Origin of the sequence: Desulfogranum mediterraneum DSM 13871 (assembly GCF_000429965.1) — a bacterium.
GTDB lineage: Bacteria > Desulfobacterota > Desulfobulbia > Desulfobulbales > Desulfobulbaceae > Desulfogranum > Desulfogranum mediterraneum.
The window spans coordinates 1-57,671 of sequence record NZ_AUCW01000021.1 but is presented as its reverse complement, the minus strand read 5'-3'; the positions used below and the strand labels follow the sequence as shown (position 1 = coordinate 57,671).

Below are 57,671 nucleotides of genomic sequence, written 5' to 3'. Positions count from 1 at the left end.
CAAAGAGATGAGTACCGATGACATCAAAGAGGCACTCAACGACACCTTCCAGACCCTGAAGTCCCTCCAGGAGATGGAGGTCGTCGGTGCAGAGAGCCCTGCAGAAGAAGCCGGCCCTGTGATGGAGCCGAAAAAGTCCATCCAAAGGAACAAGGTGATCTGCCTGGAATGCGGCCAGGAATTCAAGATGCTCTCTCCAAAACACTTGAAGTCCCACGACCTGACCAGCAAGGAGTACCGCAAAAAATACGGTTTCTCCGCCCGTCAGCCCCTCTGTGCAAAATCCCTGTCCGAGCGTCGTTCCAAATCCGGCAAAGAACGCGGTTTGCCGGACAACCTGCGCAAGGCCATCGAAGCACGCACCAAGAAAAAAACCAAGTAACCCGCCCAGCCATCGCCGCTGCCTCTGCAGGAGCGCAGCGGCGATCTTCCTGCCCTCAATCCCAAGCGTTTTTTCAGCCTGATCACATGATTGGTATTTTTGACTCCGGCCTCGGCGGAATGACCGTTACCCGTGCCATCGAACGACTCTGTCCCGACTATCCGGTCCTCTACTTCGGCGACCTCCTCCGCACGCCCTATGGCTCCAAGAGTCCGGAGGCGCTGCTCGATTACGCCCGGCACAACACCCGTTTCCTGATTGACCAGGGAGCCAGCCTGATCGTCATTGCCTGTAACTCTGCGGCAAGCACCGCCGGCCCTACCCTGCGCCGAGAGCTTTCCTGTCCGGTTCTTGACGTGATCAAGCCTGCCGTCAGCCAGGCACTGGCCAAGAGCCGCAGCGGCAACATCGGGGTCATCGGCACCAGGGCAACCATCCGCTCCGGCATCTACCAGGAACGGATCCATGCCCACCAGCCCGACTACACCGTCCACTCCCAGGCCTGTCCTCTGCTGGTCCCTCTGGTTGAAGAGGGCTGGCTCAAACGGAGGGAGACCAAGATGATCGTCAAGAAATACCTCCGCCCCCTGCGGGAGAGGCAGGTGGATACCCTCATTCTCGGCTGTACCCATTACCCGCTGCTTCGACCTCTGATCGAGCCGCGCATGGGCAAACGGGTGGAGGTCATCGACTCCTCCATAGAGACGGCCCTGGCCCTGCGCCACTTCCTCGGCCGGAACCCGGAACTGGAACGCTCCCTCCGTGCGCCTGGACAGGAAAGTCGCTTCTTTGTCTCCGACCTGCCCGAGCCGACCGCCTCCCTGGCCAATGCCATCTTTGGCCGCACTGTTCACCTGGAGAAAGTAGATGTCTAAGCTCTGTTCTGCCTGTCTGGCCCTCCTAGCCCTGGCCCTCCTCTGTCCCGGCCTGCTCTGGAGCGGTCAGGATCAACTCAGCCCGGGCGAGCTTCAGCTCCGCAAGATCCAGGAACGCTACCAACAGCTCAGCAGCATCGGCTTTGACTTTTCCCAGCAGACCACCACCAGCGGCCGTATCCGTTCCGGTCGTGGCCGGGCTATCCTCTACCGGCAAGCACCAGCTGAGCCGGGCGCTAACCCTCCGACCACCATCATGCGCTGGGATTACCTGGAGCCCAACCAGCAGAGTATCCTCAACACCGGTGACCAGCTCTCCATCTATAGCCGGGCAGACAACCAGCTGCTCATCACCTCCACCGACCGGCGCAACCCGGACATCACCCTGGCCCTCTTCTCCGGCAGAACCGATCTCCTGGAGAGCTTCGCCGTTGCCTCCCCTGAAGAGCACAGCCCAGAGGCAGGGGCCACCCTGACGACCCTGCTCCTGACCCCCCGAAAACCCCACGCCCAACTCCAGCGCCTCCAGATCTGGTTTGGAGCGGATCAGCTGATCCAGAGGCTGAGCATGGAAGATCACTTCGGCGCAATCACCACCCTGGACCTCTCCGGGATCACCCTGGACCAGGTCACCCCCGGTGACGGCAAACAGCTCGAGGCCCTGCTTGACCTGGAACTTGCGCCGGGAACCGAGATCATCCGCCAATAGCCCGGTGGCCGTCCCCCCGGCTTCCACGCCAGGCCGAAGAAAGGGGTTGCCCCAAACCACGAAGCAGAGTAAAGATTGAACCTGAATCCGGTTGTTCAACAGCCTCTCACAATCTCCCTTCAGGTCCTCACCGCCTGGTCCTCTGCTGATCACTATTTCCGCTACCTGCCATGCTCATAGCCATTCTTTCCGACAGCCATGACCAGATCGTTCATCTCAGGCGGGCAGTTCAACTCGCCAATCAGGCCGGCGCAGGCTGCCTGATCCACTGCGGCGACCTGATCTCCCCCTTCATGCTGGGACACCTTCAGGCCTTCCAGGGCCCGATTCACCTGATCTCCGGCAACAACCAGGGCGACCTTCAACTGATCAAGACGCGCTGCGCCGCCTCGGCAGGCACCTTCACCCACCATGGCACCCAGGGCTGCTGCCGGCTGGACGGGCTCCGGATCGGTTTTCATCACTACCCGGAAAAGGCCCATGCCCTTGCCCGCAGCGGAGAGTTCGATCTGGTCTGCTGCGGGCACGATCATATCGCGGCAGTGCAAGAGATCGGCGACTGCTTGGTGGTCAATCCCGGTGACCTCCTGGGCAAGGATGCTGCTCCCGGCTTCATCCTCTTTGACAGCCTGGATTTTTCCGTTCGCCGCCTCACCGTGGGCAGGCCCATGGATTTCGAGGAGGAGTTTGCCTCCTCCACCACCTATCTCCATACCACCCATACTCCAGGTTCCAACCTGGTTAACCTTTAACACCTTTACCAGCCAACAAAAGACCATGAGTGACGAAAAATTTACCGACCTATTCCAGGCCAAAGCCGTGACACGCCCATCCCTGAAACCAGGTGACCGGGTCCAAGCGGTGATCGCCGCCATCAACGGAGAGTCCATCTTCCTCGATGTCGGCGTCAAAAGTGAAGGCATCCTCAACAGCGGAGAACTCCGCAACGATGAGGGAGAAATCCCCCATGCGGTCGGCGATACCATCGAGGTCTTCCTGCTCTCTGCCAGGGGGGGCGAAATGGTCTTTACCACCAAGATCGGTTCCGGTCAGGCCTCGGCAGAGGAGTTGGAAAATGCCTTTCATGCAGGGATCCCTGTGGAGGGCAAGGTCACCGGAGAGGTCAAGGGTGGTTTCTCGGTACAGGTCGCCGGCCAGCGCGGCTTCTGTCCCTACTCCCAGATGGGTATCCGCCGGGTGGACGAGCCTGAGCTCTACCTGGAGCAGACCCTCTCCTTCAAGATCATCGAATTTGGAAACCGCGGCAAGAACATCATCCTTTCCGCCCGGGCCATTCTGGAAGAACAGCGGGCCCTGGAGCGGGAGAAGCTGGTAGAGACCCTGGAAGAGGGCATGACCGTCAACGGGACCGTCACCTCCATCCGCGACTTTGGCGCCTTTGTCGACATCGGCGGTGTAGACGGCCTGATCCCCATCTCCGAACTGGCCTGGGGCCAGACCGACAAGGTGGAGGATGTGGTCCAGCTGGGTCAGGAGGTGGAAGTCATGGTCAAACGGCTGGACTGGGAGAGCGACAAGATCTCCCTGAGCCTACGGGCGGCCCTGGCCAACCCCTGGGATGAGGTGGGCGAAAAATATCCGCTCGGTTCCACCCATCTGGGCAGGGTCTCCAGGCTGGCGGACTTTGGCGCCTTCATCACCCTGGAGCCCGGCATCGACGGCCTGCTCCACATCTCCAAGTTGGGTTCCGGACGGAGGATCAATCATCCCCGGGAGGTGCTGGAAGCCGGCCAGGAGTTGACGATCAAGATCGATGCCATCGACCAGGATCAGCAACGGATCTCACTGGTCCCGGCAGACTATACGGAGAAGGAGCAGCGCGAGGAGCGCTACACTCCACCGCCGGCAGACTCCACCCCCAAATCCATGGGTACCCTGGGCGACCTGCTTAAGGCACAGATCAACAAGAAGAAATAAGGGCCCACAGCAGCGCACAGCGTCTGCCTGTGAGCAAAAAAAAAGAGCCCTGTCCTCTTCAAGAGGACAGGGCTCTTTGGCTTTACGCTGCCTCTTTCCAGGACTACCCGGGAGGGCTTGCGCCCCAGCTGCGGACCGAGAAACTAGCGGGAGAGGGCCTGGCGCTGGACCTCAAACATCAACAGGGCTGCAGCCACCGAGGCGTTGAGGGAATTGAAACCGCCCTCCATGGGTATGGTGACCAGCTGATCACACTGCTTGCGGACCAGGGGCCTGATCCCCTTGCCCTCGCTGCCCACCACCAGACAGATCGGCCCGGAAAAGTCCACACTGTACATGGAGAGCGCCTGCTCACTCTCGGCGACCCCTCCGTAGATCCAGAAGCCCTGGTCCTTGAGTTTCTGAAGGGCATCCACCAGGTTAACCACCTGACAGAGTTGCAGGTGGGAGACCGCCCCGGCGGAAGTCCTGGCTACGGTGCCGGTGACCGGCGCACTCCGCTCTCGGGTGAGGATGATGTGAGCAAAGCCGGCGGCCAGGGCGGAACGTAGGATAGAACCCAGGTTGCGAGGATCCTGGATAGAGTCGAGCACAAGGATCCTGGCAGGCCTGGCTCCGGATTCGGAGTCGCCGCCCACCGCGGCCAGCAGCTCCTCCAGGCTGGAGAGAGCGGTAGCAGCCAGTCGGGCCACCACCCCCTGGTGATGACAGTTTCTCGGCACCCCCAGGCGATTCTGCTCCACAAAACGGAGCCTGACCCCCTGGGTCCTGGCCCCATCCACAATCTGCTGGATCCGTGGCCCTGCCTTGCCCTTGAGGACCAAAACTTCACTTATTGCCTTGGCCTGTTGCCCCAGGGCCTCGGACACGGCATTGATCCCCCAGATGAGATCACTGGCCTCTTCCTCGGCCCTCTCTCTCCGATCGGTCTTCTCGCTCTTTTTCATCGTCTGTTTCACCACAGCATCATCACCTTTTGTCCTTCTTGAAGCGGCCTGGAGCGAGCAGGGAGGCTGAGCCTACCCTGGCCTCTTTCCCGGCCAGCTGCATCTCAGGGGCCGAGCAGAACCACAGCACCCCCGGAGAGCGTCCGCCGGTGGCGGCAGCGCTCAGCGATGATGATGCTGCGCAGGCTTTCCACGGCCTCAGCCAAGTCGTCATTGACGATCAAATAGTCATAGAGTCCGGCGTGCTCCATCTCTTCACCGGCGTTTTCCAGGCGCAGCTGGATGGTGGCCTCATCTTCCGTACCCCGTTGGCGGAGGCGGCGCTCCAGCTCCGAGAGGGAGGGCGGGGCAATAAAGACGGTCACTGGGGTGGCCTGCTCCATGACCTGGGCCGCTCCCTGGACGTCTATATCCAGGATGACATCGTTGCCGCCGCTCTGAATCCGTTCCACCTCGGCCTTACTGGTGCCGTAACAGTTATCATGGACCTCGGCCCACTCCAGAAAGCCGGAAGGTTCCAGGTCTCTGATCCGAAGGAACTCAGCGGCTTCCACAAAATGATAGTGGACCCCGTCCTCCTCTCCGGCCCGGGGAGTCCGGGTGGTATGGGAGACGGAAAAGGCCAGACCTGGGAGGGTCGCCATCACCTGGCGGACGATGGTGGTTTTACCGCAGCCCGACGGGGCCGAGAGCACAAACAGCAGGCCATTACTCATCACTGCTTCTCCTTTGATAGCGTTCGAGCAGAACGCTGGGGTTTTTCTGTTCCTCATCCAGGGCGGCCAGACGCTGGTTAATGGTCTCCGGCTGCACCGAAGAGAGGACCAGGTGGCCGGAATCCAGGATAATGATGGCCCTGGTCCGTCGCCCTTCGGTCACATCGATCAGCCTCTTTTCGGTGCGGGCGTCTTCCTTGAGCTTGCGGATGGGCGAAGAACCCGGGTTGACCACGGCCAGGATGCGGCTGACCTTCACCGAATTACCAAATCCTATGTTTACCAGTCTGTTGCCGTCCATTCCCCTGTTGTCCTCTGAAGAGCTTGCCCCTTAAGCGCACTGCACCGACCTGCGGCCGGCCCAGGATCACTCCAGATTCTGCACCTGCTCCCGCAGTTTTTCGATCTCATTTTTCATCTCCACGCCGAGATGACCGATGGAGGCGTTGGTGATCTTTGAGGCCAGGGTGTTGACCTCGCGGAGAAATTCCTGGAGCAGGAAATCAAGCCGCCGGCCTATGGGCTCATCACTGTCCAGGAAGGCCCGGAACTGCTCGATATGGCTGCCGAGGCGGACCAACTCTTCGGTGATATCGCTCTTATCGGCCATGACGGCGGCTTCCTGGGCCAGCCGGGACGCATCGAGATTGACGCCGGCCAGGAGCTGTTCCAGCTTGGCCTTGAGGTCGGCATGCCGAGCGGCCAGTACCTGGGGAGCTTCGGCGGCAATGGCGGCGATAATCTGCTCAAAGCCCTCCAACCGGGCCAGCAGGTCTGTCCTGAGGGCGGCACCCTCCTGCTCCCGCATCCGCTCACACTCGCCCAGGGCCTGATCAAGGGCCGCGCTGATCAGCTCCCACTCTGCATCCATGTCCGGATGCTGCTCCTCCCGAACGATGAGATCACGCTCGTTGAGCATGTGTGCAAGGCTGATCCCTCCGTTCAACTGATACTCCTCCACCAGCTGTTGGAGGCAGCTGTGGTACTGGGCTGCCAGCTCCTCATTCACGACCAGCTGCGGCCCTCCGCTGAGGGCCCCCTGGACGGTGAAACTGGATTCAACCCGGCCCCGGTCCAGGACCAGGGCCACCCGCTTCTTGACCGCTTCCTCAAAGCCTGCAAAGGTCCGGTGGATCGTTACCTTCTGATCTAGAAAACGGTGGTTGACCGTTTTGATCTCTGCGGTCCAGGTTCTGCCGTCGATCGAGGCTTCTCCCCGGCCAAATCCGGTCATACTTCGTGGGCACATAGTTTGTATTTTCGCTCCAGTAAAAAAATTTTCCAGCGCCCTGCCTCCGGGCAGGGCGGCGGCTCAGCAGGCAGGCGGCAGGGTCTCCAGCAGTTCGGCACCATTGACGCAGGCGGTCCCCACCTTGCCCACCACGATACCGGCGGCATGGTTGGCCAGCTCAGCGGCCTGCTCCATGGAGCAGCCCGCAGCCAACCCCAGGGCCATGGTGGCGGCCACGGTATCACCGGCACCGGTCACATCGTAGACCTCCTTGGCCATGGTGGGGATGGTGATCATGGGCTGACCGCTCTGGAGCAAGGCCATCCCGGCCTCCCCCCGGGTGATCAGGACCGCCTCACAACCGATATCTTCCAGGATCTGATGGGCAGCGGCCAGCAGGGTATGCTCGTCGTGGATCTGAATACCGCTCATCTGCGTCGCCTCCAGATGATTGGGCGTGATCACGGTGGCTCCGACAAAGCAATGCATGTTCGAAGGCTTGGGGTCGACGATCAGGGGGAGTTTCTTCCCTGTTTCAGCCTCGCAACGTGCCAAAAGCCGACGGAGCTGGACCATGAACTGATCGTTGATCACGCCCTTGGCATAATCAGAGACCATGACCGCATCAAAACTCTGGAGATGCTCTTCCAGGTAGGCCACCAGGGCAGCAAAGGTCTCAGCAGAAGGTTCTCCGGTCTGTTCCCGGTCAAAGCGGACCACCTGCTGTCCCTGGGCAATCACCCTGGTCTTAACGGTGGTTGGTCGCCTGCCGCAGACAATACCGGCTGAAGAGGCGCCAAGCTCATCCACCAGCTCGATGATCTGGCGCCCCATGGCGTCGGAACCGATCAGGCCGGAGAGCGAGCCGCCGCCGCCCAGAGAGATCAGGTTCCTGAGCACATTGGCGCTGCCGCCCAGGAGCAACTCCTCCTGGTTGACATTGACCACCGGTACCGGCGCCTCAGGAGAGATCCTGGTGACCGAACCCCAGACAAAGTGATCGACGATAATGTCGCCGATCACCAGGACCCGCTTCCCGGAGAAGCGGGCCACTAGATCGTGTAAAGAGTGTGTTGACATAGATATCCGTACAAAGGTGATCTGCCGGCGAGCGGCTCTACTTCATGGCCTTATTCAGGGCCGTGGTAACCGTCGCGGTCAGATCGATCTTATCGGTGGCAAAGAGGACCACGTTATGGGGAATGATCAGGGTATAGCCCTGCTCCTGAGCTACCTCCTGCACCACACCCTGCAGTTTATTGATAATAGGACCAACCTCCTGTTCCCGCAGTTTTTTCAATTCAAGGTTGGCATCCTCCTGCTTTACCCCCAGGTCACGCCGCATCTTCTGAAAATCAATGGCCTTCTCCTGCTTCATCTCATCACTCCAGGCAGAGCTCTTCTTTTCGATCTCCTTCTGCAGGGCCAGCAGAGCCTGTTCATCCTTCTTAAAGCCGGCCTGGAGCTCTTTCATCTTCTTGGAGACAGTGGCCTGGGCCTTTTTACCGGCATCAGAACCAGCCAGGACCTTCTGCATGTTGATGACCCCGATCTTCACCTCAGCAGCCTGGACCCCACTGCCGCCTGAAGCCATGGCTCCGAAAAAAAGTACTCCACAGATAAGAGAGGCAATACGTGTTTGAATTTTCACAGTGATCTCCTTTAGGGTTACTTGGGAGTTTGCCGATACCGCTTCGGGAAACTTCTCCATATTAAAAAGATGGAAACAACAAAACCGGACAGGGATACCCCTGCCCGGTTATCAGCTACGCTCAGCTTTCCTGGATCAACTACTTGACGATAACAAAATCCGCTCGCCGATTCTGGGTCCACGAAATCTCATCATGACCAAAGAGCAGCAGTTTCTCTTCGCCCCAGCTGATGGTACTCAGCCGTTCCGGATCGATGCCCAGATTCACCAGGTACTGCTTGGTGCTCAGGGCCCTGCGCTCACCCAGAGCCAGGTTATACTCACGGGTTCCCCGCGGATCACAGTTGCCTTCGACCCGGATCTTCAGGCCAGCCTCATCCTTTAAAAAGGCGGCATTTCCTTCCAGGCGGCGAGCCTGCTCATCGTTGACCGAGGATTGATCAAAGCCGAAGTATATCGGCAGCATGGGACCAGAGGTACGTCCCTCCATGATCTCCGTGGCCGTGGTCTCCAGAGATTCTTCCGGCCCCAGGCCTTCGCTGGCGGTGATTTCTGCTGACACATCCGCCCCCTTCTTGCCACAGCCGGTGAGCCCAAATCCGGTCAACAACATCATAACAACAACCAGATATAACGTTTTATCGATGCGCATCACACTCTCCCAGGTCTTAGATAATTCATGAATTCGCAACAGTAGATATTCTAATCGGTCGATTTTACTCAACCGGTGAAGGAATACAACCCTTTTTTCCCAGAAAAGGAATTCACCTGGAAAACGATTTCACTTGCAAAACCATAGCAGCCTTTCTACATTCTGGGCAAACAACTTTTTTCACCTTTGAGGACCTTGCAAAAACCTACGTGAACAGACAACAATCGCCCCCCTCCTCTGAACCGGCAGCAGAGCTGGTCTGCGGCAATCAATTCGGCACCTTCTTCGGCGTAAGCCAAACCACCTTTGACAGGGTCTGGAAGCAGATCACTGCTCCGGAAGGCAACTCCGTGGCCTATGTCTCCATGGAGATCGGCGCTGATCCCGATGTGTTCCACCCGGTACGCAACTACCTGCTCAGCCATCAGGTCACCACCAGCAAGCAGGCGCCACTCAACCAGCTGCTGGAGCGCTATCTCAACGGGCCGCGTAAAATCCCCAACTACAGCGGCGGCCTCGGAGTCCTGGCCGGCGACACCCTGAAGAGCTTTGCCGACATGCACCTGCCGGTGGTGGGGGTCAGCCTGCTCTATCGCGGCGGCTACTTCTCCCAGGTCGTTGACTCCAAGGTCGGCCAGATCGACCACGCGACCAGCTGGACCCCTGAAGCGACCCCGACCCTGTTCCGCCTCCATCAGCCGGACCATCCCGAAGAGCCGCTGGAAATCGAGATCCCCTTTTTCAACGGTGGCCAACAGCCGCTGCTCTGCAAGGCCCAGGTCTGGATGAAGATGGAGATCGCAGAAGGACTTGACTACTTCACCCCCGAGTTTCTCCTGGACTATAACCTGGCCGATGCACCCCAGTGGGTCGGCGAGGCGGCCCAACAACTCTACAACGCCAAGTCCGACTACGTCAAAGCCAACCAGCGGCGGATGCTCGGCAGCAGCGTTCTCCCTCTGCTCTCCGCCCTGGGCATCAGCTCCCAGACCATTCACCTCAACGAGCAGCACGGCGTGACCGCCACCCTGCACCTGATCTTACAGGAACTGGCCACCACCCTGGGGGAGAACTATGCAGAGCTGATGACCGACCGTGATATCCTGGCTGCCGCCAGCCGGGTTTCCCAGAAGATCGTCTACACCATCCACACCCCGGTCAAGGCCGGCCATGATCGTTTTTCCCGAGAGATGTACTCCTCCATCAGCCATGCCGCCTTCCAGCGGATCCTCAACCTGGTGGCCCATGACGATGAGCACCACCATGAGTACAACTTCACGGCCATGGCCATGCGCCTCAATCGGAGCATCAACAGCGTCAGCCGACTCCATCGGGACGTGACCAGGAAACAGTTTCCAGCCTTTACCGACAAGATCAAGGCCATCACCAACGGGGTCCATCACCTGACCTGGATCAGTGACCAGCGGGCCGAACTGTTCGACCGGATTCCCTCCCTGAAATCCTGGCGGGAGAACCCCGGCTGTTTCTCCAGCCTGGCCATTGATGACTACCCGGAGCTGACCTCCGGCCTCAAAGAGGCCTGGCAGCAGGATAACCTCCGCTTGATTGAGTACACCAACCAGATGCTCGACCGCCACCGGGCCCAGATGTCGGAGACCTGGATCGATCCCCCCAACTATCTCTCCCGGCTCTCCGCCCCCACCCGGCTCGAGGCCGAGGTCTTTACCATCGGTTTTGCCCGACGCTTCTCCACCTATAAACGGGCCGATCTCATCTTTGATGATATCCCTGCCCTGGCCAGGATCCTCGTTGAAAATAACTGGCCGGTCAACTTCCTCTTTGCCGGCAAGGCCCATCCTGAGGACGAACCCGGCAAGTCCGTGCTCAAGCTCCTCCTCGACTGCCAGGAAGCCCTCTTCCGGCACAGCAATGGCCTGGGCAAACTGATCTTTATCCCGGACTATGACATGAGCATTGCCAAGCTGATGGTTGCAGGGGTCCACTCCTGGCTCAACAGCCCCAAACGCCCCCTGGAGGCGAGCGGCACCAGCGGCATGAAGGCCGCCATGAATGGGGTGCCCAACATCAGCGTCCTGGACGGCTGGTGGGTTGAGGGCTACCATGGGGGCCAGACAGGCTGGAAGTTCGGCTATGACGGACCGGTTGATGAGGCCGACCTGAGCGAGGATCCCTCTACCCTGCTCTACAACGAAGACTCTGCCTCATTCTACCGACAGCTGCCACTGATCCTTGAGGCCTTTTACCACCGACCTGAATCATTTTTGGCCAAGGCGGTGAACAACCTCAAGCTCAATGTCCCCATCTTTAACACCCATCGTATGACCGCCGAATATATCATGGCCTATGACCTGCACCTCGATCGGGCCACCTCGGCAAAGATTGCCCAATTTCGCAAACTCTACCAAAGTGACCTCGGTTAAACCGACAGGGAGCCGCTTTCTGTGCAGCTTAAGGAAAGCGGCAGGCAGCATCGATCCAGGTCACCAGCTCTTGGCGCCCCGGATCAGGCGCCTCCCCCTTGCTGCAGGTAGTATCCACACGATTTCTGGCTGAACCATCAGCTGAACCCTAAGGAGTAGATGATCATGGCCCGCCATATCAACCCAAGCAACTCAACCAACAAGACCATAGATGCCATCGATCGAAAACGGGAACGAGAGCGTCAGGTCATGCTCAAGAAGGCCCGGGAGAACAGTCGAGAACTCGCTGTCTCCCTGGTCCAACGGCTGATTGACCAGCATATCATTGAGACCAACTCTGCCAGCGCGATCCAGGAGAGCATTGAGCAGCAGCTCTGCGCCATGGGTGATATGGAAGAGTTTGAAATGCGCTACAAGATTGCCCCGATCCGCAACCTGACCCAGGACCCCAATATCATCAGCCTCTTTATCACCCAGTATGTGATTGAAGATCTGTTGGAACACAGCAATATTCAGGATATTTTCGGCGATGATCTGGATGTCTACCGTGCGGTGGACTCGATCCTCAGTGCGCTCCGACCCAAGTGAACCCGGACCGCAAGAGCATGAAGACACGCCACCCCCGCAGCACCCCCTGCCTGCTCTTTGCCAACGCCAAGGGAGAGATCCAGGAGTATGAGGGATTGCAGATGGCCGGCAGCAGTGCCGGTCAGTTTTACCGCCCCGCCCTGGAGGATCTGATCCCCCTGCCTGAAGGGAGTGAGCTCTTCACCCTGCCCGGGCGGCTGCCGGTGGGAATCGAGGAAGAGAGCGGGGAACCCGCCCTCCTGGAGAGCGACCCCTATGGCGGCTCCGGCCAGGTCCAGGCGGTGGCCGCCTTCATGTCACCGGCCTACACCTCGCTGGCCACGGCAGCCTACCACACCCAGGACGAGCAGAGCCCGCTGCTGCCGCTCTTTGCATACACCGCCGTTGGTTGGGCCCAGGGCAGGTTCTGGGTCAGTGGTTTTCGCAGTGACCAGGACCAACGCCAGGATGCCGCCAACTTTGACCAAGAGACCATTACCCGCAAGACCCGCAGCAAGCTCCAGCAGAGCGGCCACAACCGCTTGATTCAACACCTGGGAAAGTGCTGTCTGACCTACTGCTGTCCGGCAGCCCGTAACTACTTCCTCCAACGCTGGGAAGCTCCGCTGCCCAGTTCACCGGTCTGCAACGCCTCCTGTGCCGGCTGCATCTCCCTCCAACCATCCGGCTGCTGTGCCTCCACCCAGGACCGGATCGCCTTTGTTCCCACCCCTGAGGAGCTGGCGGAGATCGGGGCGGGCCACCTCCAAATCGCCCCCAAGGCCATTGTCAGCTTTGGCCAGGGTTGTGAAGGGGAGCCCCTGCTCCAGGCCGACACCCTGGAGAAGAGCATTCGCCTGATCCGCAGCCAGACCAGCCGCGGCACCATCAACCTCAACACCAACGGCAGCCTGCCTGAGGCCGTGGAACGGCTGGCCCTGGCCGGCCTGGATTCCATCCGGATCTCCCTCAACAGCGCCCGCCTGAAAGAGCACAGCCGCTACTATCAGCCGCGGGGCTTCAGCCTGGAGGATGTCAAGGAGTCCATCCGGGTGATGAAGCGTTACCAGCGCCACGTCTCCCTGAACTACTTCATCTTCCCCGGGGTGACCGATGATCCTGACGAGTACCAGGCCCTGTCGGAGCTGATCTGTGACTGTGGTCCCGATTTTATCCAGCTGCGCAACCTCAACATGGACCCCGAGGCCTACCTGCGGGTGCTCCAGCACCAAGCCAGCGCTCCTGCCATGGGCATCCGCAACTGGCTGAGCCGTCTCAAGGGAGAGCACCCCCAGGTGGGCTTGGGCTACTTCAATCCCCAGGTTCGAACATAAAGGCCTGGCCCTGTGCCAGGCGGAGTCGCTCCAACTCCTCGGCGTCGCTGGCTCTAAAAAAATCTCCGGCCCTGGTCAGGGCCTCGGCCACGGAGCGGCTCGACTGTACCCTGGAGGCCAGATGATGGCCAAAGGGGTAGTTCTCTGCAAAGTAGTGGCTGAACTCCTTTAAGCGCCCCAACCGCCGCTCCGGCCTGAAACGGTCCACCAGTCCCTGGGCAAAGGCATGGTAGACTCCGGGAAGAGAGACCACAGGCTGTTCGCCATGGCTGTAGAGCGCAGCACTGATCTCGGCAAAGATCCAGGGCCGGGCTGCCGCTGCCCGGCCGATCATCAGGCCATCGGCCCCACTCTCCTCCAGACATTGCCTGGCCGAGGCCACCGAATCCACGCCGCCGTTGGCAATTACCGGGATGGAGAGCCACTCCTTGACCCTGGCCACCCACTCCCAACGGGGTTTGCGACAGAACGCCTCCTTATGGAGCCGGGCATGGACAGTGAGCAGATCCACCCCCTCATCCTCCAGCATGGTGCAGAGGGCCTTCAGGGGCGCCTCTTCGAGCCGCTCGCCAATCCGGATCTTGGCAGAGAGCGGCAGCTCCGTGGCCCGGCGGGCCCGGCGGATGATTGCACGCACCAGCTCCGGCTTGGCCACCAGCCGACAGCCGCCGCCGCTCTTTCTGACCCGCGGCGCCGGGCAGCCCAGGTTAAAATCGATCATCTCGGCCCCCAGAGGCTCCAGGGCGTGGATGGCCGGCTCCACCAGCTCCGGGTCATTGACCAGCAGCTGATAGGAGAGGGGGGATTCCCCCGGGGTGCGGACCAGAAAGGGGGACCTGGGGCTCTCCCTGGGCAGTCGCCAGGCAGCCAGCATCTCGGTGCTGAGCAGGCCTACGCCGCCAAAGCCCTGGATGGTTGTCCGCAGGGCCGAGTGGGTCAGCCCGGCCATGGGCGCCAGCAGCAGCGGCGGTCCGATGGAAAGCCCCCGGATGATCAATGGCCGGTACCCCGGCATCCTGCTTTGTTCTTGTCCCATGAAATCCACCTTGAAAAAAACCCCTCCCAGGGGTACTATATTGAGAATTATTATCCTGTTCGAAGGTGAGACTGGCAGTCACTGAGGCTGCCAGACCACCGATTAGCCGAAGATCATAACAAAAACGACTGAGCTTGCGCCGAAATCCAGAGGCGCGCCCCAGTTAGGATACCCATAGACAGATACCACCATGAATGCACCAGCCCCCATGCTCCGCCTGACCACCCAACGCCAGGTTATCCTGGAAGAACTGAGCAAGGTCACCAGCCATCCCACTGCCAACGAACTCTACGACCTGGTGCGAAAACGGCTCCCCAGGATCGGCCTGGGCACGGTCTACCGCAACCTGGAGCTGATGGCTGACAACGGCATGATCCTCAAGATCGAAGTCGGCGGCACCCAGAAGCGCTTCGATGCCACCACCGAAAACCACTACCATATCCGCTGTGCCGAGTGCGGCAAGGTCGATGACCTGGACATCCCGGTGCTCAACAACCTGGTAGCACAGGCCGCAGCAACGACCTCCTATCAGATCATCGGTCACCATGTGGAATTTACCGGCACCTGTCCTGCCTGCCAGCAGCGGCTGGCCCGCGAACAGGCGGCCCAGTAAGCGCAGCCCCTCCCCTGGCACCCCTCGCCCCTCTTCAAAGCGGTGAGCAGAGTAAGCAGCAAACAAAAGCAACAGAATGAAAAAAGCGGTCAACCTGTGCCCAGGTCGCCGCTTTTCTCCTCTTCTTTACCGGATCAGGACTTCTTCAGCTGAAGGCCACCTTGCAAAAGCGCCGCTTGCCCACCTTGAGCAGCACCTCGCCGCTGGCTTTAATCTCGGCCTTGACGTCGGTCACCTTGTCTCCGTCGATACTCACCGCATTCTGGGTGATCATCCGCCGCCCATCGGAGCTGGACTTGACAAGTCCTGCCTCCTGGAGCAACTTCGGGATCCAGATCTCCTCCTCAGCCACCTCCAGGGTCACCTCCGGGATATCATCGGGTAATTCATGGCGGGCAAAGACCTGCTCAAAGTTGCGCTCTGCATCGTCGGCTGCCTCAGCCGAATGGAAGCGGCTGACAATTTCCTTGGCCAATTTGACCTTCACCGCCTTGGGATGAAGGGTACCCGCGGCGATATCCTCCCTCAAGCGGGTGATCTCCTCCATGGAACGATCACTCAGCAGCTCAAAGTAGCGAAACATCAACTCATCGGAGACAGACATCACCTTGCCAAAGATATCGTTGGCCGGCTCAGAGATGCCGATGTAGTTGCCCAGGGACTTACTCATCTTGTTGACCCCGTCCAAGCCCTCCAAGAGCGGCATGGTCAGGACAATCTGCGGTTCCTGGCCCTTGTGACGCTGCAGGTCACGGCCCATGAGGAGGTTGAAGGTCTGGTCGGTGCCGCCAAGCTCCACGTCGGCGCTCATGGCCACCGAATCATAGCCCTGGATCAGGGGATAGAGGAACTCATGGATGGAGATAGGGCGATTGGCCTCGAAACGCTTCTTAAAATCATCCCGCTCCAGCATCCTGGCCACGGTTAACTGGGAGGCCAGCCTGATCATCTCGTAGGAACTCAACTCACCCAGCCAGGTGGAATTGAACTGGACCTTGGTCTTCTGGGGGTCCAGGATCTTGAAGACCTGTTCCTTGTAGGTCTCGGCATTGCGCTCGATATCTTCCCTGGTCAGGGGAGGACGGGTATCAGACTTACCGGTGGGATCACCGATCAGGCCGGTGAAATCACCGATCAAAAAGTGGACCTCGTGACCTAAAACCTGGAAATGACGCAGCTTCTGCAAGAGAACCGTGTGACCGAGATGGAGGTCAGGCGCCGTTGGATCAAATCCGGCCTTGATGATCAGGGGCTTTCCGGTCTCCTGGGAACGGCTTATCTTCTTCACCAACTCATCACGGGAGTGGAGATCAACCGCCCCCCGCTGGATAAGCGCAATCTGCTCTTCTACCGACTTCATTTTTCTCTCCCGCTATTTGGCGTATTCAACCGCGCGTGTCTCACGGATCACGGTTACCCGGATCTGGCCCGGGTAGGTCAACTGTTCCTCAATGGCCTTGGCTATATCGCGACTCATCAGGGTGGCTTCGTCGTCTTTGACCTTCTGGCTGTTGACGATGATCCGCAGTTCTCTGCCTGCCTGGATGGCGTAGGACTTATCTACCCCTTTAAAGTTGTCTGCGATATTTTCCAGATCTTCCAGCCGCTTCACATAGCTCTGCAGCATCTCCTTACGGGCCCCGGGCCTGGCGCCGGAGAGGGCATCCGCCGACTGCACCAAGACGTCAAGCACACTCTTGGGCGGCTGGTCTTCGTGGTGGGCACCGATGGCATAGACGATGTCTTCCGGCTCTCCATACTTCCTGGCCAGGTCCCGACCGATAACGGCATGGGAGCCTTCCACCTCGTGGTCCACGGCCTTGCCTATATCGTGGAGCAGACCGGCACGTTTGGCCTTCTTCACATCCAGGCCGAGTTCAGCGGCCATCACCCCGCAGAGGAAGGCCACCTCCAGGGAATGCTTCAGAATGTTCTGGCCATAACTGGTCCTGAACTTCAGGCGACCGATCAGGTTGATCAGGTCCACATGCATCCCATGGGCCCCCACGTCAAAGGTGGCCTGTTCACCGGCCTCCCGGATCTCCACCTCCAGCTCTTCGGTGACCTTCTGGACCACCTCCTCGATCCGGGCCGGATGGATCCGGCCATCGGAGATCAGCTGCTCCAGGGCTAAGCGGGCCACCTCCCGGCGGATGGGATTAAAACCGGAAAGGATCACCGCCTCCGGGGTATCATCGATGATGATGTCGATCCCGGTGGCGGCCTCGATGGCTCGGATATTACGCCCCTCCCGGCCGATGATCCGGCCTTTCATCTCATCGTTGGGCAGGGGTACCATGGAGACGGTCTTATCGGCGACATAATCACCGGCATAGCGGGCAATGGCCAGGGCCAGAATATTTTTCCCCTTGCGGTCTGCCTCGATCTTCATCTCATTTTCGATGCGTGACAGGCGCTTGGCACAGTCCATCCTGGCCTCGCTCTCTATCAACTCCATCAGCTGCTGTTTGGCCTCTTCACGACCAATGCCGGCCAGCTTCTCCAGAGTATAGCGCTGTTCATCAACCAGAGAGTCGTAGGTCTTCTCCTGTTCCAGCAGCTGCTCTTCCCGAACAGCAACCTTCCCCTCCTGCGCCTTGAGCTCGTCCTGACGGGTTTCCAGGAGCTGAAAGTCCTTCTGGACCTCATCAAACTTACGATTGAGGCGGCGCTGATCGTTCTTCAGCTCTTCACGACTGATCTTGATCTCGCGTTCCGCCTCCTGCTTGGCCTGATAGGCCTCCTCTTTGGCCTGGAGCAGACCCTCTTTCTTAATCTGCTCAGCTTCGCTGATGGCGTTTTCTATGATCTGACGCCCCTGGGACTCGAGATTCTTCCGGTTTCCCTCGACCAAACGTTTACGGAGGTATACCCCAACCCCCAGGCCGACAATAAAATTAGCCACTGCAAGCAGCATGGTCGTCACATTGAGTTCCACAAAAAACACCTTATGTTGCGCAGTTTATTATCGCTCGTGCATAGGCGAAACAGTGGACTGCTGAAAATGGTATACAGGAAGGGGGGCGTGCGGATCGCGGCGAGCATCGGCGTCAGGAACCAGGTCAGATCTAACAGCTCCAGGGAAGCGCCAACCTGTCACAACAACCAACAGGTGCCTGCCGCTTGACGGTCTATGGAAATACGAGAAATTAGAGACAGATAGGACAATTCAGCTTCTCGTAAAAACAGCCCAGGTGAAGGGTTTCACATCTAGGATCTATGTAAACCTGATCTCATCAGAGGGGTCGTTGGTAGCAACCTGTTGGCGTCCTTAGCCACGCTCGTCTCCATCCCGACATAAGCACGTTAGATGGAGTATATGTGCACAGCAGCTCTTCCCTGCTGGTATTTCAAAAAAAAACCCCCGCGCTGCCGTGTTAACGGAATGATTAAACCTAATAAATTAGGTGGGCAATGCCAGCTGCCGTCCTCAGGGAATCAGTGAAGATTTCCATCCTCCGACAAAATAGCTACCCTAATCATGAGAGTTGGCTCAATACTCCGTTAATCACCAACAGAGCAGGGGACTTTTCTATTCTGTTGTCTTTAGTATAGCAGAACGCTCCGCGAAACTAAACGATAATCTCTCCTGCCTAGTCAATTTGGGACGACATCTTCCGGACAAGCTTCTCTATGGACGCCTGCTGGGTCTCTCGAAATCGTTGGTGTTCCTGCTCCAACTGCACACACCTTGCAGCAAGCCGAAGACTTCCCAGAACCAGCATCTTGCTCGACGGGATGGTACTGCGCCCGAGAGGTTCATCCCCCTCAAGCTCCTGACGGAGGAGTGTAATGGCCTGTTCAACGTCGTCGCTGGGCGCATCGCTGTAGAAGGCAAACTCCTGACCAAACAGGTTAAAACGGACGAGACGCTCTTTCATTAGGATCGATGGCCCGGCCCAGGCCTACTGTCCTTCGCCTTCACCGCTGAAGGGAGAGTCCTGATCCGCCTGTTCCGCAGAGTCACTGCTGCCGGCTTGATCGCTGTCCTGCTCGCTTTCCCACTGGGAGATCCGGTCCAGCAGGCCTGAGACCCGGTTGCTGACCGAACTGCGCTCATCGTTGAGGTTCTCGATGGTTGCCTTCAGGTCGGCACACTCCATATCGCGTTCCTGCAACATCTCCTCAAGGGCATTATAATCGGATTTCAGCTGACTATACTGGGTTAAAAGCTGGTCAACAAGTTCTTCCAAGCGAAGTAATTCCGCGTTATGTTCCATGGTTATCCCTCGGATTTAAGTTCTCGGAAAGGTTAAAAAAAAAACCTTACGATAATATTGTCTCAGTTCGCTGCAGCCAACTATACCGATGAGCCACTGCAAGCGCAAGGTTTTTAGAAAACAGGACCCAGGAAAGCACGCTCAACAACGGCTGAACTCCCAGGAGAGGGGCTGACCGTTGTCATAGGGCATGAAACCGTGGAAGATCCTGGGATCATCGTCAAAGATCAGGGGCAGAAAATACCGATCCCCTTCCCACATGGGCAAGGTCTCCAGGGTATCCAGGCTATGCCAGGCCAGCTCGCCCTCCTCGTTGGACTCCATCAAGGTTCCGGAATAGGAGGTGATCAGGAAGATAAAACCCAGCCAGTTCTCACCCTTGGGGCCAAAACCGGTCCAGTTGATCGTGCCCCGCAGGATCAACTCGTCACAACGCAGCCCGGTCTCTTCACGGACCTCGCGGCGCATACACTGGAGGATGTCCTCATTGGCTTCCATCTTTCCCCCTACCCCGTTATACTTGCCGAGATGCTGGTCATCCTGGCGGGCATTACGATGAACCAGGAGGGTCTTTTGTCGATCAGGGGAGAGGATGTAGCCGAGGGTACCGATGATAGGTTGATACATTGTGTGCTTCTGCCTTATAGTCGCAGTTATTGTTTTTGCAGTTTCCCATTTCTGGGTATAATAGATGAACAGGCAATTTTTCCAAGGGATAAAGGCTCGAAACGGGCAAGAGAAGTGATCGTCAGGATGAAACACCCAACACCAGCAGTGAGCAGGCGCCGTTGCGTCCTTGCACCCTTCGGCCAGCCCGTCCTCTGGGCAGCGATGACAGCAGTGCTGCTCCTGAGTATGGTGCCGCTCTCCCAGGCCGGCCAACGATTCCCCCTCTATCCCGAGATCCAGGCCAATGTCTCGTTCTGGAAAGATGTCTACGGCCGCTACACCTCCCGCCAGGGCATTCTCCATGACCGTGACAACCTCCACATCGTCTACGCGGTGATCGACCTGGTCGACTGGGAGGCCCCGGGCTCCGGCCAGATCAATCGCAATTTGATCAAATATGCCCGGCGTCACCTGAAAAACATCCTTACCGACCTGGGTCACGGCAAGAAAGCCACCACTGCCCAGGCCAGACGGATCGCCGCACTCTTCCCGAAACAGCGGCACACCAGTTTTCTCAAGGCCCGGGACAATATCCGTCTCCAGATCGGTCAGCAGGATCGTTTTCGGGCCGGAGTCGTTCGCTCCGGTAAATATCTCCAGGCGATCAAGACCATCTTCAGAGGCTATGGCCTGCCCCAGAAGCTGGCCTACCTCCCCCACGTGGAGTCCTCCTTCAACCCTCAGGCGCACAGTAAGGCCGGCGCCGCCGGGCTCTGGCAGTTCACCCGCAGTACCGGTCGTAACTACCTGACCATTGACACGGTCCTGGATGAACGCTACGATCCCCTGCTCGCCAGCCACGCGGCAGCACGGCTGCTCAAGGAAAACCATAGCCAGCTGGGAACCTGGCCCCTGGCCCTGACGGCCTATAACTATGGCCGGTCCGGGATGCTGAGGGCCGTTAAACAGCATCATGACTATGTTACTATTTTCCAGGAGTACAACCAGGGCTACTTTAAATTTGCCTCCCGTAACTTTTACTCGGAATTCTTGGCCGCAACCCAGGTGGCCGAAGCCCTGGCAGCCGACCCGACCCTCTTCCCTGAACGGCCGGAGGCCATCATCACCCTGCCCCTGAAGGGCTATGCCTCTGCCCAGAGCCTACGTAACTTTTTCCGGGTCTCCAAGCAGGATTTCGCCCGCCTCAACCCGGCCCTGCGAAGCTCGGTGCTCCAGGGCCGCAAGCTGGTCCCCAAGGGCTACCCCCTGCGGTTGCCCGGGAGTAAACGGATTCGCCTCAAACGCAGTCAGTTGAAGGCTTCCTTCTATCAATCCAGGCAACGCGAAGGCGAAGGCTCTGTCCACTTGGTCCGGCGGGGCGACACGGTCAGCTCCATTGCCAGGAGATACAAAACCACCACCAAGGCCCTGCGCCAACTCAACCGACTCAACCGCCAGGCAACCATCAGGGTCGGCCAGCAGCTGGCTGTCCCCCATCACCCCGGCAAGATCATTACCCTGAAAACCATCTCCAAAAACAAACCCTAGCCCCACGGAACCCATGGACATCTCCAAGACCATCCAAGAACTGAAGCAACGACCAGATTTCAATGACAACGTCGGCATGATCCTGATCCATAACGGTACGGTCCGTAACTGGTCCCGTGCCGACAGGCAACCGGTCACGGCCCTGGAAACCACCGTGGACCAGGAGCTGGTGGCCGCGCTCCGCCAGGAATATCTCAGCCATGAGGGCATCTACGAGATCATCGTCGAGGCCCATTCAGGGACCTTTTACCCGGGCGACGATCTCCTCTTCATCATCGTTGCCGGTGACCTGCGGGAAAACATCAAACCAGTCCTCGCCGCCCTGCTTGATCGGATCAAGGCCGAAGCGGTCAGCAAGAAAGAAATTATCCAATAAACACCAGGATCTTTCCGACAGGAGCAGTGCACAGGCATGCTCCCGGGAGGATCCCGGCAAGATTTCCCCAGAGTGAGCGATCGATCCCGCCCCCTGGGCATCGCTCTGATCATCCCAGGCGGAGGAAAACAACCTATGGCTGCGGCAGAACAACTCATCCAACAATTCAAGCAGACCAAGACCCTGCCCCACATCGTGACCAGGCTGGCTCAGCTGATCAATGATGAGGATTCCACCCTCCAGGACTTTGAGGAAGTCATCCGCCAGGATCCGGCCCTGGTGGCCCGGTTACTCACCCTGGTGAACAGTTCCTTTTTCGGGATGTCTCGCAAGGTAGACTCCATCTCCCGGGCCGTGGCCCTGCTGGGAATGAAGAACCTCCACAACATTGCGGTCACCGATGCCATCCAGGGGATGATCAACACCGAAGCCTCCTCTGCCGGCTTCTCGCCGGAGCAACTCTGGGCCCACAGCGCGGCGGTGGGGCTCTGCTGCAAGATGATCGCCGAACGGATCTTCTCCATTAACGGCGACGACGCCTACCTCTGCGGCATCCTCCATGATATCGGCCTGATCGTCGAACTGGAGGTTGCACGGGAGTCCCTGTTTAGCATCATTGACCGACTCGAACCGGGCGGCCCCTCCCTGATAGAGCTTGAACAGGAGGAACTGAACACCGACCACGGTGAGATCGGCTACCTCCTGGCCCAGGAGTGGCAGATTTCCCAGCCCCTGGTGGAGGCGATCCGCGATCATCACCATGATGACCGCTCTCTGTCGCCCAACTCCGCCACCGGCATCCTCCAGATGGCGGAGTACATCGTCAACCAGCTTGGCTTCGCAGTCAAGGAGGGGCTGTCCATTCCACTCTCAGCAGAATTGGCCAGCCACATCCAGAAAAACGTCGAGGAATACAAGGTCCTTGCCGAAGACCTTCCCGAAGAGCTGGAAAACACCACCAACATGTACGGAAACTGATGACCATGGCCCTCAACACCCTCTTTGCCGACCTTGTCGACCCGGTTCAGGGTTTATCCTCGCTCTGCACCCACCTGGAACAGGAGGGCGAAGAACTCGCCTACTTCTGCGCAGACCAGACAGGACATCATACCTGCTCTGCCGCCTTTCCCCTGGAGAGCGAAGAGGCCCTGGCCCTGATCGATCACCACCAGGAACGCTCTTCCGAACTCTCCTTTGACCACCAGGGACGCCGCTTCACCCTCCTGGCCGTGCCGGACCTGAACGGCTGCATCCTGGCTACCCCGCACCCTACCGCGGCCATTCCGCCGCAGGGGATGGCGACCATCCTGCGGCTGAGCGTACGGCTGTTCCTGGCCCATAGAGAAAACGAAGAGACCATCAGCCGACTCCGGATCCAGAAAAAACAATTTGATCGAAAGTCCGCGGTCCTGGAAAAAAAGTTCCAGGACATCATGGTGGAAAACGAACAGAATTACCGGAAGATTCAAGAACAACAGCTCAGCTACTCCAAGACCCTCCAGGCAGAAATCAAACAGCAGACCGCAGAGCTGCGCACCGCCAAGAAGGCGGCAGAATCGGCCAATGTGGCCAAGAGCGAGTTCCTGGCCGCCATGAGCCATGAAATCCGCACCCCCATGAACGGGATCATCGGCTTTACCGAGATGCTCCTGGACAGCCGCCTTGACGAGAGTCAGATCGAGTTTGCCGAGACCATCAAGCGCAGCGCCGATGCCCTGCTCTCCCTGATCAACGATATCCTCGACTTTTCCAAGGTTGAAGCCGGCAGAATGGACCTGGAGTGCATTGACTTTGATCCGGAAATTACGGCGCAGGATGTCTGCGAGCTGATCAGGCCCAAGGTCAACGGCCTGCCCATCGAGGTGCTCTGTCGAATCGATGACCGCCTGCCGGCCAATGTCATGGGGGATCCGGGCCGATTCCGTCAGGTCCTGGTCAACCTGATGGGCAACTCCACCAAGTTTACCAAAGAGGGTGAGATCGAACTGGCCCTGATGATCGAGCAGGAGCAGGAGGAAGATATTACCCTCCACGCCTATATCCGAGATACGGGCATCGGTATTCCAGAGGATAAGCTGGAATCGATCTTCGAGGCCTTTCGCCAGGCCGACGGCTCCACCACCAGGGAGTACGGCGGCACCGGCCTGGGACTGTCCATCTGCCGTCAGATCGCCGGCCTGATGAACGGCCATGTCTGGGCCGAGAGTGATGCCAGAGGAAGCACCTTTCACTTCACCTCCAGGCTGAAAAAATCCAGACAGCAGCACCGCAAGAAGTTCAACAAGGTATCCCTGGCCGGCAAGAAGATCCTTGTGGTCGACGACAACGACACCAACCTCAACATCCTGCAGCACCTTCTCCAGGCCGCGGAGCTGACGGTCACCACCCTCCAGGACAGCACCCTGGCGCGCTCCACCATCGAAGAGGCCGTGGCCGCGGGCCATCCCTTTGACCTGATTATCCTGGACATCCAGATGCCTGCTCCGGACGGCTATACCCTGGCGAGAATAATCCGTGAGGAGTTGCCGGCCACGGCCCGGACCCCTCTGCTCGCCTACACCTCCTCCACCGACCGGAGTGCCCAACGCTGCAACCAGGCAGGGTTCAACGCCTTTCTGACCAAACCGGCACGCCGGGAGATCCTCTTTAAGACCATTGAAAAATTACTGGGAAAAGAGGAACTGGAGAGCGATCCGCAGCCCCAAGAGCCCTTGATCACCCAGTACAGTGTTCGCGAGGAGCTCAAACAGTCGGTCAGAATCCTGCTGGCCGAAGACAACCTGATCAACCAGAAACTGGCCACCCTGATTCTCACCAAGGCCGGCTACCAGGTTGATGTGGCGGCAAACGGCAAGTTGGCGGTACAGAGCTTCAGCGGCAACCCTGACCGCTATGACCTGATTTTAATGGACGTGCAGATGCCGGAGATGGATGGCCTTGAAGCCACCCGGGTCATCCGTGAGCTTGGATTTGAGACCATCCCCATAGTGGCGATGACTGCCAATGCCATGAAGGGTGACCGGGAGATCTGTCTGGAGGCGGGAATGAACGATTACATCTCCAAGCCCATTAAACGGGAACTGGTCTTTGAAATCATCGAAAAATGGCTCTACCGGGAGATCGGTCGTTGACTGCCGCCTACAGCTTTCCCCAGCCCGCCAGCTGCGCCACCAACCTCTACAGCAAGGATCCGCTATGTTGAACCACCACCACTGGCTTGAACGTTGGCAGAGCTGGATCTTCGCTGAGCAGAGCGAGGCGCCTCGGCTTGTTGCCGGCCTGCGAAACACCCTCCAGGTCATGGTTATCATGTTCCGGGAGGCCATCCAGGCCAATCTTTCCATCCGGGCTTCGGCCCTCACCTACTCGGTGATCCTCTCCATGGTCCCCCTGCTGGCAATGAGCACGGCCATACTCAAGGGCATGGGCGGAGAAAACCAGCTCAGGGTGGCGGCCGAACGCTTTATTGAACAGATCGAACCCCGTCCTGCAGCCCAAACCGATCCGATCCAGTCCCTTGCCCCGTCTGGAGGAACCGAGATGGCGACAGCAGGTTTTAGCGGTCACATCTACCATGCCATGGACACCGTCTTCAGCTATGTGGAGAACACCAACTTTGCCGCCATCGGCGCCTTTGGGGTCGCCGGCCTCCTGATCGTGGTGGTGATGGTCTTCAGCACCATCGAAGAGGCCATGAATGCCATCTGGAAATCTTCCCAGGGACGGCCGCTGTTGCGCAAGATCATGGATTACCTGGCCCTGCTCATCCTCCTGCCCATCTCCATCAACCTGGCCTTTGCCGGTGAGGCCATCCTGGCCAGCAACCGGATGATGGGCTACCTTTCCACGGCCCTGCCGGTCTCCTGGCTCCTCACCGGTCTGCTCAAGGCACTGCCCTTTCTCTTCATCGTGATGACCCTCACCCTGATGTACCTCTTCTTTTCCCGGGCCCAGCTCTCCACCAGGGCTGCCCTAGCCGGGGCCGTCTTTGCCTCGTTTTTTTGGCTGCTCACCCAAAAGATGTACATCTTTCTCCAGGTAGGCGTGGCCAAGTATAATGCCATCTACGGCTCCTTTGCCACGGTGCCCCTGTTTCTGACCTGGCTGCACCTCTGCTGGACCTTTATCCTCCTGGGGGCCACCCTGGCCTATGCCATCGAAACCCGTCGAAGTTACCGTTTCAACGACTCGCCCCTCACCCCGGGGAGGAGCCTGCAGCTCTGCTATGACCTCCTCAACGCCACCTATGATGATTTCCAGGAGCGGAAACCCACCACCAGCGAGGGGTTGCAGCAACAGCTCAAGGCCTGCACGCCGACAGAGATCAGCCAGACCCTCTCCACCCTGGTGGCAGCTCAGCTCCTTCGGACCACAGTGATCAACAGGGAGCTCACCTACCTGCCGGTTACCACCTCGGAGCAGCTGCCTGCCCAGGAGGTGGTTGAGGTGATCTTTGGCCGACAAGGCAAGGAAAGTCCAGGAGGAGAGCTGGCAAACCTTGCCCTGGAAGGAGCCCGCCAGGCAGTGAAGGGACACCGCTTCCAGGCAGCAGAGACCTACGGAGGAAGCTGATGATTCAGCACAGGGAGCGTGCCATCCATACCATCCTGGGCAACAACAACCTCCTGCTCATTGTGGCCAACGGCTATGGCGGCGATGAGCCGGTCCAGCCGGAAAACTTCCTGGGGCAACTGGGCTTTTTGCTGACCAGGCAGCTGGGGTGTTATGGGGTCATCAATACCAGGTATAAGAAAGCGATCCTGGACCTGAGTAATGTGGAGGCGGTCAAGACCAGGAAAAAGATCACTGATACCTTTTTACTGCAGATCAGAGAGTTCAAGGAAGAGATCAGCGGCAACGACCTGCTCCCCCAGGTCGTCATCCTCCAGGTCGGCCCGCCCACCATGGAGGCGGGAGCGCAGCTGCTCCTGGGTTATGGCCAGGGAGAGCGCGGAGTAAAGGAACGTCCCCATAACCCGACCCTGGCCCCGTCACGACTCTCCAGATTTCGCCTGGCCATGGAGGATCAGCAGCTGAGCACGGCCATCGCCCCTACAGACTCGGACTACTGCGGCAGGGAGCCCTGGCACCTCAACCAGCTCTTTCGCCAGAAAAATTATCTTGACGGCTTCTTTGATCCCAGGGTCCGATCCCTCCTCCTGACCATTGCTCCCCAGCTGCTGAGCAGCACGGAGGCAACCACAGCCACGGCCAGTGCCCTGGCCTCGGCACTGGCTCAGTTCAGCCAGCAGATGGCCCTGGTCAGACAGATCCGGCTGGCCAACATCGACGCTACAGGTGAAGACGATCTGCAATACATCTTCCGCATACCCAATGATACCCGTTACAACGAGATCTCCAGGGAATCCTATATCGAAGAGCTGGCCGTCTCCATCCAACGAAACGGCCTGCTCCACCCACTGGTCCTGCTCCAGAAAGATGATGGCCGCTATAAGATCCTCTGCGGTTTTCGACGCTTTCAAGCCCTGAGCCGCCTGTCCCAGGAGTGGGTTGAGGCCAAGATATTCCAGGAAGAACAGTTCAGCAGCGAAGACTTTTTCAACATCTCCCTTGCCGAGAATACCAGGCGCCGCAATCTCAACCCGGTGGAAATCGGCAACTTTCTTGACAGCGCCAGTGAACGTTTGCAGCTCAACAACACCATGCTGGCCGAACAGTTTGGCGCGACTCTGGGGATCGGTTCGCCTGGCAGCAAGGTATCTCACTCCACCATCCACAAGTACAGGAAGGTCAACCAGATCAGAACCAGAGGCGAGTCTCCTGAAATTATAAACGATATCATCAATGACAAGCTCCAGTTCTCCACGGCCGCCGAAGTCCTTGCCCCGATCAAGGATCCCCTGGACCGCGACAGCCTCTACCTGGAGATCATCAAGCCCCTGGGACCAACCCGTCCCCAGCTGAAGAAAATTATCAAACTCCTGGCTCAACGATCTACCAGCCTCCACGCCACCATCACCTCCGAGGAGGTACGCCCCCTTATCAGCCAGGCCATGGAGGCCAGACAACGGGCCGCCACCTTTATCCGCCTCTACGAGAACAGCCTTGAGCCGCCTGCCGGGAAAGAGCGCCAGCAACAGCAGCAGCGCCTGGCTCAGAAGCTTGTCCCCCTGCGCCGGAGGTATTTCGGCGACCAGGCCTGCCAAAAAGATTTCAACCTTGTGGCAGAGCCCAGGGCCGCCTCTGTTCCTCCCGACCATCCTGACCGCTACGAACTCCGGCTGCGCATCAACAAAGACAACTACCAGGACATCCTTCGTAAACTTGAGACCCTGCTCTCTAAAGAAGACCTGCTCTCCTGAAGACAAGGGAGCCTCTGCTCATTTTTCGCATGCGAAAAATGAGCAGAGGCTCCCTTGTCTTCTTCCTCTCCCCAGCCCAAGCTCTCTCCTGTCCGGCCCTCCTACCCGAGCGCATTATACCAAGCTCAAGGATGAGCAAAGGGGATCGTCCCAGGGTCAAGGCGATAGCGTCTCCTGGCCGAAGACAAGAGGAGCTTTTTTTATGGGGGGGGGCGGTGGGCGATGAAATCGAGTGGCACCTAGGTGCAGGAACAAAGAGCGCCTATACAGCTCCCCTTGCCAGCAGCTCATGGGCCTGAGTTAACTGGCGTTTGAGTTCCTGCTCGTCCAGGCCGGCCTGGACCGCGACCTCCTTGAGGTCATAGCCCGCCACCCAGCCGGGGACATTACCCGGCAGCCATTGGCTGGCACTGCCCAACTGCTGGTAGCGGGAGCGGGCGTAGGCAAGCAGATCCCAGCCTCTGGCAAGATCATAGAGCCAGAGCACTCTGGGGATATTGATATACCCCGGGATCTCTTCAAAAAAAGGAAACCTATCCCAGTGGGCATCGGGATGGCTCCTGCCGGTCAGGCGCTGCATCTGTGCCTGCCAGCGGTTATAGATGGTTGCGACCAGCTCTCGATCCGCCAGGTGGGGCAGGACCTTGAGGTGCTCTGCAAAGTCGGCAGGTCTGGCCGCACCGATGCTGATGGTATGGATCCCAGGATGCTGGAGACAGAAGAGATCATTGAACTGCATGGGGCTGAGCGGCCGGCACAACCTGGTGAGCAGGGCAGGCGGCGTGTGCAGCATGCCCCCCTTGTCGCTGGGACTGATGACAAACACCCCCAGGTCGCGCTCGCCCGCCTCCTGAAGTACCGCTTCATGGCGTTGAAAGATGGTATACCAGTGGAGATTACAGTAATCAAATCCGCCGTGCTCCTGCAGTCGGACCGCCTCAAGGATAACCTCCCTGGGACCATGACTGGAAAAACCGATCCAGCCGACCCGCCCCTCGGTCTGCAACCTTCTGGCCTCCTCGAGACAGCCGCCCGCTCGGCACACCTGCCAGAGCTGACGGAAGGTATTGATCCCGTGTATGGCCAAAAGATCTAGCCGTTCCACCTGAAGTCGTGCCAGGGAATCCAGCACATTCCGGCGAAAAACCGCAGCATCGGGTTCCGGCGCCACCTTGGTCTGGAGTATGTAGTCGCTACGCTCCCACTCTTGGAGGACACGACCCAACTGGTGTTCCGACGAACCGTAGGCCCGGGCGGTTTCAAGATGGTTGATACCATGCCCCAGGGCTTGATGAACAATGGCTCGGAGCCTGGCCTGCTGCTGTGGCTCGATCTGTTCAGGGGAGAGCTCTTGCCAGGATTGCATGGAACGCATACAACCTGCGGAAAACAACGGCATGGACAGGCCGGTTTTACCAAATCTTCGGTATTCCATATCCTTGCCAGTGCCTCCCTGCTCTTCCCCTCCCCATCACTAGAGGGAGGCGCGCACCGCCTTGGCCAACTCCAGCATGGTATAGGGTTTTTTCAAATAGAGTCCTGCTCCCAACCGCTGGGCCTTATATACATGATCGGAACGGGAAAAACCACTGGCAATGATGCTCTTCTGGGAGGAGTTGAGGCGAACGATCTCTTGATAGGTACTCAGGCCATCCAGTCCACCGGGCATAATCATATCAAGAATCACCAAATCCACCGCGTGGCTGCGAAGATAGTCCAGACAATCTTCTCCGGAGGCAACGGCATGGGCGGAATACCCCAGGTTACGTAACATATCGGTGGCGATTTCCCGCTGCTCTCTCATGTCGTCCACCACCAGGATACGCTCGTTGGCCCCGCTCAGGAGATCAAGCCCCTCTTCCTCCTCTTCCTCCAGGGCCGCCTGCTCGGTCAGGGGTAAAAACAGTCTAAAGGTGGTCCCCTGAAAACGGGTACTGGCCAGGTCGATAGAACCGCCATGGTCCTTGACTATGCCGTAGACAATGGTCATACCCAGCCCGGTCCCGCTGCTGCCCATGACCTTGCTGGTATAAAACGGTTCAAAGATGCTGGATACATTATTGGCCGCAATCCCCACCCCGTTATCCTGTACCGTAAAGACCACGTACGGCCCCTTGGGGACCTGACCGGTACTGGCGGTGAATGGTTCGATCGATTGGTGACGGGTTTCAAGCAAGAGGCGCCCCCCATCGGGCATGGCCTCCAGGGCATTCACCACCAGGTTCATGATCACCTTGGAGAGTTGGATGCTACTCCCCATGATCATGCATGGCTCTGCGCTTATATTGATCTTGTAACGGATGTGTTGCCGCCCCTGCACCATCTGTTGATGTTCAGGGCTGTCCAGAAAATCCCTGAGTACCTGATTAAAATCCAGGGGCTCATGGTTGTCCACTCCCCGTCGCGCCAGGGTCAAGAGATCCGCCACCACGGCAGCGGCCCTCTCTCCGGAGCGTTTGATCACCATCAGGGGCTGATAGAATTTTGAATCCTCGGCCAGGTTGCTGAGCAGCATATCCGGGTAGCCTACCAGGCCGGAGAGGATGTTGTTGAGGTCATGGGCCACCCCACCGGCCAGCATCCCCAAGGCCTCCATCTTCTGGGCGTTTTTTAAACTTTCCTCCAAGCGTATCTGTTCGGAAACATCACGAATATCCAGAACGACCCCACTCACCTGATCATCGACTGCCAAGCAGGAAGGGCTGTAGGTCAGATGCCAGATGGTGGTTTCACCACCCTGGCCCAGAAAGTCCCGCTTCTGCTGCACCACCTCTCCGCCCAGGCACTGCTTAAAGGCGGCTTCCATCTCCTGACAGAAGGTGGTGCCCCCAAACAGCGAGGAAAAGTGGCTCCCCTTCACCTCAATGAGGCCTGCCTCCCGGGCCAAGACCATATAGGCCCCGTTCACAACCTGATGCACCCCCTCCCTGTCCAGCAGGGCCATGGCATCGGTGGAGGCGGAAACGATCTCAGCCAGCTTTCTCAGTTCATGCTCTATCTCCAGCCGCTCACCGACCTCTCTGGTCAACTGCTGATTGGCCGCCATCAGTGCCCTGGTGCGCTCTTTTATTTTCAAGCGCAGGATAAAGGCAGTGACGAAAAAAAAGAGGGCCACAGCCCCGATAGCGGCGATGATCAACAGCAAGTAACGCGGGAGTTGCGAACGGTCCTCCACCTTGAGCCAGCGATTGGTGGCCGTGAAATAGGCAGATCCCTCCTCTCTCTGCATGGCTGTGAGATGGCGATCGATGGCTGACACCCAACCATAAGGATCCCCTTTGGGCCCGGCAAAGCGGAGTTCCACAGGGTTAAACAGGACCGGAGTTTCCCTGACCTGAAACTGGCTCTGGTACTGGACACCGAACAGCCTGCTCACCACCCCCACCTGCACATAGCCTGCATCGAGCATCTCCATGATGGTCAGGTAATCCTCAACTTCAATGAACCGGCAGTCCAGGGCTAATTTGGAGGTAATATCCTGGAGGGCAGCAAAGTGGATATCCCCCTGCGCTACCCCAATCTTCAGGCCATCCAGTTCCAAGAGAGAGGTCAGGCTGGTCGACTTGGCGGTAAACAACTCTGCCCAGTTGGTGACCACGCTCTCATAGGTATAGGTAAAGCGACGGGCGCGCTCCTTAGAGTAGGCGATGGCCGGCAGGATATCGAGTTCCCCCTGCTCCAGCATCTTCAGCAGACTGGCCCAGCTTTCGTGGACATAGCGGACCTGCCACCGCTCCCGGCGGGCGATCTCCTCGATAAGATCGATGAACAGCCCCTGGGGCCGATCCTGTTCCCCCTGAAAAAGGAGGGGAGGATACTCATAGACCCCTACCCTGATCACCTCCCTGGCTGAAGAGATCGAGGAAAAGAAGAGCAAAAAAAACAAGAGACGGCCGACCGTTCTGATCACCTTGAAATTGATGAGAGCCCCCTGGCAAAGGTTAGTGCCGCTGATCCACTCCCCTGCCCTGCTCCGCCTGAATGATCCGACCAAGGGGTTCCGGACAAAGAAGAAGTACCATCCTGGAAATTATCGCTTCTTTTCCATCCATGTGTCAACCCTGCTGCTGATAAAAACCTCGCAAGAGCTGGGCAGAGGGTTGTTCCGGACAGCCTCCCGGCTCAGCCCTGCTGCAGGGCTGAGGCTAAACTCCACTAAAGGGGGCAAGGAGCAATGGCGGCTCCAGCTGCAGCCCCGGCCGGGTCCCGCCAGCGCAAACTCACCGGGGCAGAGCAAGCCACCGGCCCCCTCCACCCAGAGAGAGAAAAACTTACCAAACCTTTACTGGGCTCCAGAGGCAAACAGGGTACACTATGCGCCAAAGAGGAGCTGGGATACCAGAAGCTAAAGGCTACCTTGAAAAATCCAGCCCCATCTTCCAGGGCACCACTTGCTGTATATAGCGTGATAGCAAGGAGTTACGCTAAGAAGAGGCTTCAAAACTCGTTTTCACCTGGAGCGTCAGCTGAAACAGCTTGGTTTTCACGATTTCGATTGAAGCCATGGAGTAGCAGCTCCTCGACCGCTATTTCTTTTCGAGCTTGCTTGGACTTCATCCAGCCATCAAGGTTCCGGATGCCCCAACCAGCTGGCGATTTGGGATATCATGACTCATCCCATCTAATCGACCAAAATTATGACTATTTTATTTTTCAATGGGCCCTTCGGCTCCGCGGTTTGGCACCGTCTCTGAAGCTGCCCTCTGTACCCTGGCAGAGTTTCCGTGCTCAACAGATTACCATTTGACTCTACCCAAACCCTGCAGTACTATTCATTATAGTTTTTTTCAACCCACCTTAATTATTATCAAAAATCAACAAGGAGCCCCCCGATGCGACCCACCCTAAAGAGTCTGATCTATGGACTGATTCTGATCCTGGCAACCTGCCTCACCACCACGGCCTACTCCCAGGAAGTAACCAAGACGGTGAGCGGAAAAAATGTAGCCTTTGTCAAGCTCGCCGACAACTTTATCATCCTCTACGATTCCTCCAGCTCCATGGGGGCTACGGTCAAGAGCGGCGAGCTGATGCGTCTGGATATTGAGCGCCAGATCCTCACCGAAAAAAATGCCACCCTGCCCCAACTGGACTGGCAGGCAGGTCTCTACACCTTTACTCCGGGATTCGGCAAGCAGGCCTTCAACGCCTACATCCCCATGCAGACCTATAGCAAGGAGCTGTTCACCTCCACCATCAAGGACTTGCCTGCACGCCCCTCGGGAACGACCCTGCTTCAGCACGGCCTTGTTTCCCTTGACGCGGTCCTGGCCAAGCAAGCTGGCAAGACCATTGTCTTCCTCTTTACAGACGGCCAGTATACCGTCAACAACGGCCTGCCCAGCCCAGGGGTCCTGGCCCGTCAACTGGCCAAGAAGTACGACATCTGCTTCTACGTCATCGACACCGATGATGCGACCAACGGAGACAAGGCGGTCCAGGCTGTGGCCAGTGCCACGGAGTGCGGCAAGGTTATCAGGTTCTCTGAGCTGCTTGGCCACCCTGAATGGTTGACCAACCCACTGTTCATGGTCAAAGGCATGAAAGCTGCTGCCAAGCCCCAGGTGGCCGGCCGCACCATGAATGCCTTTCACTTTGATTTTGACAAGGCCGAGATCAAACCGGAAAATTACGTCGCCCTCAACGAGCTGGCCATCTTCCTCCAGGATAACCCTGGAGCCCACGTCACCCTGGCAGGCTACACCGACAGCAAGGGCTCCGACGAGTACAACCTGGGACTCTCCCAACGCAGGGCCGCCAGTGTTCGTGCCTACCTGGTAGAGAAAGGCGGTATCGATAACAAACGGATAACCCTGAGCTGGTTTGGCAAGGCAAAGCCAATCGCCTCCAACCAGAGCGAAGCAGGTCGCGCCAAAAATCGACGGGTTGAAAGCATCATCACCGGGATGAAATAATTCATCCGGCAGTGGTTACCACAGGCAGGCTCATACGGGTCCTGCCTGTGGCCCTCACAGGGACGCTGGTTTTCATCTCGTCCGCCAAGCGCACCGCTCGACTCGCCCCGGTGCTCGTCTTTACCCTGTTCCTCCTCTCCGGCTGTGCAGAGCTCCCCGATTATGCGGCCCCACGGATTCTCCCCCCAAGTGGCGAGGCAGTAGCGTCTTTCAGCTATCGCCAGCTCACCCGCGACGACTTTCGCAGTCCCCGGGATCCCGTCTCGGATAAGGACCAGGACCATCGCCTCAATGCCCGCTCCACACTCCAGATTCAACCGGCAGCAAGCACCCGAATCACCATTACCCACAGCAGCTACCAGGGGCGGAGGCTCTACTTTGCCACCGTGAACAAGCTGCGTTTTCAGGCGGTTTTCGTCCCTGAACACTCCTGGTGGAACCCCGAGATAGCTGCAGAACAGGCCGCCTATGTGCTCCAGCATGAACAGATCCACTTTGCCCTGATGGAGCTGGCAGCCCGGCGGCTCAATGCACAGCTGGAGAGTTCTCCGCCAGCCCCGCCGACCATCATCGAATACTCCGCGGCCCAGGCGCAAGGCGCGATAATGGCATGGATTCAGGAACTCATCGCCGGCCACCACCAGGAGATCATTGCAGAACACACCTCCTTTGACCGGGACACCTCGCTCTATTTCTCACCTCAATGGCAGCAACGCTGGTGGCAGGATGTCCAGCAACGCCTGGAAGAGAGCGCGGACCAGGGGACACCCCTGCCCGGGTCATGAGCCCGCGCCAGGAGCCCCCATCGATGAAGAGGTGTCCTCCCCGACCGGCTCCTCAAAGGCCAGCTTGGAGGCCTCCCCCTGGTGCAGCAACTGCCTAAGCAGGGCCTGGGTGTAGGACCAGTCATAGTGCGGATAGGAGGAACGGGCCTGACTGAGCTTATCGCGGAGCATTTCCTCAAGAATCGCAATCACCCTGGCGGCATGGGAGCCAATCCCCTCTTCGGTTATGAACACCAGGGCATCGATAATATCCGCCAGTTTCACCACCAGCAGGTACTCGGGATGCTCCCGGCGCATATCCTCCTTCATCTGCCGCAGCCAGGGAGCGATGGCGTCCTCAATGGCCTCCAGGGGATTATCCTCCCCACAGAGCTGCTCCAGATGACGCTTCAGGGGACTGGGCAGGTCGCCCATGAGCAGTTCAGGGGTATCGTGCAGGGAGGCATACTCCATGATCTGGAGCAGGCCCCTGTCGGTAAGGGCAGAGGCAAAGATCTCCTTGGCCAGCTTGTTGGAGATCCTGGTGACCATGTAGTGATGTTCTGCCAGGGTCTGATCTCGAGAGGTGCGCACACTGTGCCAACGGGTCACATGACCTGAGCGGGCAAGGTCGGCCAGGGTAAGTTTTGGCAGGGTCATGGTCCTGTTCCATTCCATGGAGAGCTCCAGCAGGCTGAGGTTAGCTGAGGTAAAATGAAAAACAAACTGCAGAGCAGGGGCCTATTCTTTCCAGATCTTTCTGCTTTCTGTACCAACAAGGAACCCCAAGCTCTCCCCGGTTGAAAGATCGCATCGTCTCAATGCGGCCATCAGAGACGGGCAACTCCGAGAAAGATGGCATGCAGGGAAACCACCATCACGATAAAGGCCAGCCGGGCATGCTCTGCCTGCAGCCCGGGAAAGGTGTAGGCCAACTGGCCGTGGGGACAGCCTGAGATACAGTCGCCACAGAGGGTACAGCTTAAGCCTGGTTTGCCGCCCATGATATCCAGAGGAGTCTGGGCATCATAGCGGCAGACCAGGGTACAGCTTCCGCACTGGGTGCAGCCCGAGGCCATCCGGATACGCCAGGGGTTGATTTTACCAAAGATGTTGGCGAGCAATCCCATGGGGCAGTAGCTGGTGCAATGGGTCATGCTGCCGCTCCGACGTGACCAGGTGAGCATGATCACCACCCCGACCAGCCCAAAAACCGCGGCCAGGATGAGGGCCACGGACATGGACAACCCCGAGTATCGCAGCAGAATGGCGCCGCCAATGACGCCAGCACAGATGCCCAGACGAAGACGACTCCGCCAGGCTGGAAGTTGTCCGGCCCTTTTCTGCTGCTGTGCCGACCAGTTATCCCAGGCCCCGATGTAACAGAGATGACTACACCAGCCAGGGCCGACCAACAGCAGGGTGGTGGCAAAGAGAATGATCATGAAAAAACCTTCGCCCCGGTAGAGGGGCCCGGCAAGGATCAGGGCCGGCACCGGCAGATGAAGCCTACCGGTCATCAGAAACTGTTCCAGCCCCAAGAGCCCCAGACCAAGCTGAAGAAAAAACAGGCCAGAAAAAACCGCCCAGATCCTTCGCCGCCAGCGGGCAGACTGCCCGGGCACAACCATCTTGCCGCCTATCCAGGCGGCATAGCAGCCCAGAAAAAAGATGGCCAGCCAACCACTGCCGGGAAAGAAACGATCCGCCAGGATGATATCCAGGGAGGACTTTTCCCTGGCCAGGGCCAAGCCGGCCACGGTGAGCAGAAAGGCAGCGCCCTGAACCCAGGCCTTTCCCCCTCCGGCCGCCCAGGCCCTCCGACCATTGAGCAGGGCTGCCAGGCCGGTCAGCCCGGCCACTGCGCCCAGGATGATGGCCAGCCGCAACCAGGGCTGCCCCTGCTCCAACCGCAGGCCGACAAGCTGGATGGCAATCTCCAACCACAGGACCATACCTGCCCCAAGCAGACCACCAAGGGCCCAGCCGCTCCAAGGGGCACGAACAGTGGCCAGGACCGCCCCGAGCAACCAGAAGCCCACGGCCCCGCCGTTACCCAGACGCATGGCATGGGCGGCCAAGAACAGGGCGGCCAGAAGAGCGAGTATACGTCCAATCATAGTTTACCTTCCATCTGACGAGCAGCAGTGAGTACCGGCAACGATCATGGAGCGACGGGAGACGAGTTCCGGGGAGTCTTCCCCATCGTCATGCCTCCCGGGCAGCGCAAAGGCTGGCAAAGAAGAGTGTAAACAGTCTGGGTGAAGCGTGTTTTCAGACGCTCGGCTGCCTTCAGAGGCGCCGGAAAAAGAGCTCTCTTTTAACAGGGTAAGCCATCTGAATTTCGGTGATAATCAGGGTTTCCCCAAGACAGAATGCCCGCCTGCGCGGGAATGCCAGCCAAAAAGTGGATGACCGAGGAGGGGAGCCCCCCTGCCAATGCCTTGGGAGATCCAGACAGACCCTAAAATACCTGTTCCTGATACTAAATCCCAGGAAAAAGAGTCTGCGCTCGTCTGGAGGCGGGTCCACTCTTTCATGGCTGGGAGAGGATCAGCAATAGAGCGACAGCGACAGCCCCTGCTCGTTGCAAGCAGGGGCAGCAGCAAAGCTTAGCCCCTCTCCCTCTGTTCATCAAGAACCCGGCGTACGGTCCTGGCCAGTTCGGCCTTGCCCAAGGGTTTATAGACGATCGCCTGGACGCCGAGTTTGGCAAATTCTTCCCCCTGGACAATCTTGCTGTAACCGGTAGAGAGGATCACCGGAATATCGGGACGTATTTCCCGAATACGCCAGGCCAGGCGGTCGCCGGTGTACTCCGGCATGGTCAGATCCGAAATAACTAGATCAAAACTCAGCGGCTCTGCAGTCACCAGGGCCAGGGCCTGGCTGCTGCTCACACAGGTGGTTACCGCATAGCCCAATCCCGTTAACATTCTCTCAGAGATGGTACATATATTGGGCTCATCGTCGACAAAGAGGATCCGTTCCTTCCCCTGGGCCAGGGGTTCGCTCTCGACCTGCCGTTGGCTACCGCTCTCCTCGGCTGCAGGCAGGTAGATCGAAAAGATCGTACCCAGCCCCAGGGTGCTCTCCACGCTCATCCTGCCGCCGTATCCCTCCACGATCCCGTGCACCACCGCAAGTCCCATACCCGTCCCCTCCCCTGGGGGCTTGGTGGTAAAGTAGGGTTCAAAGATGGCGCTCAGTTGCTCCTGAGGGATGCCGACGCCGGTATCGGCAACCTGTATCTTGACATACTGGCCGGCATTGAGGGGCAGCCCGGACCTTACCGAGCCATATTCCACACTGATGTCATCCAGGAGCACCTCCAGGATTCCGCCCCGCTCTTCCATGGCCTGGGCCGCATTGGTACAGAGATTCATTAAAATCTGATGCAGCTGGCTCGCCGCACCCATGACAGAGGAAACGCTGTTCACGGACTCCCGTATCTGAATGGAGCTGGGGATGGATGCCCTCAGCAGCCGCAGGGCCTCCCTGGCAACACCATCCACCCGCACCGGCTTGATCGTTTCATCGGCCTGACGCGCAAAACTTAGGATCTGCCGGACCACATCTTTTGCCCGCAATCCTGCCGAACGAATCTCCTGCAGATAATCCTCGAGCACACTATCCTTGGCCACCAGATCAAGGGAGAGATCGGCAAACCCCAACACTGAGGAGAGGATATTATTGAAATCATGGGCTATCCCACCGGCAAGGGTACCTATGGCCTCCATCTTCTGGGCCTGCTGCAGGCGGGATTGCAGTTGCACCTTTTCGGTGATATCCTCACCTGCGGAAAGCAGCCCGACAATAGCGTTCTCCCCATCGGTAAGACAGGTGTTACGCCAGGCAATCTGTCGCTGCTCCCCGGCCTTGGTAAGGATGGGATTCTCATAATATTCACATGAGGCCAGATCTCCTGCCAGCAGCTGTTGCAAAACTCGGGAGACTTCCTCTTGATGGGATTCCGGGACAAAGTGCTCCAGCCAATCCAGCCCACAGACCTCATCTTCTTCGACCCCCAAGAGAGTGCAGGCCTTTTGGTTGGCCAGGGTCACCCGCCCCTTGTGATCGAGGCCAATAAAGATGACCGTGGCCAGGTCAAGATACTGCTCAGCCTTTTGCTTCTGCGCAAGGATGTTTCTCTCGGCCTCCCTGGCCTCTGAATCATCCTGAAAGACCAAGACGGCGCCAAGAACCTCCCTGTCCCCAAGGATGATCGGTGCGCCGCTCTTCTTGATCGGAAACTCGCGACCTTCCCTGGAAATCAGGAGGCTGTGACTGGCCAGCCCATCGACCTGAGCGCCATCAATCACCTGGCTTGCCGGATTTTGCTGTGGCTTCCTGGTCTGCTCATCAATAATTTCAAACACCTCCTCCAGGGGCCGGCCAACGGCCTCGGCGGCGGGCCAGCCGGTCAGCTGAACCGCCACCGGGTTGATAAAGGTGATCTGCCCCGCCATATCGGTGGCAACAACACCGTCACCAAGACTGTTTAAGGTGGTCTTAAACCATTGATTGCTTTCACGCAGCCGACGATCGCTCTGCTGTTTATAAAGGGCGAGCTCGATAACGGATTTCAGCTCATTATCATCAAAGGGTTTAATGATATAACCATAGGGCTCGGTCAGTTTTGCCCGGGCAATGGTGTCATCATCGGCATGGGCGGTGAGATAGATCACCGAGAGCTGATACTCCTCTTTCAACTTCAGGGCTGTATCGATACCGCTCATCCCTGAGCCAAGCCGAATGTCCATGAGGGCAATATCGGGCCGCTCTTCAACGACGGACTGCAAGGCCTGCTCGCCGGAGGTGGCGGTAGCGGTGACCCCATAACCCAGGTTGAGCAACTTCACCCTCAAGTCCTCAGCAACGATTGGATTATCTTCGACAATCAGGATCTTGATCTTCTCCATATTCATCACTCTGCTCCTGCCAATGGCTAAGGACATATCGCCCCGGCAAACAGAGGCATCACCGCCTCTTTCTCTATAACTGTCAGGGCACGGGAAAACTGATGGCAACGGTGGTCCCCGGCTGTGGGGTCACCGCCATGGAGCCATGGAGTTGGCCTGCCACCAGCACATTGACAATCCTCAGCCCCAGGCTTTTACTCTCCGTCATCTCAAATCCCTCGGGCAGCCCCACCCCATTATCCTGCACCCGCAAGACAAGCTCCTGACCGGCATGCTCTTTCAAGGAGACCTCAAGCAGCCCCTCCGCATCCGCGCCCAAGGCCTGCTCAGCAAAGGCATATTTAAAGGAGTTACTAATCAACTCATTGATGATCAGACCACAGGCAATACTCAGATCCATACCAAGCTCAACAGGATCGACCTCTATTCGAACCGTAACCCCAGAACTCACCTCCTGATAGATCCTCTTCAGGTGAGCTGCTATCTGTTCAAAATAAGAGTACAGATTGACGCTGGCCATATCATCTGAACGATACAACACTTCATGGATCAATGACATGGATTTAATCCGGTTATTGGAATCAACCAACAGATTCCTGTAAAGATCATCCCTGACTTCATTGGCCTGAAGACTCAGCAGACTCTGGATAATCTGCATATTGTTCTTCACTCGGTGGTGAATCTCTTTGAGTAAAATCTCTTTTTCCTGCAACGATGCCCGCACCTGGTCTTCGGCGGCTTTCTGTTCGGTAATATCAGCAGCAATCCCCTCAAAGCAGCCTTCCACCCCGGAGAGCACCCCGGAGAACTGCAGCCAGCGCAGGCTCTCATCCTTGGCCCTGATCTGGACAATACAGTTGCTTATCCTGCCCTCACGCTGCAGCTGCTCAACCATCCCCTGTCGCTGCGCTGGAAAGAGATAATGATCGGCAGCCACATAGTCGCCCACACACTCCTGGGGAGAATCGTAGCCTAATATTTCCGCCAACCTGGCATTGGAATCGATGATCCTGCCGTCACTGATCCTGGAGCGAAACATCCCAACCTGGGCATTTTCAAACAGATTTCTGTACTTCTCTTCCCGCTCCCGGAGCAACTCCTGGGCAGTGCTGACCTGGATGACCTCTGAGGCGGTGGAGGCTATGGCCTGGAGAAACTCGTCATCAGCCGGCTGCAGCCGATGCCGACTAAAGAGGGCCATGACCCCGATGGCCTCGCCCTGGGAATCGAGCAGGCCATAGCCGGCAAAGGCGACCAACCCCAACTCCCTGGCCCAGGAATGGTTATGGATCCGGGGATCGTTCTGGACCTCATTGGTGAGAAAGCCGCCTATCTCACCGGTGCCAATCATCCCTATCTTGTAGGCACCCAGGGGGACCCTGCCATGGGGACCATTCAGATGGGTATACCTTCCCGAACTGGCCACCAGCTGCAGACAGGTTTTCCTGGTGTCGCCAAGCTGCCTGTCCCCGTAGCAACGCGCGGTATGGAGACAGGCAGCGCCACAGTGATCGCCCTCCCGCAGCAGCCAGATCCGGGCAAAATCACCCCCAAGGATATCCACCACCGCCGTGGTAATCTTTTTCAGCTTCGCATCCAGAGGAGCCGCCCCCAGCAGGCTCTCCTTCAGGCGATTCAGGCCATCCACCCTCTGCTCGGAACGCAGCCGTTGCGCCACCTCCTGGTTCAACTCGTCTCGACTGGCGGTCATCTGCTGGAGGTTGTACATCATCTCCTGAAAGGAGAGGGCCAGTTGGCCGATCTCGTCCCGGCCGCTGATCTCGATGGGTTCATCCAACCTGCCGGCAGAGATCGCCTGTACCGAGCCTTCAAGTTTTGCCAGCGGCTTGAAGAGATAGCGATTGGAGAGCAAAAAGGTCGCCCCCAGCACTGCCAGATTGACAAACAGCAACTCAACGATGGAGAGGACGCTGCTGGCCGCCACCAGGTTGCTCACCCTGGCCCGAGAGAAAACGAGCTGCACCCTGCCCACCTGTATCCCCTTGTAGTGCACATCTGCCTCCTGGGCGATAAAACCGGAATCGCTCTGCAGGGCCGCAAAGGGACGCTCCCCGGCTTTACCGACGGTTTCCCTGGCCACCGGTTCGCCATCAACGATGGCGGCCGCATAGACCAGGTCATCATAGAGGAGCAGGGATTTGAGATAGCGGTCAACATAGTCATAGTTATACTGCCAGAGGGCGACTCCCAGGCTGTCCTGGGAAAAGGCCAGGATATTTTGCAGGGAGAGATGCAGCTTCTGCTCGACCGCCCTGGAGTTATAGACAATCACTGCCACGGAACAACAAAACATCACCACGCTGGTGGCAGAGATCAGGCCCAGGGCAAAGCGACTTCTCAAACCTTTAGGACTCAACATACTCTTCCCCCATTCCCCCTAAATCGACTCCCGGTCTGCTGCCGGCCCGTCATTGCACCAGGCCGGGGGCTAGCTCGTTATCAAATCAGCGATGATATCCTGCATGATCCCCTCCTCCACCATCTCCCGCTGCCCCCCTGGTAGCCGACAAAGGCATCGATCCTGCCCCGGGCAAGCACCTGAAAGAGCCGGGACTCATGATTCACCGCAACCTTGTCCATGGCCTCATCATGATCAAAACGCGGGTAATAGACCGAGCCCCGCAAGAGCCCGATGTGCTTAACGTAGAGATCCTGGTACGACTGGATCAGGTCTCCGCAAGCTTTTGGCAGCCAGAACAGGTTCTTTTCCCGGCAACAGGCAGGGCCCAGATAATGGACAAAGCGGCTAGGCGCTGCGGTTTTGCCGAAACTGGTGACCAGCTCCGCCTCCCCCTTCTGCATCATTGCAAGGCAACGGGGCCAGGGGCACTCATAAAACTCGACAGCAAACCCGGATCGCATCAGCAGGAGTTGCTGCTAGTATAGCACAGGGTCTCATCGCCCCAAAACAGGATTAGAAGATGGCCATCAGCAGAGAGCAGTGGCAGTGCGGATGAGCGCTCAACAGCAGCCTGGAGAGGACGACAGACAACACCCCTACAGGCTATTTTGTATTGACAAAAAACAAAGACACTATATACAGTGGCACACCATGCGTATCGGTACGCCTTATGGAAGGCGTGGCAACAGGGAACCCGGTGGGAATCCGGGACTGTCCCGCAGCGGTAACTGAAAACGACCACCATCATCAGCACTGGCCCTGTGCCGGGAAGCGATGGTCAGTAGGCGAGGCGAGATCCTCATGTTCAGGAGTCCGAAGACCTGCCGATAGCGACAATGATATTTTACAACCTTCGAGGAAAAGGAGTAAACCATGCCCACCACCGCAGCCCTCCCCTCTGCAGCCAGCCATATTTTTCCAGAAATCAAGAAGCGAAACGAGCAACTGGTCCCCTTTGAATCACACAAGATCACTGCCGCGATCCTCAAGGCCGGTGAGGCGAGCGGTGAATTCGGCGAGCCAGAGGCCAAGCGGTTGACCATCAGGGCCCTCAACCTTGCCCAGAATGTACTGGGCGCCACCACGCCCAGTGTCGAACTCATCCAGGATGTGGTCGAAGAGGTCCTGCTGAGCTCACCCTTCAAGAAAACCGCCAAGGCCTACATCATCTACCGGGACCAGCGCGCCCAGACGAGAAGACTGATCGAGCAGGCAGACATCCGACTGGTGGACAACTATCTCGACCGGCTGGACTGGCAGGTGGAGGAGAACAGCAACATGGCCTACTCCCTCCAGGGGTTGAATAACTATGTGGCCAGCGAGGTGAGTAAAAAGTACTGGCTGCACAAAGTCTACTCCAGGGAGATTGCCCAGGCCCACTACTCGGGGGATCTCCATATCCATGACCTGGGACTGCTCTCGGTCTACTGCGTGGGCTGGGACCTCCAGGATCTGCTGCGACACGGTTTCCAGGGGGTGGCAGGCAAGGCCGCCTCCCTTCCTGCCAAACATTTCCGCAGCGCCCTGGGCCAGATCGTCAACTTCTTCTACACCCTCCAGGGGGAAGCCGCCGGGGCCCAGGCCTTTTCCAACTTCGACACCCTGCTGGCCCCCTTTATCCGGTACGACCGACTCTCCAGCCAGGAGACCAAGCAGGCCATCCAGGAGTTCATCTTCAACCTCAACGTCCCCACCAGGGTAGGCTTCCAGACCCCGTTCACCAACCTGACCATGGACCTGCAAGCCCCGAGCACCCTCCGCGACCTGCCGGTGATCATCGGCGGGATGCCCCAGACCGAAACCTACGGCGCCTTTCAGGAGGAGATGAACATGATCAACACCGCCTTTCTGGAGGTGATGTCTGAGGGGGATGCCAACGGTCGGGTCTTCACCTTTCCGATCCCGACCTACAACATCGGTGCAGACTTTGACTGGGAGAACTCCCAGCTGGACGCCCTCTGGCAGGTGACCGCCAAATACGGCATCCCCTACTTTGCCAACTTTATCAACTCGGACCTCTCGGTTGAGGATGCCCGCTCCATGTGCTGCCGGCTGCGCCTGGATACCAGGGAACTGGAAAAACGAGGGGGCGGCCTCTTTGGGGCCAACCCGCTCACCGGTTCCGTTGGCGTGGTCACCATCAACCTGGCCGCCGCCGGCTATCAGGCGGCAGATGAGGAGGCCTTCTTCCAGCTGCTCCGAGAACGACTGAAGACGGCCCGGGACAGCCTGGAGATCAAACGCAAGGTACTGGAAGGCTATACCGACAAGGGGCTCTATCCCTATACCAGGTTCTACCTCCGTCAGGTCAAGGAGCACCTGGGAAAATACTGGGACAACCACTTTTCCACCATCGGGGTTATCGGCGCCAACGAGGCTGCCAGCAATCTCCTGGGCAGCGATATCGGTACCGAGGAAGGAAGGGCCTTTGGCCTGCGTATCCTCAACTTCATCAGAGCAGAACTGCAGCGCTTCCAGGAGGAGACCGGCAACCACTATAACCTGGAGGCCACCCCTGCCGAGGGCACCGGCTTCAGGCTGGCCCGGCTGGACCGAAAACGCTTTCCCGAGATGAGCTGCGGCCTGCGCTGCAGTACCGAGAACCAGACCCCGATCTACACCAACTCCACCCAGCTGCCGGTCAACTACTCCACCGACATCTTCCAGATCCTCGACCTCCAGGACGAGCTCCAGTGCCAGTACACCGGCGGCACCGTGCAGCACATCTTCCTGGGCGAGGCAGCCCCGGACCACCAGGCGGTCAAGGCCTTTGTCCGGACGATCTGTGAACAGTATCGACTGCCCTACTTTACCATCTCGCCCTCCTTCTCCATCTGCCGCAGCCACGGCTACCTCCAGGGAGAGGTCTTCAGCTGTCCGGAGTGCGGTAAAAAGACCGAGGTCTACTCTCGGGTGGTGGGTTATCTGCGACCGGTGCAGCAGTGGAACGAGGGCAAGAAGGCCGAGTTCGGCCAGAGAAGTCACTTCAGCCTGCAGGCCGCCTGATGCGTATCGGTGGATATCAGCCGCTCTCCCTCTGTGATTATCCCGGCACCCCGGCAGCGGTCCTCTTCACCCAGGGCTGCAACTGGCGCTGCCCCTACTGCCACAACCCCTCGCTCCTGCCCCTGGAGGCCGGCGAGAGCCCCTACCCGGACAAAGATATCCTGGAGCGCCTGAAGCAGCGCGACAAACTCCTGCAGGGCGTGGTCATCACCGGCGGGGAACCGACCCTGCAGCCGGAGCTGCTCCCCTTCATAGAGAGCCTCAAGAAGATGGGCTTCAAGGTAAAATTGGATACCAACGGCAGCCGGCCAGGGGTCGTCGCCGCCCTGCTGGCCCGCGACCTGATCGACTACTGCGCCATGGACATCAAGGCACCCTGGGAGAAGTATGACCTCCTGACCGGCAGGGCCCGGGCGGACGTCGCTGCGGTGCAGGAGAGCGTGAAGATCATCAGCAGGGACGGAGTAGACCACCACTTCCGGACAACCTATGCCCGCCACTACCTGGCGGAGAAAGACCTGGCCACAATCCGGCAGGCCCTGCCTCAGGGATCCGCTTATCTCATCCAGAAGTGTAACCAGGATTAAGGGAGAAAGATGGGCAGGAAGGACGGGGAACGACGAGGCTCAACAGGGCTGTCGGCGAGAAAAGGAGGACCGGAGCCAAGGACAGTAAGGTTTTGGTTGAAAGATTTTTCCCTTCGCGGTAAATTGTCCACCCTCATCGGGAGAGAGAGGCGGATTGCCGGCATACCGTGCCCCGCCCGCCTGACCCACCCCGCACAGACCATGCTCCAGTAGCTCAGTAGGATAGAGCACAGGATTCCTAATCCTGGTGCCGCAGGTTCGAATCCTGCCTGGAGCACCATAATATACAAAGAGGCTAGCAAGTGATTTCAGCTTGTTAGCCTCTTTTTGCTTTTCCCATGTCGAACTGCGGCAAATCGGAATCATACCACAACAACATCCTGATTCCAAATAGTTACTGAGCTGCTCTCAAAAAGTGATAAAAATATCATTTTTAATCAAATAATCTTCTCTTGTTTACCCGCAACAAAAGTTGCCAAGTTTTTCACGTTTTACCGGAAAATAGGCAAAAAACTCGATTAAACAAGGCTATATACCGATGCAAACAAATGTTGCGGTGTCAACATTTGTTGGGGCCGAATCTCGGTTTATTTCTTGAACATTTTTGTAAAAAATAATTTTTTTATTCTTTTTTCTGCTTCTCAATACGCGTGCTGTGTTCCCTGTAATTTCCACCAAGCCTTTCTGCCGCAACGTATTCGACTCTTTGCTGTGAGCATTAATCGAATTTCGCATTCTGTCAAAATATCATACCCTTACCTGTTTCGTATAAATAGGAATGATTTCTGCTAGTTCGTAGAAGTGCGCTTTTTACTAACACCTCTTTTTTTGATTGGGGAGCGTCTTGCGTAAGTCGAAAAAGACATGTCCCGAGATATGGCGCCATTGCGATACAGCATAGACTGCGAAATTCGATCTAAAATAGAAATATTGTAGAGGTAGGACGTCTAATGAATAGAATCAGTGTTGATTTGATGAATGCTCGAAGCCGAGTGCAGCTGACCACGTTTGTATGCTTCCTTGCTGCCTTTATGGTGCTGCTGCCGGTGCATGGCTTTGGCGTTACCGTCCATTATAACTATGATGCCAGAAATCGTCTTACGGGTGCAGTCTATGATCAAGGGACAGATGCGGCGTTTACCTATGATACCCGGTCCAACCTGGTGCAAAAAAGTATCACCAACAGTATCGGCGGCAACACTGCTCCAAATGCCCCCAGCCCTGTGGCGCCGGTGAATACTGCCACCAACATCAGTATTGCCAATACAACGCTGAGCTGGAACGGTGGCGATCCTGATGCTGGAAGCACGGTCACCTATGATGTCTACTTCGGCGACTCAACCAATCCAGCACTCTTACAGAGTAATGTCACCGAGACCTCATTGCTGATCCCCCTGACCCTGCAGCCGGAGACGGTATATTACTGGAAGGTTGTGGCCCACGATGAGTACTACCTCAGTGCCGAAGGGGGTGTGGCCTCCTTCACCACAGCCTTGGTACCGCCCCCGGCTGTACCGGAAAGCCCGGTTCCCGCAGACCTGCAGACACCGGTCGCCTACCAGGATGTCACGGTGGAATGGACAGATCCCCAAGGCGATGCCGGCACCACCTATGATCTCTATTTCGGAACATCAACCACTCCAACCCTGATGTTGGAGAACAGCAGCGATACCAACCACACCCTGGGTCTCCTGGACCCGAGTACAACCTACTACTGGCAGGTTGTTGCCAGGGACACCTATGGCCAGACCACAACCGGCCCACTCTGGTCGTTTACAACCGCTGAACATGAACCAATGGTGTTAAGCTCGCCGGTATTCAGCAGCAACACAACCCTGACCAAGGCAGCCGGGCCCTATATTATCAGTGGGAGCATGACGGTGAACGAGGGCGTCGTTCTTGCCCTGGAACCGGGCACAATCTTTAAAATGCAGCCCTATTCTTCGATCAAGGTGCACGGAGCATTAATTGCCCAAGGAACACCTACGGATAAAATCATATTCACATCAGCTAAAAATGATCAGTACGGTGGCGACACCAATGGGGATGGTGCCGCATCCAGCCCCGCAGCTGGAGAATGGTACGGCATCACCTTTTATCAGGCCTCCGGTACAACCTCGACCTTGAGCCACACTGTCCTTGAATACGCAGGGTATGCTAATTATGGGGCGGTGTATGCCTATATAAGTTCACCGACCATCCAGGATTCCCTTATCCAGCACAACCAGGCCTATGGGATCACTACCTATGGCGCTGCTGCCCCGGTCATTACTGGTACCACGATCCAAGATAACGGTAATTATGCAGTCAACGGGGCAAGCGGAGGGATGACCCTTACCAACAACACCCTCCAGGGCGGGGTCTCGCTTCCTGTCGGTGCGCTGCTGCAAATGAATGATAACATCCTTGACTACACCGACCAGCGACCAAGCAAGGTCGCGCCGGACTATGTTGGTCAACTCACCACCAATAATAGCTTCACCAATACCGATTCGAGCAGCAAGATCGAAGTGCTCGCCGGTACGGTCAGTCATGATGCCACCTGGCAAGGTGGGGTGCCCCTCCATGGGCTGGGGACAATCACGGTCAAAGGCACTGACGGTGATGATACGCTGACCACCCTGACCCTTAACCCCGGGGTAAACATCCACATGGCACGCTATTCTAAGTTCATCATTGGGGCTACAAGTAGCGATCCGGGAGAGATCAAGGCCCTGGGCACCAGTGAAAATCCGATCCTGTTCACCTCGGGTCAGGCGACCCCGGCCAAAGGTAACTGGTATGGGCTTACCTTTTATACAACAGCTGCTGCCACAAGTATTCTCAAGCATACCACGGTCGAATACGCGGGGTATGCTAATTATGGGGCAGTGTATACCTATCTCAGTTCTCCGACTATCCAGGACTCAATCATCCAACACAACCAAGCCTATGGGGTAAGCACCTATGACGCTGCTGCCCCGATTATTACCGGTACCACGATACAGGACAATGGCAATTATGCAGTCAGCGGATCAAGCGGCGAGATGACCCTCACCAACAACACCATTCAGGGTGGTGTCTCGCTTCCAGCTGGTGCGCTGTTGCAACTGAGCGGGAACACCTTTGATTATACCGACCAGAGACCGAGCAAGGTTGCACCGGACTATGTCGGTCAACTCACCGCCAATAATAGCTTCACCAATACCGATTCGAGCAGCACGATCGAAGTACTTGCCGGTACGGTCAGTCATGATGCCACCTGGTATGGGGTATTGCCCCTCCATGGGTTGGGGACGATCACGGTCAAAGGCACTGACGGTGATGACAATCTGACCACCTTGACCCTTAACCCCGGGGTAACCATCAGGATGGCACGCTATTCCAAATTTATCATTGGGGCGGCAAGCGGCGATCCGGCAGAGATCAAGGCCCTGGGTACCAGTGAAAATCCGATCCTGTTCACCTCGGGCCAGGCGACCCCGGCCAAAGGCGACTGGTATGGGATAACCTTTAACACAACAGCTGCGGATACAAGTCTCCTCCAGTACGTTATTGTTGAATATGGAGGGTATACAGGCTACGGCGCGGTGTATACCTATAGTGCATCGCCCACTCTTGATCACTGCACCTTACGCCTCAATCAATCGTACGGACTCTCTGTATATAATGGATCGCCAACGGTTACCAACAGCATCATATACGACAATGACAGCTATGGGATTTATGTTTCTTCCGGCAATCCTATTATTCAGAACAACGCCATTTCCAATGGTATCTATCTACCCACCGGCGAGACCGGGACGGTCAGTGACAATACGATCAACTATGACGATACCCATCCTTTACGGGTGACCGCGGATGCCGTTGGTGGGCTTTTCTCGGGCAACAGTTTTGCCGGAGTAACGTCTGAGAGTTATGTGGAAGTGCTCTCCGGAACGGTGAGTCATGATGCCACCTGGAAGGGGACGATCCCGCTCAAACTTCTCGGTAATATCACCGTGAAGGGGACTGACGGCACCGACGGGGTGACCACCCTTACCTTGGAACCAGGAACCGAACTCCGCTTTGCCCGATACACCAAGCTGGTTGTTGGTGGGACCTCCGGGGATCCAGGAGCAGTACGGGCCCTGGGGAGCGAGGAGAATCACGTTCGTTTTACCGCTGATCAAGCGGATCCCACCCCTGGATACTGGTATGGGGTGCTCTTTTATCCCACTGCAGCAGCAACAAGCCTGTTGGATTTTGCCACCGTGGAATATGGAGGGGCCGGCAACTGGGGTGGTGTCTATACCTATGGTTCCGCACCCACCATACGCAACAGCCGCATTGTAAATAATTCGTATTGCGGCGTCCTGGTCAATGTTGCCGGGGCGCCGGTGCTTGTCAACAATACCATCCAAGATAACGGCTCTTACGGTATTCTGGTTACCAATGGCCAGGTGAGTGCAAGCGGCAATACCGTGCACGGCGGGTTGTCGGCCCCGGTTAACGGCATCAATGTCATTGACGGAAACACCTTTGATTATACGGAACAACGGGCAGTGAAAGTACCGGCCAATGCTGTGGGTCGGTTATTGACGGGCAACACCTTTACCAATACCGATACGACCAGTGTGGTTGAAGTGGTCGCTGATACTGTCAGCGATGATGCCACCTGGACTTCCGCGTTACCGCTTTCCATCCTCGGTAATATCACCGTGAAAGGGACTGCCGGTGATGATGGGGTGACCACCCTTACCCTGGAACCCGGCATCGAACTCCGTTTTGCCCGATACATCAAGCTGATTGTCGGCTGGACCTCCGGGGATCCCGGAGCGTTGAGTGCTGTGGGTACGGCGAGTGCTCCCCTCCTCTTTACCTCAGGGTTGGAAACGCAGGCCCCGGGCAACTGGTACGGCATCCTGTTCTATACCACCGCGCTTGACAGCAGCCGCATTGAGCATGCCACGGTGGAATATGGAGGCGCGGGCAACTATGGCGCCGTCTATGCCTATGGCAGTTCCCCGACAATCAAATACTCCACCTTGAGTAACAACTCCTATGCCGGGGTATTGGCCTCCCAGGGGGCATCCCCGGTACTTACCTATAACTCCTTTGTTGGCAACGGGAATTGCGGGGTCAGGAATACAACCGCGTCCATTACTGTTTCCGCGCAAAACAACTGGTGGGGGCATGCCACCGGTCCCCTTGATAACTCCGACGATACAGCCTCCGGCGGTTTGTATAATCCCACCGGTGAGGGCAGTTGTGTGAGTAATTACGTGAACTACTCGCCCTGGTCCGGCTTTGCGTTGGTGGATACCGATGGTGACGGGCTGTACGATGCAGAAGAGACAACCTACGGCACTGACCCCACTCTGACAGACACTGACGGCGATGGACTTGCCGATGGTGCTGAGTACGCCTATTGGGGTGCTGCCTGGAATGGTGATGTGGATAATGACGGGATCATTAATCTGCTTGATCCCGATGCTGACGATGACTCCATCCTCGATGGGGTAGAGGTTGCCCAGGGCAGTAACCAGGGATCATCAACCTCATTACCTGCAACCGTTGTCTATGAAGACAGCGAGGACGGAACCACAATAGGGTGGGAGGTCTATGACGATGATCCCACAGGCTCCTATGTCACCAATGTGTATGATGCTGAGAAGGGCGACCGGGTCATTGAAATCTATGGGGACGGGCTGCTCAACGGCCATCGCCTGGTGGAGGCAGACAGCTCCTGGTGGAACAATGCCGCTCATCATGTGTTCGAGTGGTCGATGAAGTTCAGTGAGGACTTTGTGCTCTCCGTTGCTGTGCAGAGTGATGCCGGTCTGCGTTTCCTTTCCTACACCCCGGCTAACACTGATGCCTTGGGGGCTGGCACGGATATTTTCCATGGCCTTGGCACTGAGAGTAAGGATGGCACCTGGGGCACCTATATTATCGATCTTGAATATGACCTCAAGGAGGCGCAACCAACAAACAACATCAATGCGCTGCTCGGGTTTTATGTCAGCGGCAACGGTCGGGTTGATGACATTAAAACCCATGGTTCCATCCCGGCAGGGTTGGACTCCGATGGTGATGATATAACCGATAACGATGAAATCAACACCTATGGCACCCATCCCTACTACAGCGACAGTGACGGCGACGGTATCGAGGATGGCGCTGAGTTGAACTACTGGGGTGATGATTGGAATAGTGATCCGGATAGCGATGGGTTGATTAATCTCTTGGATATTGATTCGGATAATGATGGCAATAATGATGCGGTTAATTGATAACAAGAAAATGATAGGGCAGGGACGACTTGCGGCGGTAGCTATGAGTTCTTTTAATTTGCTGAGGACACTGGTTCTCTTTCTGTTGGTTGTGTGTATTGCTGCCGTTCAGGTTGCTTCTGCTGAAACCCCAGATTGTACCGTTGGTGATTTTACTGAAGGTAAATGGTACCGTTTACCTACCCCAACAACATGCCCCTTTAAAAAGTCCCATGATGTCACTAGCCATTGGCCTACGGATCAACTCGTTAACAGTGTATTCTCAATTTCAGGTAAATATAAAATTATGCAAACTATGTCAGCAATTGGCTGATCTTCGTCGGTACTAGGAGATTGTCATCTTGCTTCGGGTAATTGTATTCCCGGATACGAAGAAGCCTATACAACGGTACATGCTCTATTATCTCCTGGAGATGAGACGTGTAAGCTTAAAGGAGCAGAAGATCTAATCACAAGAACTTGTACGAACCGAGACGGGTCCTTATCGGTACAACACCTGAGGTATTGTTCTAATTTAACAGGATATTTTTAGCGGCAGTGTAACACAAACACAAAACAAGAAAAAACTGTGAATCAAGGCCCGCCTTTTTGCCCAATCAATTTTTAATAAATAAAGACTACTACCGTTACAGCGACGGCGACGGTATCGAGGGTGGTGCTGAGTTGAATTATTGGGGTGATGACTGGAATAGTGATCCGGATAGTGATGGGTTGATCAATATCTTGGATATTGATTCGGATAAGGATGGCAACAATGATAGTGTTTAAGAGAATCGTTCTGGCGACTGTGGTACTTCTCCTCATGGCAACAAATCATGTAATTGCTGAATACGTGTGCAAATGGGGGAATTGCAATCCTGCTTTTTGTACTGATGGGACCTATTTTTATAGCTATATTCCTCAATGCATTAACGTAACAGTTCCAACTTGGTGTGAAGATTATATAAAAAATTTTCTCAATAAAGATTGCGAGAACACTACTTGTGATTTTTGCGGTACGCCACCAGTAGATTGTACTGGAACAACAGGATCCCATGAAGTGTCTTGTGGTTTTGGTACATATTATGCCCCTCTGTATAGGCGATGCGGGGAACAATGGTGGGTGCCGAAGAATGAACCTGAAAACCTAGGTCCGCCTTTTTGCCCTATCAATTTTTAATGAATAAAGACCAACCAAAAGTCATGAAACATATTATAAAAACGATGGTTGCCAACATGATTTCATCCTCTACGACCGGCCTACGGGTACTCGCTTTCAGCCTTTGTTCCGCACTGGCGCTGGCCTCTACCTCCGATCTGGCCCAGGCCTCGACCCAACCCTACATCACCAGCCACCAGATTAACTTCGGTACCGGCAATAAGTATCTCTCTGTCACCGATGTTCGGTTGCCCTGTCCCGGACAATCGCTCTCGTTTCAGCGAACCTATAACAGTCAAAGTGACGAGACAACAGTGATGGGCTATGGCTGGAGCACCAACCTGACCGAGCGCCTGGATATTACCACCACAACCATAAAACTCATCCAGGCCGGGGGACGAGTCGTCCACTTTAAGGATAACGGGTCCGGGCAATGGATCAATGAGATCGGCAGTAAACGGGTCATCACCACGGTGACTGGTGGTTATCAACTCACCGAACCAAGCGGGACCGTCAAGCTCTACGATACCAGCGGCAACCTGCTCTCCAGAACCGATCGTAACGGTAACAGCCTTACCTATACCTATAATGGCACCGATCTTACCTCCATTGCCAACAGCTTTGGTCGTACCATCTCCTTTACCTATGCCAATAATCTCTTAGCCTCGGCAACCTCGGCCCTTGGCACTGTCAGCTATACCTATGATACCAATAACAACCTGGAAACAATCACCAAACCCGATGGTACCTCCATTGATTATATCTATGATGATCCCAATGATATCCATAACCTTACCGGGGTCATTGATGAGGAAAACAACCGGGTACTCACCGTGGCTTATGACTCCAGCGACCGGGTTATCAGTTCGGCTAAGGCCGATGGCAGCCAGGCGGTGACCATCGAGTATCCGGCCACCTATATGCGCCGGGTCACCAACAGTCTCGGCGTCACCACCAGCTATAACCTCGATGTCTCGCACGGTGTGGTGGCCATTGACTCGTTCACCGGCCCGGGCTGTTCCTCCTGCGGCTCCGACGGCTCCACCAAATATCTCTATAACGAACGGCTCCAGGTCCTCACTGCCACGGATGAGAACGACACCGTGACCACCTACACCTATGATGAGCAGGGCAACCGGACCACCATCACCGAGGCCACCGGTACCGAGCTCGAACAGGTCACCAGCAAGACTTATACCCCGGAGAACCGGGTTGCCACCATCACAGTTCCTTCCATTGCCAACCCTGGAGAATCCGCGGTTACCACGTTCAGCTATGACAACAACGGCAACCTCATCAGCCAGACCCAAAGCGGCTATGTGGATACAACCGCCATCTCGGCAACCACCGCGTATACCTATAACAGCTATGGACAAATCCTCTCCATAGATGGGCCGCGCACCGATGTCAACGACAGCACCACCTTTACCTATTATCCCAACGATGCCGCCCAGGGAAATGACCGGGCCCAGTTGCACACGGTTGTCAATGCACTTGGCCATACCACAACTTATGCGGATTACAACCTGTTTGGCCAGGCAGAGACGATTACTGATACCAACGGCCTGGTCACGACCCGCAGTTATGATGGCAACGGCAGGTTAAGCACCAGCACCAGTGCAGGCCTGACCACCGGCTACAGTTATGACAATACCGGTAAGCTCCTCACCATCACCCTGCCTGACGCCCGAGTCATCACCTATACCTATACTGCTGCCGGACAGATCGAATCTCTGGCCGATGACCAGGGCAATACCATTACCTTTACTTATGACAGCGAGGGTCGTCAAATTGGCCAACAAATAAATGATTCCACCGATACCCTGACCTGGTATGCAGACTATGGGTTTGATGATGCCGGACGGATGAATAAGGTGGAGTTGCCGCAGGGCTATGAAGAAACCTCACACTATGATCTTGTCGGCAACCTGGTCAAGACCGTAAATGGGAACGGCAACGAGACCGAGTATGCCTATGATGCCCTGAAACGATTACTCTCTATTACCGAGGCCGGTGATACCACGGCCCAGTACAGCTATGATGCCAATGACAACATCATCGAGGTCACTGATTCCGATAATCAGGTGACCCTTTTCACCTATGATGATCTTGGCCGCAGGATCACCCGGGATGCCCCGGATACCGGGCTATCCAGCTATACCTATGACCCGGCGGGCAACATCCTTGCCATCACCGATGCCAAGGCGCAAACCATGTCCCTGGACTACGATATCCTGGGCAGAATGACAACCCAGGGTATCGGTACTGAGACCATCACCTATGGCTATGATAGCGGCACCAACGCGATCGGCCGTTTAAGCTCCATCCAGGACCAGGAGGGTAACCGTACCTTTACCTATAATGACATGGGCCGTCTTGCTATTGAGTCAAGAACCATTGGCAGTGCCAGCTACCAGACCAGTTATGCCTGGTCAACCACCACCGGCGAGTTAACCGGCATGACCTATCCTTCGGGATTGCCCCTGACCTTTACCAGGGGCACCGACGGGCAGATTGCAGATATCCAGCTCAACGGGACCGCCTTAGTGGCTGATGCCGAATATCTACCCTTTGGCCCCTTAAAGAGTGTGGCCCTCGGCGCAACTCTCGGAATCGAAAAAGAGTATGATGCCCGCTACAACCTGACCCGGATTCAGAGTGGTGGTTTGGATTATATCTATACCCGTGACGGTGCCGGACAGGTCGGTTCCATTGAAAATATCCAGGTCCCCACCTTTACCGACGAAAGCACGACCCTGAACTACGACAGTACCAGTAACCAGCTCAGTGACCAGGTCGGGACTGTGAATAAAAGTTATACTTTTGATGCCAACGGGAATATCACCTCGGACTCGGTGTTTAGCTTTAGCTATGATGGCCTGAATCGGATGATCGAGGTCAGTGACGGAACCGGGGTGGTGGCAATCTATGGTTATGACTCCAACAATCGTCGTATCCGTAAGACCGTTGGGGCAACCACAATCCATTACCATTATGACAGCAACAGTCAACTGATTGGTGAATCTTTAGCTGACGGTACGGCGCTACGGGATTATATATATCTCAACGGTGAGCTGATTGCGGTCAAGGAGTATCAGAACAGCCCCGGGCTCTACTATGTGATCAATGATCATCTGGGGACACCGCAGCGTTTGGTGGATACGATCGGTACTGTTGTCTGGCAGGCCGGCTATTATCCCTATGGGAAAGCGCAGGTCCAGGTGGAGACGGTGGTCAATAATATTCGGTTCCCGGGCCAATACTTTGATTCCGAGACCGGACTCCATTACAACTGGCACAGATTTTATGATCCGGATGGTGGACGGTATGTTACTGCTGATCCTGTTGGGTTGGATGGGGGGATAAATCTTTATGCATATGCGAATCAGAATCCGATTTCGTATATTGATCCAGAAGGGCTTGCATATTTTGCTAATCGACCGTTAGGTGGACTCGGAGGAATCTTTGGAGTCGTTGGTGGAAAAAGAGATGATCAACTGAATACTGTGATAGGTCATGAACAATTGTTTTTTCAAGATGGCAAGAAGGATCCCAATGTTGGCTTTTTTGATGATGGAAAAGTAAAAACAGAGCCTAACCCACAAGGATATGAACCTTCTCATGACTCTGGTTGGAATGATTGTGTTATGAGAGAAGCCGTAAACCGTGTTCCTAAACGTAGGTACAAACTCCTCTGGGAGCGAAATTCAAAATACAAATATAACTGTCAAGACTGGGCAGATGAAGTCAGAAAGATGTACCGAAAACTAATTAAAGACCCTGCTATTGTGCAACGATGTAATCCTAGCTGTAGCGAGATGAATAAATGATTAAACTATGCCTTACTTTTCTAGTCGTTGGTGTGGTTGCTTTTTTTCTTGCATTTAAGGCGACACTTAAAACCAGACTATTGATAGCTTTCCTGTGTTCTGTTGTGCCTATCATAATTTCATTTATGATCATTTTATACTCAGGAGATAAAGCCGCTGAAGATGCTGTGGAATACAAAGGACCACAAGAAAACAGGGAGGTGGACAATTCAGGCGATCAACTGAAAAAATGAATTATGATCTCTAACTGAATTTCGATCTCATTTGAACTTTGACATAAGCTCCCCTATGTAATCAGCGGTCTTAAAACCAGCCAAAAATTTCTCGAAAAATTTCTCGAAAGGGGGTCGGACCAAGCTAAGTAAATGTAGTTATCCTTAATCCGTGACAAACGACCAACAAATATCACATGACCGTGCAATTAACATGTTGATTATCAAAGAATAATATTAAAGTGTTCACCTGTCCTAAAAACTCACTTAGCAGGTGAAAAATGAAACGATTTATCCTTGAGCAATCTGACAGTGAAGCCTACACCAGCCACTCCGGGCTTGCCCTGGTGGGGCTGTGCATCAACCGTTACTGTGATCTGGCCAAAGCGACCAAGCGCACCATAGGGGACGATCGGAACGTAATCACCCATCCTGACATCCTTCGCAGTTATCTTGGGTTACTCTGCCTGGGCAAGAGTGACTATGAGGCTA

Annotated in this window: 43 protein-coding genes, 1 tRNA gene, 1 other RNA gene, 1 pseudogene and 1 riboswitch (1 of these 47 running past the window's edge); of the genes and pseudogenes, 25 read left to right on the top strand and 21 right to left on the bottom strand. The window is 56.6% G+C overall.

Going from position 1 to position 57,671, the window contains the following annotated elements; genetic code table 11:
- The 5 genes from G494_RS23060 to rpsA all read left to right on the top strand — a co-directional run.
- A protein-coding gene (locus tag G494_RS23060) for a MucR family transcriptional regulator (protein ID WP_035246272.1) crosses the window boundary here: on the top strand, positions 1–382 show its 3' portion. It extends 56 nt beyond the left edge of the window; only the last 382 of its 438 coding nucleotides appear in the window; its start codon lies beyond the left edge, outside the window; its stop codon occupies positions 380–382.
- 86 nt (positions 383–468) lie between these two features.
- Entirely contained in the window at positions 469–1,257 is a 789-nt protein-coding gene (gene murI, locus G494_RS0111345; RefSeq protein WP_028584638.1) for a glutamate racemase, read from the top strand.
- Positions 1,250–1,966, top strand: a complete 717-nt coding sequence (locus tag G494_RS0111340) for a LolA family protein (protein WP_028584637.1) — start codon at positions 1,250–1,252, stop codon at positions 1,964–1,966. The genes murI and G494_RS0111340 overlap by 8 nt, the downstream gene beginning before the upstream one ends.
- Positions 1,967–2,136: 170 nt before the next feature.
- Entirely contained in the window at positions 2,137–2,718 is a 582-nt protein-coding gene (locus G494_RS23055) for a YfcE family phosphodiesterase (protein ID WP_084456706.1), read from the top strand.
- A 25-nt stretch (positions 2,719–2,743) separates the two neighbouring features.
- Positions 2,744–3,904: a 30S ribosomal protein S1 gene (rpsA, locus tag G494_RS0111330; RefSeq protein WP_028584636.1), complete on the top strand. Its 1,161-nt coding sequence runs from the start codon at positions 2,744–2,746 to the stop codon at positions 3,902–3,904.
- Between the two features lie 143 nt (positions 3,905–4,047).
- Here the strand turns inward: rpsA and rlmB are convergent, their stop codons facing one another.
- The 7 genes from rlmB to G494_RS0111295 all read right to left on the bottom strand — a co-directional run bounded on the left by rlmB (position 4,048) and on the right by G494_RS0111295 (position 9,101).
- Positions 4,048–4,866, bottom strand: a complete 819-nt coding sequence (gene rlmB / locus G494_RS0111325; protein ID WP_153305847.1) for a 23S rRNA (guanosine(2251)-2'-O)-methyltransferase RlmB — start codon at positions 4,864–4,866, stop codon at positions 4,048–4,050.
- Positions 4,867–4,955: 89 nt separating this feature from the next.
- Positions 4,956–5,567, bottom strand: coding sequence for a guanylate kinase (gmk, locus tag G494_RS0111320; protein WP_028584634.1), 612 nt, complete (start codon positions 5,565–5,567; stop codon positions 4,956–4,958).
- On the bottom strand, positions 5,560–5,868 hold the full coding sequence (locus G494_RS0111315) for a DUF370 domain-containing protein (protein ID WP_028584633.1): 309 nt from the start codon (positions 5,866–5,868) through the stop codon (positions 5,560–5,562). The genes gmk and G494_RS0111315 overlap by 8 nt, the downstream gene beginning before the upstream one ends.
- Positions 5,869–5,934: 66 nt before the next feature.
- Positions 5,935–6,801, bottom strand: a complete 867-nt coding sequence (locus G494_RS0111310; protein ID WP_232362539.1) for a YicC/YloC family endoribonuclease — start codon at positions 6,799–6,801, stop codon at positions 5,935–5,937.
- 78 nt (positions 6,802–6,879) lie between these two features.
- Positions 6,880–7,878 carry a D-glycero-beta-D-manno-heptose-7-phosphate kinase gene (rfaE1, locus tag G494_RS23050; RefSeq protein WP_035246269.1) on the bottom strand — a complete coding sequence of 333 codons (999 nt, stop codon included), beginning with the start codon at positions 7,876–7,878 and terminating at the stop codon, positions 6,880–6,882.
- A 37-nt stretch (positions 7,879–7,915) separates the two neighbouring features.
- Positions 7,916–8,449, bottom strand: coding sequence for an OmpH family outer membrane protein (locus G494_RS0111300; protein WP_161629977.1), 534 nt, complete (start codon positions 8,447–8,449; stop codon positions 7,916–7,918).
- Positions 8,450–8,588: 139 nt separating this feature from the next.
- Entirely contained in the window at positions 8,589–9,101 is a 513-nt protein-coding gene (locus G494_RS0111295; protein WP_028584630.1) for an OmpA family protein, read from the bottom strand.
- Positions 9,102–9,310: 209 nt separating this feature from the next.
- Here G494_RS0111295 and glgP point away from each other — a divergent pair, with 209 nt between their 5' ends.
- The 3 genes from glgP (at position 9,311) to G494_RS0111280 (ending at position 13,404) form a co-directional block, all read left to right on the top strand.
- Positions 9,311–11,503, top strand: a complete 2,193-nt coding sequence (glgP, locus tag G494_RS0111290; RefSeq protein ID WP_051305617.1) for an alpha-glucan family phosphorylase — start codon at positions 9,311–9,313, stop codon at positions 11,501–11,503.
- A 165-nt stretch (positions 11,504–11,668) separates the two neighbouring features.
- Positions 11,669–12,091, top strand: coding sequence for a hypothetical protein (locus G494_RS0111285; RefSeq protein WP_028584628.1), 423 nt, complete (start codon positions 11,669–11,671; stop codon positions 12,089–12,091).
- A 17-nt stretch (positions 12,092–12,108) separates the two neighbouring features.
- Positions 12,109–13,404, top strand: coding sequence for a radical SAM protein (locus tag G494_RS0111280; protein ID WP_028584627.1), 1,296 nt, complete (start codon positions 12,109–12,111; stop codon positions 13,402–13,404).
- On the opposite strand, the gene G494_RS23045 is transcribed toward G494_RS0111280, so the two are convergent.
- Positions 13,382–14,440, bottom strand: a complete 1,059-nt coding sequence (locus tag G494_RS23045; protein ID WP_232362538.1) for a tRNA dihydrouridine synthase — start codon at positions 14,438–14,440, stop codon at positions 13,382–13,384. The two genes, G494_RS0111280 and G494_RS23045, sit on opposite strands and share 23 nt — an antisense overlap.
- 190 nt (positions 14,441–14,630) lie before the next feature.
- Here G494_RS23045 and G494_RS0111270 point away from each other — a divergent pair, with 190 nt between their 5' ends.
- Complete coding sequence (locus G494_RS0111270; protein WP_035246267.1) at positions 14,631–15,053, top strand: Fur family transcriptional regulator; 423 nt, start codon at positions 14,631–14,633, stop codon at positions 15,051–15,053.
- 145 nt (positions 15,054–15,198) lie between these two features.
- Here G494_RS0111270 and tyrS read toward each other — a convergent pair whose 3' ends face one another.
- The 6 genes from tyrS to G494_RS0111245 all read right to left on the bottom strand — a co-directional run bounded on the left by tyrS (position 15,199) and on the right by G494_RS0111245 (position 19,900).
- Entirely contained in the window at positions 15,199–16,413 is a 1,215-nt protein-coding gene (gene tyrS, locus G494_RS0111265) for a tyrosine--tRNA ligase (RefSeq protein ID WP_028584625.1), read from the bottom strand.
- A 12-nt stretch (positions 16,414–16,425) separates the two neighbouring features.
- Positions 16,426–17,991: a ribonuclease Y gene (gene rny / locus G494_RS0111260; protein ID WP_028584624.1), complete on the bottom strand. Its 1,566-nt coding sequence runs from the start codon at positions 17,989–17,991 to the stop codon at positions 16,426–16,428.
- A 419-nt stretch (positions 17,992–18,410) separates the two neighbouring features.
- A non-coding RNA gene (gene ssrS, locus G494_RS26140) (6S RNA) lies at positions 18,411–18,582 on the bottom strand.
- A 64-nt stretch (positions 18,583–18,646) separates the two neighbouring features.
- On the bottom strand, positions 18,647–18,934 hold the full coding sequence (gene zapA, locus G494_RS0111255) for a cell division protein ZapA (RefSeq protein WP_028584623.1): 288 nt from the start codon (positions 18,932–18,934) through the stop codon (positions 18,647–18,649).
- Positions 18,935–18,958: 24 nt separating this feature from the next.
- Entirely contained in the window at positions 18,959–19,273 is a 315-nt protein-coding gene (gene zapB / locus G494_RS0111250) for a cell division protein ZapB (protein WP_153305846.1), read from the bottom strand.
- A 141-nt stretch (positions 19,274–19,414) separates the two neighbouring features.
- A complete protein-coding gene (locus G494_RS0111245; protein WP_028584621.1) occupies positions 19,415–19,900 on the bottom strand; it encodes an NUDIX hydrolase in 486 nt (161 codons plus the stop codon).
- A gap of 126 nt (positions 19,901–20,026) precedes the next feature.
- On the opposite strand from G494_RS0111245, the gene G494_RS23040 reads away from it, so the two are divergent.
- The 6 genes from G494_RS23040 (at position 20,027) to G494_RS0111215 (ending at position 28,129) form a co-directional block, all read left to right on the top strand.
- Positions 20,027–21,430, top strand: coding sequence for a lytic transglycosylase domain-containing protein (locus tag G494_RS23040; RefSeq protein WP_161629976.1), 1,404 nt, complete (start codon positions 20,027–20,029; stop codon positions 21,428–21,430).
- A 13-nt stretch (positions 21,431–21,443) separates the two neighbouring features.
- The gene (locus G494_RS0111235) at positions 21,444–21,806 is read left to right on the top strand and encodes a molybdenum cofactor biosynthesis protein MoaE (RefSeq protein ID WP_028584620.1); all 363 of its coding nucleotides are present in this window, start codon (positions 21,444–21,446) and stop codon (positions 21,804–21,806) included.
- A gap of 135 nt (positions 21,807–21,941) precedes the next feature.
- Positions 21,942–22,784, top strand: a complete 843-nt coding sequence (locus G494_RS0111230) for an HDOD domain-containing protein (RefSeq protein WP_028584619.1) — start codon at positions 21,942–21,944, stop codon at positions 22,782–22,784.
- On the top strand, positions 22,784–24,937 hold the full coding sequence (locus G494_RS23035; protein WP_232362537.1) for a response regulator: 2,154 nt from the start codon (positions 22,784–22,786) through the stop codon (positions 24,935–24,937). The genes G494_RS0111230 and G494_RS23035 overlap by 1 nt, the downstream gene beginning before the upstream one ends.
- A gap of 64 nt (positions 24,938–25,001) precedes the next feature.
- A complete protein-coding gene (locus G494_RS23030) occupies positions 25,002–26,378 on the top strand; it encodes a YihY/virulence factor BrkB family protein (RefSeq protein WP_051305615.1) in 1,377 nt (458 codons plus the stop codon).
- On the top strand, positions 26,378–28,129 hold the full coding sequence (locus tag G494_RS0111215; protein WP_028584617.1) for a ParB/RepB/Spo0J family partition protein: 1,752 nt from the start codon (positions 26,378–26,380) through the stop codon (positions 28,127–28,129). Before G494_RS23030 ends, G494_RS0111215 begins: the two co-directional genes overlap by 1 nt.
- A gap of 262 nt (positions 28,130–28,391) precedes the next feature.
- Here the strand turns inward: G494_RS0111215 and G494_RS0111210 are convergent, their stop codons facing one another.
- Together G494_RS0111210 and G494_RS0111205 are read right to left on the bottom strand one after the other, a co-directional pair.
- Positions 28,392–29,504 (bottom strand): aldo/keto reductase, encoded by a 1,113-nt coding sequence (locus G494_RS0111210; RefSeq protein WP_051305614.1) that lies wholly within the window; start codon positions 29,502–29,504, stop codon positions 28,392–28,394.
- Positions 29,505–29,603: 99 nt separating this feature from the next.
- Positions 29,604–32,039, bottom strand: coding sequence for an ATP-binding protein (locus G494_RS0111205; protein ID WP_161629975.1), 2,436 nt, complete (start codon positions 32,037–32,039; stop codon positions 29,604–29,606).
- A 922-nt stretch (positions 32,040–32,961) separates the two neighbouring features.
- On the opposite strand from G494_RS0111205, the gene G494_RS0111190 reads away from it, so the two are divergent.
- Entirely contained in the window at positions 32,962–34,044 is a 1,083-nt protein-coding gene (locus G494_RS0111190; protein ID WP_028584613.1) for an OmpA family protein, read from the top strand.
- An 11-nt stretch (positions 34,045–34,055) separates the two neighbouring features.
- The gene (locus G494_RS0111185) at positions 34,056–34,829 is read left to right on the top strand and encodes a hypothetical protein (protein WP_028584612.1); all 774 of its coding nucleotides are present in this window, start codon (positions 34,056–34,058) and stop codon (positions 34,827–34,829) included.
- Here G494_RS0111185 and G494_RS23025 read toward each other — a convergent pair.
- From G494_RS23025 to G494_RS23010, 5 genes are all read right to left on the bottom strand, one after another.
- A complete protein-coding gene (locus G494_RS23025; RefSeq protein ID WP_051305613.1) occupies positions 34,824–35,486 on the bottom strand; it encodes a YfbR-like 5'-deoxynucleotidase in 663 nt (220 codons plus the stop codon). The two genes, G494_RS0111185 and G494_RS23025, sit on opposite strands and share 6 nt — an antisense overlap.
- A 152-nt stretch (positions 35,487–35,638) precedes the next feature.
- Positions 35,639–36,928, bottom strand: coding sequence for a 4Fe-4S binding protein (locus G494_RS0111175; protein WP_028584611.1), 1,290 nt, complete (start codon positions 36,926–36,928; stop codon positions 35,639–35,641).
- A 492-nt stretch (positions 36,929–37,420) separates the two neighbouring features.
- Positions 37,421–39,736, bottom strand: a complete 2,316-nt coding sequence (locus G494_RS25445) for a hybrid sensor histidine kinase/response regulator (protein ID WP_051305612.1) — start codon at positions 39,734–39,736, stop codon at positions 37,421–37,423.
- A 76-nt stretch (positions 39,737–39,812) separates the two neighbouring features.
- Positions 39,813–42,110, bottom strand: coding sequence for a histidine kinase dimerization/phosphoacceptor domain -containing protein (locus G494_RS25440; protein ID WP_084456697.1), 2,298 nt, complete (start codon positions 42,108–42,110; stop codon positions 39,813–39,815).
- An 80-nt stretch (positions 42,111–42,190) separates the two neighbouring features.
- Positions 42,191–42,613 (bottom strand): type 2 periplasmic-binding domain-containing protein, encoded by a 423-nt coding sequence (locus G494_RS23010; protein WP_051305610.1) that lies wholly within the window; start codon positions 42,611–42,613, stop codon positions 42,191–42,193.
- A 181-nt stretch (positions 42,614–42,794) separates the two neighbouring features.
- Positions 42,795–42,995: riboswitch (cobalamin riboswitch) on the top strand.
- A 30-nt stretch (positions 42,996–43,025) separates the two neighbouring features.
- Here G494_RS23010 and G494_RS0111155 point away from each other — a divergent pair.
- From G494_RS0111155 to G494_RS0111120, 8 genes and pseudogenes are all read left to right on the top strand, one after another.
- Positions 43,026–45,158 carry a ribonucleoside triphosphate reductase gene (locus tag G494_RS0111155; RefSeq protein WP_232362536.1) on the top strand — a complete coding sequence of 711 codons (2,133 nt, stop codon included), beginning with the start codon at positions 43,026–43,028 and terminating at the stop codon, positions 45,156–45,158.
- The gene (locus G494_RS23005; protein WP_035246264.1) at positions 45,158–45,745 is read left to right on the top strand and encodes an anaerobic ribonucleoside-triphosphate reductase activating protein; all 588 of its coding nucleotides are present in this window, start codon (positions 45,158–45,160) and stop codon (positions 45,743–45,745) included. The genes G494_RS0111155 and G494_RS23005 overlap by 1 nt, the downstream gene beginning before the upstream one ends.
- Positions 45,746–45,948: 203 nt before the next feature.
- A tRNA-Arg gene (locus G494_RS0111145) sits at positions 45,949–46,025 on the top strand.
- Positions 46,026–46,695: 670 nt separating this feature from the next.
- Positions 46,696–51,999 (top strand): right-handed parallel beta-helix repeat-containing protein, encoded by a 5,304-nt coding sequence (locus G494_RS23000; protein ID WP_084456695.1) that lies wholly within the window; start codon positions 46,696–46,698, stop codon positions 51,997–51,999.
- Complete coding sequence (locus tag G494_RS26740; RefSeq protein WP_153305844.1) at positions 51,983–52,312, top strand: hypothetical protein; 330 nt, start codon at positions 51,983–51,985, stop codon at positions 52,310–52,312. The genes G494_RS23000 and G494_RS26740 overlap by 17 nt, the downstream gene beginning before the upstream one ends.
- 869 nt (positions 52,313–53,181) lie before the next feature.
- Positions 53,182–56,967, top strand: a complete 3,786-nt coding sequence (locus G494_RS0111130) for an RHS repeat-associated core domain-containing protein (RefSeq protein ID WP_208597666.1) — start codon at positions 53,182–53,184, stop codon at positions 56,965–56,967.
- On the top strand, positions 56,964–57,200 hold the full coding sequence (locus G494_RS0111125) for a hypothetical protein (RefSeq protein ID WP_028584607.1): 237 nt from the start codon (positions 56,964–56,966) through the stop codon (positions 57,198–57,200). The genes G494_RS0111130 and G494_RS0111125 overlap by 4 nt, the downstream gene beginning before the upstream one ends.
- Positions 57,201–57,460: 260 nt before the next feature.
- A pseudogene (locus G494_RS0111120) lies at positions 57,461–57,671 on the top strand (IS1380 family transposase); the annotation flags it as partial.

Bases quoted from the DNA above. Each gene is read 5' to 3' on its own strand.
- murI (WP_028584638.1), top strand. From the start codon at position 469: ATGATTGGTATTTTTGACTCCGGCCTCGGCGGAATGACCGTTACCCGT.
- G494_RS0111340 (WP_028584637.1), top strand. From the start codon at position 1,250: ATGTCTAAGCTCTGTTCTGCCTGTCTGGCCCTCCTAGCCCTGGCCCTC.
- G494_RS23055 (WP_084456706.1), top strand. From the start codon at position 2,137: ATGCTCATAGCCATTCTTTCCGACAGCCATGACCAGATCGTTCATCTC.
- rpsA (WP_028584636.1), top strand. From the start codon at position 2,744: ATGAGTGACGAAAAATTTACCGACCTATTCCAGGCCAAAGCCGTGACA.
- gmk (WP_028584634.1), bottom strand. From the start codon at position 5,567: ATGAGTAATGGCCTGCTGTTTGTGCTCTCGGCCCCGTCGGGCTGCGGT.
- G494_RS0111315 (WP_028584633.1), bottom strand. From the start codon at position 5,868: ATGGACGGCAACAGACTGGTAAACATAGGATTTGGTAATTCGGTGAAG.
- G494_RS0111310 (WP_232362539.1), bottom strand. From the start codon at position 6,801: ATGACCGGATTTGGCCGGGGAGAAGCCTCGATCGACGGCAGAACCTGG.
- rfaE1 (WP_035246269.1), bottom strand. From the start codon at position 7,878: ATGTCAACACACTCTTTACACGATCTAGTGGCCCGCTTCTCCGGGAAG.
- G494_RS0111295 (WP_028584630.1), bottom strand. From the start codon at position 9,101: ATGCGCATCGATAAAACGTTATATCTGGTTGTTGTTATGATGTTGTTG.
- G494_RS0111285 (WP_028584628.1), top strand. From the start codon at position 11,669: ATGGCCCGCCATATCAACCCAAGCAACTCAACCAACAAGACCATAGAT.
- G494_RS0111280 (WP_028584627.1), top strand. From the start codon at position 12,109: ATGAAGACACGCCACCCCCGCAGCACCCCCTGCCTGCTCTTTGCCAAC.
- G494_RS23045 (WP_232362538.1), bottom strand. From the start codon at position 14,440: ATGGGACAAGAACAAAGCAGGATGCCGGGGTACCGGCCATTGATCATC.
- G494_RS0111270 (WP_035246267.1), top strand. From the start codon at position 14,631: ATGAATGCACCAGCCCCCATGCTCCGCCTGACCACCCAACGCCAGGTT.
- tyrS (WP_028584625.1), bottom strand. From the start codon at position 16,413: ATGAAGTCGGTAGAAGAGCAGATTGCGCTTATCCAGCGGGGGGCGGTT.
- zapA (WP_028584623.1), bottom strand. From the start codon at position 18,934: ATGAAAGAGCGTCTCGTCCGTTTTAACCTGTTTGGTCAGGAGTTTGCC.
- zapB (WP_153305846.1), bottom strand. From the start codon at position 19,273: ATGGAACATAACGCGGAATTACTTCGCTTGGAAGAACTTGTTGACCAG.
- G494_RS0111245 (WP_028584621.1), bottom strand. From the start codon at position 19,900: ATGTATCAACCTATCATCGGTACCCTCGGCTACATCCTCTCCCCTGAT.
- G494_RS23040 (WP_161629976.1), top strand. From the start codon at position 20,027: ATGAAACACCCAACACCAGCAGTGAGCAGGCGCCGTTGCGTCCTTGCA.
- G494_RS0111235 (WP_028584620.1), top strand. From the start codon at position 21,444: ATGGACATCTCCAAGACCATCCAAGAACTGAAGCAACGACCAGATTTC.
- G494_RS0111230 (WP_028584619.1), top strand. From the start codon at position 21,942: ATGGCTGCGGCAGAACAACTCATCCAACAATTCAAGCAGACCAAGACC.
- G494_RS23035 (WP_232362537.1), top strand. From the start codon at position 22,784: ATGACCATGGCCCTCAACACCCTCTTTGCCGACCTTGTCGACCCGGTT.
- G494_RS23030 (WP_051305615.1), top strand. From the start codon at position 25,002: ATGTTGAACCACCACCACTGGCTTGAACGTTGGCAGAGCTGGATCTTC.
- G494_RS0111215 (WP_028584617.1), top strand. From the start codon at position 26,378: ATGATTCAGCACAGGGAGCGTGCCATCCATACCATCCTGGGCAACAAC.
- G494_RS0111210 (WP_051305614.1), bottom strand. From the start codon at position 29,504: ATGCGTTCCATGCAATCCTGGCAAGAGCTCTCCCCTGAACAGATCGAG.
- G494_RS0111190 (WP_028584613.1), top strand. From the start codon at position 32,962: ATGCGACCCACCCTAAAGAGTCTGATCTATGGACTGATTCTGATCCTG.
- G494_RS23025 (WP_051305613.1), bottom strand. From the start codon at position 35,486: ATGGAATGGAACAGGACCATGACCCTGCCAAAACTTACCCTGGCCGAC.
- G494_RS0111175 (WP_028584611.1), bottom strand. From the start codon at position 36,928: ATGATTGGACGTATACTCGCTCTTCTGGCCGCCCTGTTCTTGGCCGCC.
- G494_RS25445 (WP_051305612.1), bottom strand. From the start codon at position 39,736: ATGAATATGGAGAAGATCAAGATCCTGATTGTCGAAGATAATCCAATC.
- G494_RS25440 (WP_084456697.1), bottom strand. From the start codon at position 42,110: ATGTTGAGTCCTAAAGGTTTGAGAAGTCGCTTTGCCCTGGGCCTGATC.
- G494_RS23010 (WP_051305610.1), bottom strand. From the start codon at position 42,613: ATGCGATCCGGGTTTGCTGTCGAGTTTTATGAGTGCCCCTGGCCCCGT.
- G494_RS0111155 (WP_232362536.1), top strand. From the start codon at position 43,026: ATGCCCACCACCGCAGCCCTCCCCTCTGCAGCCAGCCATATTTTTCCA.
- G494_RS23005 (WP_035246264.1), top strand. From the start codon at position 45,158: ATGCGTATCGGTGGATATCAGCCGCTCTCCCTCTGTGATTATCCCGGC.
- G494_RS23000 (WP_084456695.1), top strand. From the start codon at position 46,696: ATGAATAGAATCAGTGTTGATTTGATGAATGCTCGAAGCCGAGTGCAG.
- G494_RS26740 (WP_153305844.1), top strand. From the start codon at position 51,983: ATGATGCGGTTAATTGATAACAAGAAAATGATAGGGCAGGGACGACTT.
- G494_RS0111130 (WP_208597666.1), top strand. From the start codon at position 53,182: ATGAAACATATTATAAAAACGATGGTTGCCAACATGATTTCATCCTCT.
- G494_RS0111125 (WP_028584607.1), top strand. From the start codon at position 56,964: ATGATTAAACTATGCCTTACTTTTCTAGTCGTTGGTGTGGTTGCTTTT.